The organism is Streptomyces sp. NPDC001544 (assembly GCF_042894285.1).
GTDB lineage: Bacteria > Actinomycetota > Actinomycetes > Streptomycetales > Streptomycetaceae > Streptomyces.
Window position 1 is genome coordinate 41843 of record NZ_JBIAVN010000017.1, and the last position, 57671, is coordinate 99513.

Below are 57671 nucleotides of genomic sequence, written 5' to 3' on the forward strand. Positions count from 1 at the left end.
GTGGGTCTGGACCGGGGCCGGGGCCGGGGCCTGTTGCCGGGTCGGCGAGGGCGGTGTCAGGCGAGCAGCCCCGACGACCGCCACAGCCGTCGGCCGACGCCCCGCAGCAGTCCGATGTCGTCGAGGCTGTGCCGGTGTGCGGCTCCGCCGCGTGGCTGTCAGCCGCTGCAGGCGGTGGGTCTGGACCGGGGCCGGGGCCGGGGCCTGTTGCCGGGTCGGCGAGGGCGGTGTCAGGCGAGCAGCCCCGACGACCGCCACAGCCGTCGGCCGACACCCCGCAGCAGCCCGATGTCGTCCAGGAAGTCGGTCAGCCGCTTCGCTCCCGTCTGCATGACCTCCCGGCGGTGGGCGCTGGCCTTCACCTGGGCCATTGCCTCCCGCTTGTCGAGGCCCACGTTGGTGTACACGTCCGGGTTGACGAAGGCGACCGAGAAGACGCGGGCGAACTCGCCGGCGGTGACCCGGGTGAACTCCTGGGACCAGCGCGGCGCGGTCACCATCTGGCGGCGGAGCTCCTCACGGGCGTAGCGGACGTGGCGGGCCTCCTCGACCACGTGGATGCGGGTGACACCCCGGATCAGGGGCTGCACCCGCTCGTCCGGGAAGGTCAGCCGCTGCATCCAGTCCAGGACCTCCTCGCCGAGCAGCGTCGCCGTGAACGAGCCGGGCGTGGTCGAGATCGTCTTGAACAGACGCCCCAGGTTCTGGTGGGCCCGGCTCACCGGGTACCAGGGCGCGTCCCCCCGGGAGATCAGCCGGGCGAACATCTTGGAGTGCCGGCACTCGTCCTCGATCTCCGTCAGCGCGTACCGGACGTGCGCGCTCGTCGCCGCCTTGTCGTAGATGTGCCGGACCAGCAACTGCATCAGGATGATCTCGAACCAGATGCCCAGCGAGGCCAGCGCCGCCGCCTCGTGCTGGGAGAGCAGGATCCGCTGCTCCTCGCCCATCCGCCGCCACAGCGGCGTGCCGTACAGAGACACCAGCTCGGGCGGCCAGAACCACTTGCCCTCCTCGAAGGGCGCGTCCCAGTCCAGCTCCTCGTCCGGGTCGAAGGAGTGCCTGGCGGAAGAGGCGAGCAGCCGCTCGGCCACCTGCTCCCGGTCCTTGAGCAGGCCGAGCGCGTCGCGCAGCCCCGCGAGCGCCTCGCCTTCCGTCACCGTCGTCATGGCCGTCCCACCTCGTCGCCGGCTGTCAATGTCTGCGGCACTTATGAGACTGCTTGTCAGCAAGCCCGTCAATCCCCTGCGCGCCTCTTGTTGACTCGGCGTCTACGTGTGAGCCTGCCGGTATGCCGACCTACGACCTCTACGCCATGGACTCGGGCGCCCCGCACTGGCAGGTGCCGGCGAGCGGCGCCGCCCGCTTCAGCTGGGAGTACGACGACGGCCGCGACCGATTGCTCGCCCTGTACCAGAAGGGCAAGGACAAGCAGTGGGACGGGCAGAAGCGCATCGACTGGGACCTCGAGGTCGATCCCCACGACCCGCTCGGCACCCCCGACGAGGCGATGACCCTGTACGGCACGCCGTACTGGGCGAAGATGACCGACAAGGACAAGGGCGAACTGCGCAAGCACTACGCCTCCTGGCAGTTCAGCCAGTTCCTGCACGGCGAGCAGGGCGCGATGATCTGCGCGGCGCGGATCGTGGAGTCCGTCCCCGACCTGGACGCCAAGTTCTACTCCGCGACCCAGACCATGGACGAGGCCCGGCACGCCGAGATCTACGGCCGCTTCCTGCACGAGAAGATCGGGATGCTCTACCCGATCAACGACAACCTCCAGTCCCTGCTCGGCGACACCCTCCGCGACTCCCGCTGGGACATGCCCTACCTCGGCATGCAGGTGCTGATCGAGGGCCTGGCGCTCGCCGCCTTCGGCATGATCCGGGACACCACCGACAAGCCCCTGCCCAAGCAGATACTCGCCTACGTCATGCAGGACGAGGCCCGGCACGTCGCCTTCGGGCGGATGGCCCTGCGGGACTACTACAAGCAGCTCACCGACGCCGAACTGCGCGAGCGCGAGGAGTTCGTCGTCGAAGGCTGCTATCTGATGCGGGACCGCCTGCGCGGGGTCGAGGTCCTGGAGAACTTCGGCATCCCCAAGGCGGAGGCCGAGGAGTTCAGCGAGCGCTCCGAGTTCCTCCGCCTCTTCCGCCAGCTGCTCTTCAGCCGCATCGTGCCCTGCGTCAAGGACATCGGCCTGTGGGGCAAGCGCCTGCAGGAGGCCTACGTCGACATGGGCGTCTTCGAGATGGGCGACTCCAACCTGGACCTGCTGATGGCCCAGGACGAGGAGATCGCCGAGAAGCTGGACGCGGAGCGGTTCGCGGCGGAGGAGCGGGAGCGGGTGGCCGAGGTCGAGAAGGCCATCGAGGAGGGTCAACGCATCACGGGGTGATCACTCGATTGACGGAGGTATCGGCATATTCGCCTGGGTACGCTGGCTGTGCCAGGCAGACTCCGCCGCATGGGAGCCATCATGGACGAGGAGTACGAGTGGCCCCGTCCGCCGGAGGGCAGTTGGACGGCGGACGATCTGGACCGGCTCCCGAACCTTCCTCCGCACACGGAGCTGATCGACGGGAGCCTCGTCCTTGCAAGGCCGCGGACCCGCTTTCACATGCGCGCCATTCGGCTGCTGGACATCGCCCTGCTCCGCCAGGTTCCGGCCGAGTTCGACGTCTACTTCGAGTTCACGGTCACACTCGACAGGTGCAACCGTCTGGAACCGGACGTCCTGGTGGTCCGCGTCGACGCCGACACCGGCGCAAACGGCACCCGGCTCCTTCCGGAGGATGTCATCCTGGCCGTCGAAGTCGTCTCCGAAGACTCGGAGGAACGAGACCGAGAGGCCAAGCCGCGCAAGTATGCGGTACTTCTGGCGTGTGGAGGACGGCGGCAACGGCCTTCCGGTGGTTTACACCTACGAACTCGATCCGGCCACGAACACGTACGTCAGCACCGGCATCCACCATGACCGACTGAAGCTGACCGTCCCGTTCCCCCTCACCATCGACCTCACCGCGATCAACCGCCGACCGCCGGTTGCACCTCCTGCGGAGGGAACGACATCCGCAGGGTGAACGCGTAGTCGGTCGGCCCATGGGTGCGCAGATGCAGCAGCCGCTCCTCCGCCTCCGCCACGGTCGGCCGGTGCCCCGCCGGTACCCACCACATCGCGACCATCGCCTCCGACACCCGCTCGAACCTCCCCCACTGCCTTAACGGCGTGGGGGGACCCCCACCCGCCGCCGCGCCAGCAACTCCCGGTGCCGCCCCTGGTACATGAACGCGGTGAGCGCGTTCGTGTCCCGCCACACCGACATGTTGATGATCAGCCAGTCGTCACCGAGGACCGGGATGCCGGTGGCGTCCCCGGACTCGTCCTGCAGCCGCCACACGAACCCGTCCGCGGCGTCCGCCACCGCGTTCACCGGGTCGAGCGCGTCGACGAAGTCCTTCAACTGAGGCGAATCCAACGGATACTTGAGGCGAGCGATGTTGACCTGGGCGAGTTCGAAGGCGGCGGATGCGGTCATGACCGAACGCTAGGTCGGTCGTTCGGCGACCGTCACCCCCCGTCTCACAGACCGAGAACCGCCGACATCACCGCCTTCGCGATCGGCGCCGCGTCACCGCCGCCGCTGATGTGACCGCGGTCGGCCGAGGCGTCCTCCACCACCACCGCCACCGCGACCTTCGGCTCCAGGTCGTCGTCGGCCTGCGCCCAGGAGACGAACCAGGCGTACGGCACACCGGAGTTGCCGACACCGTGCTGGGCGGTGCCGGTCTTGCCGCCGACCGTGGCACCCCGGATCGCGGCGTTGCCGCCGGTACCCTCCCGCACCACGTCGGTCATCAGCTCCCGCATCCGCGCGGCCGTCGACGGCCGCATCACCAGGCGCGGGGGACGCGGACCGTACTCCGCCACCGTCTCCCCGCCCCTACGGGTGGTCCGGTCCACCAGGTACGGCGGCCGGAGCTGACCGCCGTTCGCGACCGCCGCCGCGACCATCGCCATCTGCAGTGGCGTGGCCCGGGTGTTGAACTGCCCGATCGAGGACAGCGCCAGCTGCGCCCGGTCCGCGCCCGGGTCGAAGGTGCTCGGCACGACCGGGAACGGGATCCTCAGGTGCCGGTCGTTGAAGCCGAAGGCCTGCGCCGTGGCCAGCATGTGCTCGGCGCCCGTGTCCACGCCCAGCTTGGCGAACACCGTGTTGCACGACCACTCGAACGCCATCCGCACCGAGGCGTCCCGGCAGCCTTCGGACTCGTTCGTCAGCCTCGTCCGGGTGCCGGGCAGCGTGTACGGGTCGGGGGAGCGGGTCCGGCGGTCCAGGTCCCGTACCGCGCCCGCGTCCAGGGCCGCCGCCGCGGTGACCACCTTGAAGGTGGAACCCGGCGGATACGTCTGCCCCACCGCCCGGTTGATCATCGGCTTCTCCGGGTCGTCGCCCAGCCGGGCCCAGGCCGAGGTCACCGCCTCGCCGTTCCCGGACAGCTCGGACGGGTCGTACGACGGCGTGGACACTAGCGCCAGCACCCGGCCGGTCGCCGGCTCGATCGCGGCCACCGCCCCCTTGCGCGCCCCCAACCCCTTGAACGCCGCCTGCTGCGCGTCCCGGTTCAGGGTCGTCACCACGTCCCCGCCGGCGCTGCGGGCCCGCGCGACGTCGTTCCACAGCGGCAGCGGCGACAGCATCGGGTCGGTGCCGGACAGCACCGGGTCCTCGGTGTGCTCCAGCAGCGTCGTCCCGTACCGCTGCGAGGAGAACCCGGTGACCGGCGCGTACAACGGGCCGTACCGGTAGCTGCGTTCGTAGCGCAGCTGCTCCCCGCTGTCCCACGAGCCGGTCACCGGCTCACCGCCCACCAGGATGTTCCCGCGCGGCTGCTGGTAACGGGCGATCTCGGGGCGGCGGTTGGCCGGGTTGCCGTCGTAGGACCGGCTCTGGACGACCTGGACGCGGGCCGCGTTCACCAGCAGGGCCGCCAGCAGCAGGACGCAGAAGGCGGCGGCGTGGTGGATGTGCTTCGTCACGGGGCCTCCCGCCCGTCGTACTGCCGGCGGGCCGAGTCACTCAGCCGGATCAGCAGGGCCACGATCGCCCAGTTGGTGACCACGGACGAGCCGCCCTGCGCGAGGAACGGCATCGCCATGCCGGTCAGCGGGATCAGGCCCGTCACCCCGCCCGCGATCACGAACACCTGCAGCGCCACCAGCGAGGCCAGCCCGACCGCGAGCAGACGGCCGAAGGGGTCGCGCAGCGCCAGGCCCGCCCGGTAGCCGCGCTCCACGAGGAGCCCGTAGAGCAGGAAGATCGCCGACAGACCGGCCAGGCCCAGTTCCTCGCCCGCCGTGGCCAGGATGAAGTCCGACTTGGTCGCGAAGCCGATCAGGGTGGAGTGGCCGAGGCCCAGCCCCGTGCCGGTGACCCCGCCCGCCGCGAAGGCGAACAGCGACTGCGCGAGCTGGCCCGGCCCCACACCGGCCTCGATCGTCGCGAACGGGTGCAGCCAGTCCTGGACCCGGCCGTGCACATGCGGCTCCAGCCGGCCGACCGCGACCGCCCCCAGCACCGCGAGCAGCAGCCCGACCGCGATCCAGCCGGTGCGGCCGGTGGCGACGTACAGCAGGACCACGAACAGGGCGAAGAACAGCAGCGAGGTGCCCAGGTCGCACTCCAGGACCAGCACGCCGACGCTCAGCAGCCAGATGGCGACGATCGGGCCGAGGACCCGGCCGGTGGGCAGCAGCAGCCACCCGACACGGCGGCCGCTGTGCGCGAGCGCGGTCCGGTTGGCCGCCAGGTACGCGGCGAAGAACACCGCGAGCAGCACCTTCGCGAACTCGCCCGGCTGGATGGAGAAGCCGGCGATCCGGATCCAGATCCGGGCACCGTTCACCGCCGGGAACAGCACCGGAAGCGTCAGCAGGACCAGGGCCGCGGCCACGCAGACGTAGGCATAGCGCTGCAGCACCCGGTGGTCGCGCAGCAGCAGGACGACCACGATGAACAGGGCCACGCCCAGCGTCGACCACACGAGCTGGGCCGGCGCCGCCCGGTCGCCCGGGGTCTCCAGGTCGAGCCGGTAGATCAGCACCAGGCCCAGACCGTTGAGCAGCACGCCGATCGGCAGCGGGAGCGGGTCGGCGCACGGGGCGCGCACCCGGACGGCCATGTGCGCGAGCAGGGCGAGGACGCCGAGCCCGGCTCCGTAGCCGGCCGCACCGGGCGGGACGGCGCCGTACCTGGCCAGGCCGACGGCGCAGTAGCCGTACACGGACAGCAGGACGGCCAGCACGATCAGGGCGAGTTCGATGCCACGGCGCCGGGGGAGGGGTACGTCGGGCGCCCGGGACTGTGCCGCCGCCATGGTGGTTCCGGCCTTGGTCATGTCCGGAACCTACCTAAATGCGGCCTCACATGTGCCCTGTTCGTCCCTGATCTTCCGAGATGTCAGCTTGCAGGGTCAGCGTCGCCACCGCTCCGCCGTCCGGGGCGTTGGCGAAGGCCAGTCGCGCGCCCAGCACCTCCGCCTGACCCACCGCGATCGTCAGCCCGAGCCCGTGCCCCTTCGCCCCGCCCTCGGTACGGAAGCGCTGCGGGCCGTGCCGTAGCAGGTACTCCGGATAGCCGTCACCGTGGTCCCGTACGGTGACCACCGGCCCGTCGCCGGTCAGCTCCACCGTCAGTTCGACCGGCGCGCGCCCGTGCTTGTGGGCGTTGGCCACGAGATTGCCCAGCACCCGCTCCAGCCGCCGCCGGTCGGTCTCCACGCGCGCGTCCCGCACGATCCGCACCTCGGTGTCCGTGCCCGACGCCCGCACCACCCGCTCCGCCAACGCGCCCAGCTCCTCCGAGTCCACCGCCGGCCGCTCCCGTCCGGTGTCCAGCCGGGAGATCTCCAGCAGGTCCTCGGTGAGGGTGCGCAGCGCCGCCACCCGGTCGCGCACCAGCTCCGTCGGCCGCCCCGGCGGCAGCAGCTCCGCCGCCGCGTGCAGCCCGGTCAGCGGGGTGCGCAGCTCGTGCGCCACGTCCGCGGTGAACCGCTGCTCGCTCAGCAGCTTGCCCTGCAACGACGACGCCATGGAGTCCAGCGCGTCCGCGACCGCGGCCACCTCGTCCTGGGGGCGGGTCGGATCCAGCGCGAGCGGATCGTTCACGCGTGCGTCCAGATCGCCGGCGCTGATCCGCCGGGCCACCTGCGCAGTGCCGTGCAGCCGCCGCGTCACCCTGGTCACCGCGAACGCGCCGACCAGCAGCGTCAACCCGATGGCCAGTGCCGACGACCACAGGATCGCCCGGTCCAGGCCGGCTATGGTCCCCGCCTGCTGCGAGTAGTCGACCTCCACCGCGAGCGCCCGCCCACCGTCGACGGGGCCCGCCGCCCACATCGTGGGGCGCCCGTGGTGCGTACCGACCATCGTCCCCCGCTGCCCGCTCACCGCCAGCGCCCGCAGCGCCGCGGGCAGCCCTTCCGGATCCACACCGGCGCCCGGCCGCAGGCCGTCCCCCGCCTGGAAGTCCTCGGTCACCTGGGCCAGCCGGTCCAGCGCCTGGTGCCGGGCCTGCCCCACGGTCTGGTCGGTCACCGAGACGTGCACCAGAACGCCGAGCAGCGCGGCCAGCGCGCAGCACATCACCACGATGAAGACGGCGGCCTTCACGGCCAGGGTGCCGGCCCACCGGGGAAGGCGAAGCCGGGGGGCCTTCAGCCGTGGGGCCCTCACCCGTGCGGCCCTTACCCGTGGAGCCCTCATCGCAGGCTCGCCGAGGGGGACGCCGAGGGGGCCGGCGTGCGGGAGGTGCGAGCCCCGTGTCCCCGCCTGCCGGTGCGCAGGAACTCGTCCCGGGAGAAGACCATCGCGCGCTGCTGCGCGTCCCAGGCCCAGGTGGTGCGGTACTCGTAACCCGTGATCCCGGCCGGGGAGCGGACGATCACGGTCCGGCCGGCCAGCTCGACCCCGGTGATCGCGTCGTTGTCGGACATCACCTGCACCAACCGGTGATGCTCGACGGTGTAGACGCGCACGGCCGTCTGGTTGGTCGGATACAGCCGGAAGCCCAGCGTCATGTCGTCACGCCCGTCCCCGGTCAGATCGCGGTAGTACGCCTTCAGCACGGGACACCGCCGCGCGTCCCCGCCAGGCCCGCAGTCGTCCATCCGGGCCGCCGTGGCGTGGTACGCGCCCTTGCCGCCGTAGTCGTCGGCGTGCGCCGCTATCTCGGCACGGACGACGGCGACCGGGGAGACCGCGTGGATGTCGTCACCCGGCACGGTGACGCCCTTCACGGTCTCCGTGCTGCCCTCGTCGTACGGCCAAGCCGGACTGGAGGCCGGGCGCAGGTCGGGCCAGAGCCGGTCGGGGCCGACCGCGGCCGGGGTCGCCCCGGCGCCGCGCAGGCCCCCCGTGTCACCGCAGCCGGCCGTGGCCACCGCCACCAGGGCGACGGCGCAGGCGGCGACGGCGGCTCGGGCGGCTCGGGCGGCGCGGGCCGGACGGGTGCGGGGCACGGTGCTCCTGTGGCTCGAATCATTCGGTAGTACGACCGCACGGCGGCCCAGCACACCCTATTCGGCCAGTTCCTCCAGCAGACGGGCGGTGGTCAGACCCGCGCGCAGGTACTCGACGAACAGCTCGTTGTGCAGCGCCCAGGGGGAGCGCCGGGCGCGGACGATCCGTATCGCGTCCTCGACGCCATGCCCCCGGCGCACCAAGGCATGCGCTATGACCAGGCCAGATCGGTTGTACCCGTGGTAACACCGGACGAGGACCGTACGCCCCGCATCCAACCCGTCATTCGCCGCCCGGGCCAGCCGCATCACACCGGCGAGCTGCGTACCGTCCAGCGGACCGTCGGGAATCGGCCACACATGATGCTCGACCCCAGGCTCCGGCCCATGCCCCGGAAGCCGCAACAAGGTCTGTACGAGATCGAACTCGTCCCGTACGACGGCGAACTCCAGCTGCCCCGCCGGCCCCCGGAACTCGTGGCCGCCCATCCACAGGCCCGGCACTATCTCGCTCCACGGGGTACCCGGAGCCGGTACATCGGGTTGTCTCCTGCGGGTACGCAACGGCGCCTCCCCCACTCCGTCCCCCCACCGCTGTCAAAGGTAACGGGGTTCTTGCCCGGGGAGCACCCCGCCTGTTCCCATGGTCGAGGGGTGATGCGGATGAGCGGACTGCGCGTCGTGCCGACCTGGCGGCACGGTCAGGAACGGCTGTACGTCTGCGGCAGGGACGGCGGCAACATCGCCTGGTACGACAGAGAGGCGGCCCGGGTCAACCTGCTCAGCGAGGACCGCAGGGAGGACGTACTCACTGTCCTGCAGCCCTTCCTGACCGGCCCGGTCACGGTGGGCCCGCCCCCGGTCCCGACCCCCGCCGAACTGGCCCGCCTCACCCTCCACCCGGACGACGACCTGGCGCCCAACCGCCCCGGCGAGGCCCTCCTCGTCGCCCTGGACCGCAACCCCGCCCCACCGCACCGCCTACGCCCCGACCCACGCCGCCGCGCCCTCGCGGCCGAGCAGACGGTCGGCGAGGCCCTGGACCGCCTCGACGGCGCGGGCTGGCACGCCCTCCACTCCGTCCCCCTCCCCGGCGGCGACCGCATCCACCACCTCCTGATCGGCCCCGGCGGCCTCTTCACCCTCCACACCGTCCCCGCCCGCCGCCACCGCGTCCTCATCACCGACCCGATGGTCACGCTCGGCCGCCGAGACCCGGTTCCTTTGCTGCGCCAGGCCCGAACGGATGCCGACCGCGCGTCCTACGCCCTGACCGCGGAGGTCCGCCCCGTACTGGCCCTGGTCGACCCGGGGGAGGTGTCGATACCGGTGCCGCTGCGCGAGGTGCGCGTCCTGCGCGACACGGAGATCGGGGACCTGTCCCGGCTGGGGGGCGTGCTGAAACCGGCGGACGTGGAGGCGCTGCATGCGATGGCGCGGGACCGGGGGACGTGGGGGAGGGTGTGAGGCGGTGCCTGGCGGGCGCCGGCCGGTGATATCCAGCCCGCCCCGGGTGTGTTCCGGGTGCCTCTGAGCGCGGGCCGGCAACCTCTAAGCGCGGGCCGGCGAAAATCAGCCCGTCCGGCGTTTGAGGACGAGGCCGTTCAGGCCGATGGGGTCCGGGGCGGAGCCCCGGCGGGGTGCACGGGCCCCGCGAGGCCACGGGAGGCGCAGCCCCGGGCGGGGTGCAGGGGCGGAGCCCTGCGGGGCCACGGGAGGTGCAGCCCCGCGCGGGGTGCAGGGGCGGAGCCCCGCGGGGGCCAGGGGGCGCAGCCCCCAGCGGGGTGGAAGGGGCGCAGCCCCTGGAGGACGGGAAGGGTAGGGGCGGCGGGGGCGAACCCCCTCACCCCGGCAACACGGCGGCGCGCCCCCGCTCAAGCAACGGCGCCAGCAGATCCCCGAAATCCTGCACCCGCGCCGCAACATCCCCGGCCCGGAACACAAGCTGCTCCGCAGATCGACACCCCCCCACCTCCTCCCAAGTCACCGGCACCGAAACATACGGCTCAGCCCGCGCCCGCACGGTGTAAGCCGTAGCGGTCGTCTTCCGCGCCGCATTCTGACTCCAGTCCACGAACACCTTCCCCGGCCGCAGACTCCGCGTCATCCGATGCACCACCAACCGAGGCATAACCCGCTCCGCCTCCACAGCCAGCCCCTTCGCATACTCGGAAACCCGCTCCGACGAAGCCCCCCGCACAGCCGCCAGCAGATGCAGCCCCTTCGACCCGGACGTCTTGACGTACGCCGAGACCCCATCAACAGCCAGCCGCTCCCGCAACCACAAGGCAACCTCACAGCACTGCACCACCCCCGCCGGCGGCCCAGGATCCAAATCAAAAACGAGCCGATCCGCGCACCCGGGATCCTGGATCACCCACTGATGCGTATGGAACTCCGCGACGAGATTCGCCGCCCACATCAGCGACGCCAGATCCTGCACCAGCACCATCCGCGCAGGCCCCTCCGACCGAGGCACTTCACCGGTGGTGACCCAGTCGGGCGTACCGGGCGGCACGTTCTTCGTAAAAAAGACCTGCCCACCCGGCCCGTCCGGATACCGCAGAAACGAAACCGGCCGATCCCGCAGATGGGGAAGCAGCACTTCCGCGACGACCGCGTAGTAGTGCAGCAGCTCGCCCTTGGTGAAGCCGGTAGCCGGATACAGCACCTTCTCCAGGTTGCTGAGCGCGACCCGCCGCCCCTCCACCTCTGCGATAGGCGTCATACGATGAGAATCCCACGCAACCCCTGATAAAGCTGGACGAAACAACGAAAAGCAAAGGTGCTGCACGTGCGATCCATCTGGAACGGCGCCATCTCCTTCGGTCTCGTCAGCATCCCGATCAAGCTGGTCAACGCCACCGAGAGCCACTCCATCTCCTTCCGCCAGATCCACACCGAGGACGGCGGCCGCATCCGCTACCGCAAGGTGTGTGAACTGGAGGAGAAGGAGGTCACCCAGGCGGAGATCGGCAAGGGATACGAGGACGCGGACGGGACGATCATCCCGATCAGCGACGAGGACCTCTCCCACCTGCCGATCCCGACCGCGAAGACGATCGAGATCGTCGCCTTCGTACCGGCCGACCGGATCGACCCGCTCCAGATGGACGCCGCGTACTACCTCGCCGCGAGCGGCGCCCCGGCGGCCAAGCCGTACACACTCCTCCGCGAGGCCCTCAAGCGCAGCCACAAGGTGGCGATCGCGAAGTACGCGCTACGCGGCCGCGAACGACTGGGCATGCTGCGCGTCGTAGGGGACGCCATCGCCATGCACGGCCTGCTCTGGCCCGACGAGGTCCGCTCCCCGGAGGGCGTGGCCCCGGACGTCGGGGTCACCGTCCGCGACAAGGAACTGGACTTGGCGGACGCACTCATGGACACCCTCGGCGAGGTCGACCTCCAGGACCTGCACGACGAGTACCGCGAGGCCCTCGAGGAGGTCATCGCGGCGAAGGCGGCCGGCGAGATGCCCCCGGAACTCCCCGCCCCGCCGTCGGGCGGCAAGGTGCTCGACCTGATGGCCGCCCTGGAGAACAGCGTGCGGGCCGCGAGGGAGTCGCGAGGCGAGGAGCCGGCCGGCACGAGATCCCTCACCCGCGCCGCCCCAAAGGAGACGGGTGGCAAGAAGTCGACGTCGACGGCGAAGAAGACGACGGCCTCCAAGGAGACGGCGAAGTCGACCGCCAAGCAGGCCCAGCCCGCGAAGAAGTCGGCGGCGAAGTCGACCACGGGTGCCGCCGCGAAGAAGTCGGCGGCGAAGAAGAGCACGACGAAGACCACGGCCAAGAAGACCGCCACCTCCCGCAAGCGCTCCGCATGAGCGTTCACCACCGGGGCGGTAGCTGCTGGGTCAAACCTTGATCACGGTGGCCCTCCCGCCGCACAGATTGGTCAGGTCATCCGGATAGGGGGTCGCGAGACCGCTCGCGGTTCTGGGCGCATCGCGCCACCCAGTTCGGCGGTCCGACCGGCTAGGTCGCGGGGGAACCGGAAGTGCCGGGGGCGGCATGGTGGCCGGGCATGGCGAGAATGTAGCGGAGGCTGACCTTTTCGCCATGCCCGAGGCCGACTCGAACGGCAAGGATCAAGGCATGACCTCGGCGGACACATTTGAGAATTCGCCCCCTGGGCCGTCGTCGGGATCGAACAATCTGAGCGCCGATTCGAAAGTCGGACATGTCCGGCCGGCCGAACACAGGAGGTTCTCCGTGGCCAAGGGCTACTGGGTCAGTGTCTACCCCGCCGTCTCCGACCCTGAGACGCTGACTGCCTACTTCGAGCTGGCGGGTCCGGCTGTCCGGGCTGCGGGTGGACGCACCCTGTCCCGTGGCGGTCGAGTCGTCGCCCACGAGGCCGGAATCACGCAACGCGTCGTACTGATCGAATTCGACAGCTTTGAACAGGCGGCCGCGGCCTACGAGAGCGAGGCATACCAGAAGGCGCTGGTGGCCCTCCCCGAAGGCTTCGAGCGCGACTTCCGCATCATCGAAGGCATCGACTGACGCGGTGCAGGACGGCACCGGCTGAGGCAGACCGGTACGCTCCGGGACGCGTTCGGTCGACCATTGCGGCCAGGCCAGGCCAGGCCAGGCCAGGCCAGGCCACGCCAGCCCCGGCTGTCGGCGGACACCGTTCGCGATAGCCGCTTCGTCGATCGTCAGGGGGTGGGCCGATGTCCTGGCCGGATGTCACGGTGGTCGATGCGTGCGTGCGACGCGACGGCCGGGGCGGCAGCCCCACCGCCGTCACCGACGACGACCCGGCGGCGACGGACGCGGACCGGCGTGCGGTCGCCGCCGCGGCCGGCACCTCGCACGCGGCGTTCCTCGGCCCGGGGCGGACGCCGGACGGTGGCCGGCCGGTCAGGTTCTTCACCGCCACCGCCGAACTGCCCGGCTGCGGCCACGGCACCGTTGCCGCGCAGGCCGTCCGGTTGACCCGCACCACGCTGGACGAGCTGAACGACCGCCAACACACCGGCGGCCGCACGTTCGACACCGTCGCGATCCGCCGCCCCGCCGGCATCGAGGTGTGGTTCGACCAGGGCCTCGTCGCGCTGCGTCACCCGGCACCGGACGAGCGCGCCGCGATCGTCGCCGCGCTCGGCCTCACCGCGGACGATCCGCATCCGACCGACGCGCCACGGATCGCCGCGCCCGGCGCACCACGCATGCTGGTACCGGTCCACGACCGGTCGGCGCTGCTCCGAGTCCGCCCACACCTCGGCAGGCTGACGGCGGCGTGCCGACGGTACGGGCTCCTCGGCTGTTTCGTGTACGTACCGCCGGTGGGCGACCGACCGGGTGCGGCGCGGATGTTCGCGCCGGCGATCGGTGTCGACGAGGACGTCGCCAACGCCAACAGCACCGGCTGCCTGGCCGCCCACCTGCTCGACACGACAGGGGCGCAGACGGTCGCGATCGAGGTGGAGCAGGGTGACACCCTCGGTCGACCGGCCAGCGTGCTCGCTGCGGCCCGACGCGGACCGAAGGGCATCACGACCCGGGTCGGCGGGTTGGCGGTGGTCCGCGACGGACACAGCCGCATCCGGTGCGCCAGCCGACCATGATCGTTGTTCACCGGCATTTCCCTACACCGCGCCTACTCACACCCGGGTAGGACCGGCCCCGCCCGCCCGTCAGCCCGTGACCTGCCCGCTGTCCAACGCCGCCCCGGCGTCCCGCTGCGCCGGGATCGCCGGCAGCGCCCGTACCGCCATACCCGCCCGGTGCTCGTCGGCCTCCGCGCACAGCGCACGTGCCGCGTCGTTGAACCGGGCGACGGACGGCGGGTCGGAGGGACCCAACAGGTGCAGCTTCAGCTCGGCGCGGGCCGAGGCGTAGGTGTCGCGCTCAGGGTTGCGTACGGACTCCAGCAGGGCCGGTATCCCCGAGGCGTCCGGGGTGAGGACGGCGCCCGCACGGACGGTGGGGAAGGTCTCCCGGAAGTCGGCCTCGGCGAGGCCGCTGGTGTTGGCGACGGCGTACGGCTTCTCGCTCTCCAGATAGTCCGAGATGACGCTGGAGACATCGCTGACCAGCACGTCGGCCACGTTGAAGCAGGCGTAGACGTTCGGCCGGGCCCCGGTGACGATCCGGTGCTCCCACGCGGGGAACGAGGCCCAGTACGCGGCCTCCCAGGCGGCGGTCGCGGCGGCCACGGCCGCACCCCGACCGGCCTCCGGAACCCCCTGCAGCAGCATCCGCTCGGCGTCGTCCGCGCCCGCCCGGAACGAGGACGTGGTCAGCCGCTCGAGCTCGGCGGTCCGCGCGGCCAGCTCCGCCGCCACGGACGGATCCGGCCGCTCGTCGGCGTGCTCGGCGGCACGCACCGCGTTCGCGTCGCGGATCATCTCCTTGATCCGGGCGTTCGCGGCCCCCGCCCGAGGATCGACCGACCCGGTCAGCGGGTGCGGCTTGTACAGCAGCCGGACTCCAGGATCGGCCAACAGAGCCCGCACGATGTTCTCACCGGCCTCGATGACGGAGGTGTTTCCCGGATTGCCGTCCCACCCCTCCCAGGTAGGGGCGTAGAGAACAGTCGTGTAAGCCCCCGCGGGCGCACCGCGGTACGGCTCGATGACATCCAGCTGCGGACGCCCGATCTCCACGACGTCACGGTCGTCGACGCCCACAGCGGCCAGCGCGTACCGCTCGCGCGCCGCGGGACCGGCCACCCACACCTCGTCGTACGCCTTCGCGTACGGGTTGCAGCTCGACAGCTTGTCACTCTCGCCGTGGTTGACGAACGCGTGCTTGATGGTGGGAATCCGCAGCACCTGCGAGGTCTTCCCCGAGTTCGACGGGTGGATCAGCATCTTCAGCGTGGACTGCTCCAGCCGCATCAGATCGGCGACCTTCGGCAGACAAACAATCGGAATATCGGTCGAGGCGATCTTCCGCACCATGAACCGCTCACGCAGCACGATCAGCGGACGCCCCTCCAGCCGGGCCAGCGGCTCCAGCCACATGTTCGCCTGGTAGGCCGAGCTCGTACCGCCGGAGAAGTACATCCCCACCGTCGGCCGGTACTCCGCGAGCCACGCCTCGAACCACTCCAGCGCCTGCTCACTCGTCACCGGCCTGCGCCCCGGCAGCAGCCGCACCAGCAGCATGCCGACGGCCACCACCGCGAACACACAGGAAAGGGCGATCCCCGCGGCGGCCCACCAGGCCGAGCCGTTCACCGCGGTGACCAGCAGCCCGACCGTCGACGGCAGACCGAACATGAGCAGCCGCTGCCCGGAGCGGCGCATCAGCAGCGCCGGGGGAGCAGCACTCAGCCGCAGCGCCGAGGCGTCGACGTTCCGGGTCACCACGGGCAGGGTGCGGGAGCGGCGGACGAGGACCGCGAGCGCCTGGCAGGCGAAGTGCAGGCCGTAGAAGACCAGCAGGCCGCAGATGAGAGCGAGATACCGCGTCTCGTAGTCCTGCTCCTCGATACGTATGAGCCCGGTCACCAGCAGCAAATCCCGCACGACCTGGCGCACGAACACGGTCGCGTGCAGCCTCCCGAGAGCGGCGGCGACACCTCGCTGCCACCGGTGCAGCCCGACGTCCGCCGCCACCCCGACGACAGTGGCGGCGACGAGCACGGGAACACTGGGGAGGAGAGCGCCCACCGCCTGCACGGCGAACGACAGCGCGAGCACCATCGGCAGGAGGAAACGCGCCGCCCCGGTACGCAACCGGGCGGACAAGGGGGATGCTGACACTTCGCGGGCTCCAGGCAACTCAACATCCTCGAGCTCGGACTTGCTGACTGGCGCGATCAGGTTGCCGCGGGCCGGAAGCCGATGCGTACGGACGTTCTCTTTTCAAGTAGGTGGTCGGACTTTACCTGTCCGTTGGCTGGAATTCACCTGTGAGGTAATGGAAAGTTATCGACGCCACCGCATCGTCACCTCGGGGTGGCGAACGGTCACCAGCGATCACCGAACGTACGGAACGAGCGCCACCGGTCACCCACCCGGTCACCCACCCGGACGCCATCGCCTTGGACGCGGCCGACCGACCGTCCGGCCGAACGCCCTCCGCCAACACTCCGCACGGTCGATCACGGTCGCAGCGCTTCCGTCGTGTATCGGCCGCATGCCGCCAACCGTCGGATGCTGCCTGCACCTGCCGCATCGCGTCCTGTTCCGCCAGAGTACGGCTGCCCCAGGCGTCCCGTCCGGTTCGCCGTCTACGCACACGCCGCCCATCTGTCGACGCTCACGTCATGGGGGTTGACGAAGAGGAGCCGCGAAGGCTCGGCGGTGGACAGTCCCGCTGTCCCTCGTGCGGGCTGCTGGGGGACCGGGTGGCAACGCTCGAACACGACTGGGTCCTGCTGGAGCCGAACATGTCCCCACTGGCCCACACGGTGCCGGCGGAACACCGATGGATCGAACTGTCCGACGGCCGGGTGACGGTCTACGGGGTATGCCCACCCGACCAGTTCCAACGCTGCCGCATCGAACACCGCCTGGCCTGCCCGGCGCAGCCCCTGCCAGACCTCTGGCCGTGGCTGACAGCCCTACGGGACGAGAACGCCCACCACGCCGAACGCCAGGCCACCCCCGAGCCCCCGCCACGCCCGGAGGAATGGCCGGACGCCGGCTGATCGGCCGTACAGAAGCCGCCGGCCCGCCTCGCGCCCGGTCGTCAGCTTCCGACGTGGGACACGGGTGGCCGCCCCGTGGAGCGAGCTCAGTAGCGGTGGTTGGGCCAGTGCGGCTCCTCCCAGCGGGCGGGGCCGGTGAGTCCTATCAGCCGTACTCGGTGCAGCAGTTCCTCGGGCGCGCCCTGGGCGCGGAGCCGTGCCGGGGCGTGGCGGACCAGCCAGGCCGCGAGCTCGGTGCGCAGAGCATCCGCGTTGTCGTTGTCCCGCGTGTCCCATGGAAGTTCGTCTCCCAACAGGTCGTACTCCCAGTGGGCAGCCGCTTCTGCCAGGTGCCGGTCGGACACCGCGTGATCGAGCGCCTCCCAGGTGCTGAGCCACGGGCCGAGCGTCGCGGAAGCCTCGGCACACAGCGCGAGGACCTCATACACGGGGACAACGGGCTCCGGTTCGCTGAGGCTGTAAGCCCACCAGGCATGCAGGAACTCCCACACCGCCGCGCTTTGGCGAGCGGGCCACTGCTGCCAGTACCCCCAAGCGAACGAATGCCCGACCGCGTGCATACCGAACATGGGCTCTACGGTGCCGCTGACCAGGGCCCTGGCGAACTGAGGCAGAATGCGGCGCAGCACCGCGCCGTGATCCTTCCAGTCGGGGGCGGTCCAGGTGCGATGCAGCAGGTCCGGGTCGAGTTCCACGTCCGGGACTTTCAACTGCGCAAGCTCTTCTTCGCTGCCCCAGTGGCAGTCGCACTGGGCCTCGTCGTAGCGGGCGGTCATACCACGAAACGTGACGGCCAGGCAGTCCAGAGCACGGTCGAGCCGGAATCGTGCGGGAGTGTCGTCGAGGTTCATCGTGTCGGCACAGCCTCAGGAGGACTCCGGTGGCTTCCGCCAGCCGAAGATCGCGACTTTACCCGGGCCCGGCCGCCGCGGTCACCTCACTTACCTGTAGCGGGATTGGTCAGGTCGCCGTCCCCGCGGCGGCGCCGGGCGGTCTGCGGCTCACCGGCGCGGTGCTGTTGATACGCGCAGGCGCCGGGCTGCTTATGCCTTCGACCTGGGCTTGCGGGCTCTGCTTGCCGGGTTCCGCGAGCTGCTTGCCTGACCGCCCGTTGCCGCGAAGGCCTCCATGACATGGGCGAGGCTGTGACGGCGGCGAAGTGCTGACGGATTACCGATCGGAGAGTACGGTCACTCGGGCCGGTGGTCCGGCAGGCTCGTGTGAACCGATGGGACGGCCTGCCGGTTTCCCCTCACTCAACAGGAGGCTCCGCGATGCCCAAGACCACGCAGCTGCGTACGTACACCGTCCGCGACGGGTTACTCGACGAGTGGGTAGAGCGCTGGCGCAGTGACATCGTTCCGCTGCGGCTGAAGTTGGGCTTCGAGATCGGGGGAGCCTGGGTAGACCGGGAGCGGAATCAGTTTGTCTGGCTGATCTCCTACGACGGTCCCGAGACCTTCGCGGAGCGAAACGCGATGTACTGGGCGTCGCCGGAACGCAAGGCGATGGGCCTTGACCCGGACGACTACCTCGTGCGCACCGACGACCGTACGGTCGAGAAGCGTTACTGACTCAAGCGGGGTCCGGCGGCAGCAGATGGTGCCGCCGCTCCTCGGCGTCCAGGGTGCGGAAGACCCGCCCGCGCGCCCGAGCCTCAAGCCGGTCGTAGTCGGGGTCCGCCGGCCACACGCGCGCGGTTCCGTCGGCGGACGCGGTGAGCAGCCGGGTACCGTCCTCGGACCAAGCCACCGACGCCACCTTGTCCCGGTGGACACCGATGACGTCCACCTCCTCGAACGTGGTGGCGGACCAGAGCCGTACCGTCCGGTCGTCCGCCCCGGTCGCGATACGACGACCATCCGGGGACCAGGCGATAGCACGCACCCGCCCCTCGTGTCCCTTCAGCACGTCGATACGTCGCCCCGTGGTCGCGTCCCACACGGCGGCCGTCCAGTCGCCGGACGCCGTGCCCACACGCTCCTCGTCGGGAGACCAGGCAGCGTCCTCCACATAGTTGCCGTGCCCGCGAAGCACGGTCAGTTGGGTGCCGTCGGTGGTGTCCCATAGACGGCAGGTGCGATCGTCGGAGCAACTGGCCAGCATCCGCCCGCTCGAGGACCATGCCACACGTCCCACCCAGTCCTGATGCCCCGTGAGTTTGCACAGCTCCGTGCCGTCGACAGCCGACAGGATGCGTACGGTGCCGTCGTGTCCACCGGTCGCGATCCGTCGGGCGTCCGGGGACCATGAGCACCCTTCGATGGGCTCGCTCTGCAGCTCGAACACTGTGCTGCCCGCTCCGTCGACGACGCGCAACAAGCCATCCGCAGTGCTGAGGGCGATGCGGTCACCGTGCGGTGCCCATGCCACGCTCCACACGCGCGCGCCGAGCGTCACCACCGGCCCGGCGGGTGTACCCGAGTCCACGCTCCAGACCCGCGCGGTGCCGTCGTCCGAGGAGGTGGCGAGGCGGGTGCCGTCGCCGGACCATGCGGCCTGGTTGACCGGCCCGTCGTGGCCGTGGATCGAGACGGACTCGGCGCCCTGCGGCTTCAGGTCCCATACTCGGGCGGTACCGTCCGTCGAAGCGGTGCCGAGTTGAGTACCCGACGGTGACCACACGACGGACCACACCGTGTCAGTGTGCCCGCGCAGCACCGCCACCACCTTCGCGTCCTCGGTACTGACGACACGAACGGTCCGGTCGGATGACGGGGTGGCGAGCATCCGGCCGTCCGGCGAGAAGGCAGGGTTCCACACGTAGTCGGTGTGGCCGCGAAGCAGCAGCCGCAACTCGCCCGTACATGCGTTCCAGATCCGGGCGGTGTGATCACCGGAGCCCGTTGCTAGTGACTCCCCGTCCGGTGACCATGCGACGCCCTCGACGAACTCCGTGTGGCCGGTCAGTGTCGTCCTGGCCGATCCTGTCGTCGAGTCCCAAACGATCACTGTCCGGTCGTGCGACGCGGTGGCGAGACGGGAGCTGTCCGGTGCCCAAGCGACCCCCCAGACGTCACCCGTGTGGCCGCGTAGTTCGTGCGTGATCCGGCCGCTGCCGGCCTCCCATACTCGTACGACCTGGTCCTTGAATGTGGCGGCGATCCACAGCCCGTCCGGCGACCACGCGACCTGCCGTCCGACGTCCCCAGCACCGGTGAGCTGCCGGACTGGTTCACCGGATGCGACGTCCCAGACGCGCACGACGCGATCGCGGCCTGCGGTGGCCACCTGCGTGGCGTCGGGGGAGAAGCACACCGACTCGACCATGGCCCCGTCGCACGGCAGCACGCACAGCTGACGCCCCGAGCTTGCGTCGTATACGCGGGCCGTACCGTCCCTGGACGCGGTGGCCAGCAGATTCCCGTCGCCGGACCAGGCAATGTCCCGAACCGTGTCCGCGTGTCCGCCCAGCTGAGTACGGAGGTGTCCGGCGGCAAGCGCCGTCATGAGCCCGCGCCGCGCGGCCGGCGTCGGCGCGCACTCGCCGAGCGCAGCCAGGGAGAGGAGCAGAGCCCGTTCCGGCTCGGTCTCCGCACTCGCGATCACCTGACGACCGATGCTGTCGGAGACGCGACTGAGGAAGGCCAAGTCGCGGCGCAGCGAAACATCAACGAGCGCCTGGGCGGTAGCCGACGCCTGGCCTGCCTCCTCCAGCGCGACCAGCCACCTCTGAGCGACGGCGAGCCGCTCACCCGTGAGGAGATAGTCAACGCTGCGCCCGGACCGTTCCCAGTCGGCGGCCCACCGCTCCAACTCGGCACGTTCCCTGAGACGTTCGGCCCGTGCCTCGGCCTCCTGGCGCAGAGGCGCCCACTGGCGGAAAAGGGCTTCGTGCGTCACCTCGGCGTACGCCTCCCGGGGGCCGGTCGCGTCCCCCGCCGTTCCCTCCACCGCGTCGGACCGGATGAGGCGCGCGTCTATGAACGCGTCCACCACGTACCGCTCCTCGTCGGTGAGTTCGGACAGACGTACCGGGCGGCGGGCGAGGTCGCGTTCTTCGAGCGTGACGAACTTCAGCAGCACCCGCAGGGCGAACTCGATGCCGTTCGGAGGGCTGAGGGCTGCCACGGTGTTGTCGGCCTGCCGCGCAAGCGCCCCAGCCACGCCCCCGAGCCGCTGGTACGTCTCCTCGGTGACCGTGCCACCCGGCCCGCAGGCGAAGTACAGCTCCTGAAGGAGGTAGGCGAGGAGAGGAAGTGCGTCGTCCGTGCCGGTGTCGTCCACGATGGTCTCGACGAGACCAGGGGCGAACGAGATACCCACCAGGGCACCCGGCCGCTCGATGACCTGAGCGAGTTGAGCCCGGCTCAACGTGCCGATCGCCACCGGATGCTGCAAGAGCTGCGCGTGCCTGGTACCGAGGAGCCTCCCGAGCAGATCCACCCGGCAGGTGGCCAGGACGCGGACAGTGGGCTCCTGTCGGAGGCACGCGTCCAACGCTTCCAGGAACTGGACCTGTTCTCGCTCGCCCGCAAGGGTGACAAGCTCCTCGAACTGGTCGATCACAAGCAGGATCCGCCGGAACTGCCCGCCGCGCAGCCGTGACACTTCGGCGGCCAGGCTGTCCGGCCCCTGTCGCAGCCGTCGCACCACCGCACTGACCGGTTCGGCGCCACCGCCGGCCACGGCCAGGGACGCGGCCAGAGCGTTGAGTGGGTTCGACCCTGGCGAGAACGTCGGCACTATGGTCCACCGGCGACGGCGCAGCCGAGGCAAGACCCCGGCCCGCACCAGCGAGGACTTTCCGCTGCCGGAGGCCCCGGTCAGCAGCAGGAACCGGTCGGCCGGACGGGGCCCGGAGGCGTGCAGCCTGCGCGTTAGCTCGGCAGCCTGCGCCTCCCGGCCGAAGTAGACGGTGGCCTCGTCCTCGCTGTAGGCGTCCAGCCCCGGGTATGGGATGCGGTCACGCGGCCACTCCGTCTGCTCGGGCGCCGGGTTCTCCAGCCGGTACACGACGACCTGACCGACCACCATGGCGACGATGAGCAGCCCGATGGCCGGAATGGATCCTCGACGGATGACCTCCAGCGCCCAGGGCACGTGGGTCGCGTTGGTGGCGTAGTTGGTGGCGATGCCGAGAAGGCAGGCGACGAGTGCCAGCATGATCTGTAGCACCACTTGCAGGCGCTGCCTCATACCGCACCGGCCCCATGCAGGCCTGCTCGATACCCGCGCACCACTGTCACGCCCCCCGGTCACGTTCGTCATCCTGTGGCCTTCATGCACTGGGACCGCGAGAGTCCACGGTCCGGAGGTGCGCGAGGAAACCTTGGACATCATCTGGGGGGGACAAGGCAGGGTTCAAGAACACCTGCAGAAACCGGCCACCGGGACGCTCAACCCAGAGGCGTCCGGGTGGGCACCGAGCTATTCACGAACTGGTCCTCAAATGCTGAGGCTGGCACACCTGGCTGCGGTTCTGCACAGCGCTGTTCGAGTACCTGCAGAGCTGGCGATGCTCGCGCGGAGCGAGGTGGATCAGCCCGGGAGCGGAGCGAAGTCCGTCACCGTGTCGCCTTCAGAGCCTCGACGAAGGCGGTGAAGGCTTCGGTGGGGATGGAGAGAGTGGCCCTGGCCGGGGCCTTCGAGTCGCGGATGGCTATGTGGGTGCGGCGATGTGCAACCTCCACGCAGGCGTCGCCCTGGCCACCGCCGGAGTAGGACGACTTCTGCCAGGTATTCGGGGTCACCATGGACTCACAGCTCCTTCATCATCCGGAAGATGAGGTCACGCGAACGCTCGGGCTCGAACGATGCCGCTTCTACCCTACGGAAAAGCGTTCGATAGCGTACGAGTTGAGCTTCAGCATCGATGAACACAGGACCATGAGGTCCGTCACGTACGACCGTGTCCAGCTTGGGGACGGGGCCACCTGCGTACACCATGGCGCTTCCTGCTCCTGCGAAGCCGTCCAGATCAAAGGGAATGACGCGCACGGTGACGTGATCGGCTTCAGAGAGTTCCAGGATCCGGGCGAGCTGAGCCCGTGCTGCGGATCGGTCACCGACCCTGATGCGCAGCGCTGCCTCGTGAATCACCGTCTCATACGGAATCGGGTCGGGCCGCTCGATGATGACTCTGCGCTTCATCCGGTGCTCCACCCATCGCTCCAAATCGCTCTTGGGGAACTCCGGGTTCACGTACGAGAAGAGGGCCAGGGCGTAGTCCTCGGTCTGCAAAAGGCCAGGGACGTGTAGGAAGTCCACGTCCCGCCGGTAGCTGGCGTGGTGCTCCAACTCGGCGAGGTCGAGGAAAGGCTGGGGTAGCAGATCTCGGTACTCTTCCCACCAGCCGCGTGTCCGTTCAGTGGCCATGGACACCAGAGCTGAGACCAACCCCGCGTCTGTGCAGCCGTAATGAGCGGCAAGACGCCGTACGCGTTCCTCGCTGACGCCACCAATGCCGGCCTCAATGTGACTCATCTGGACCGAGTTGGACCCAAGCAGTGCGGCGGCCTCACGGGCCTTCAGCCCTGCCGCTTCACGCAGTTTCCGCAGTTCAGCGCCCAGGCGAATTTGATGTGCCGTCGGTTGCAGTCTGGGCGGCATGCTTCCTTCTCGTCTTCAAAGATCTTGGCGCGGCGACTCGTTCGGGGTCAGGTTACGTGACCAACTTGCAGTGGAACAATTTTATGCCATACCGTCAGTGACGTAACGCACACGCTACGGAAGCGCACCGCTTCGTCGTGCCACGACGGCTGCGGCAATGCCACCGCTTGCCCCGCATCCCCTCCCCACCCGAAACGGAGCTGACGCATGCCCGAAAGCCTGTCCGAATCTTGGGAATACTGCCTCTACATCCCGAACGACCCACGCGCCGTCACCATCAGCCGCCGCACCCTCCGCCTGATCCTCACCATGCACGGCCTGATCGGTCTGGTGGACACTGCCGAACTCCTCGCGACTGAACTGGTCTCCAATGCCGTACGCCACACGAAAGGCCCAGCCGCACTGCGCGTGCGCTGGTCTGCGGGCGTGCTGCGGATCGGGGCCTGGGATGCCGACCCGGAGCCGCCGGAGCCCCCCGTGCCGCTGGAGCAGGTGGCCGAAGCGGAGGATGGGCGTGGACTGGGACTGGTCCGGGCGTGCGCCGACCTGTGGGGGTGGCAGCCGCTGACGAGAGACGGGAACCGGGGGAAGGTCGTGTGGTGCGAGTTGGCTGCCGCGTAAGCCGCGTCGGCAATGATTGGCAGATGTGTTTCACTGCCCGGATGCCAACCCTGGGGTTGCGCGAAGGCTGATATGGACCTGCCAATCATCGCTGGCTTGTCACTCCTAGATGCACTGATGTGCACATGCTGAAGAAGGTGCCAATGGTTTTTCAAGGACTTGGTGCTCACCATCGACGCGTTCAGTACAACTTGGGGAGCGAGGTTTCTGGACTTAACGCGAGTGGCCCCACATACGCACAGTGATCTAGCAAGATGTATCAATTGCGCCGTTGATTTTTTGCTCACCTAGCACGTCAGCTGCGGCCGACATTTCGAGTCAGCTTTTTGCAGTGATCTAGAGAGCTGGATTGCTTGGTAAGCGGCAATAAGGATTAGTGACTTATGCATTCCTTGGTGGCCGAGGATGATAGAATCTACCGGCGCCAGGGCGCGACGATGCTGCAAGAATGGAGTTCCCGTACATGGAAGATGCTGCCCCTATTCCGATCCCGCACCAACGCAGGGCGGAAGTATATGAGGGTGACGCCTATGACCTGATGGGGAAACTCCCCCCCGAATCGGTTGATCTGATCATTACCTCCCCCCCGTACTGGGGTCTTCGCACCTATGGCCTGGAGCATAACGAAGACATTCTTCAGGAATGGTTGGACGAAGGTGGCAACAAGGAGCAGGCCCCGTCGTATGACTGGTACCGTCTGCATGGGGGCTGCCTTGGGATGGAGCCACTTCCTGAATGGTACGTGTCTAATCTCACAGAAATCTTTCAGCGTGGAGCCGCGGCTTTGAAGCCAGGCGGTAGCCTATGGGTGAATATCGGCGACACGTATTTTGCGCGCTGGTCTAGCATCAGACTTGATGGCCGACAGGGGCTTGGCGATAACCCGCGAATGCGTCGGCGAACCCCCATGGGAGGGTTCAGGCAGGAAAAGCAGCTTCTACTGATCCCAGCTCGCTTCGCCATCTCAATGCAGGAGAAGCGCTGGATCCTGCGGAATGACTTGATCTGGGAGAAGCGGAATGTTCCGCCTAGGCCGGAAAAGGATCGCTTGCGTCTCGCGCATGAGCACTTCTATCACTTCGTGAAGCGCCCCAAGGAGGGGCGTGCCAAGTACTACTATGATATGTCTGCCGTAGAGCAGGGTGCGCGCGACGTTGTGACCGTCAATGCAGCCTCAGGCTCTGATGGTCACTCGGCTACCTTTCCGACCAAGCTCATTGAGCCTAGAATTCTAAGCTCGTGTCCTCCTGGCGGCCTTGTTGTAGATCCTTTCTGTGGCACCGGACGTTCTCTCTCGGTCGCAGTGAATAATGGTAGGCGCGCTGTGGGCTTCGAGATTACTCCTCATTTCTCGAAGTCGGCGCGCCAAAATGTCACTGGTGGAGTGTTCGTCAGTGAAGAGGATGACGATTTGGAACCCAACTCTGAGGACAGTGCGCTCTTCTAGAAGAGCCGAGAGTCGTCGGTGCGCTGTCGTAGTTGTCCAGCCGCTTTTTTCTTCACCTTGGCAATGAAGTCTTCAAGCATGGCGTTAGCATTTCCGCTCGATGTCATAGCCTGCGTATATTCCTCAAGCGTTGTGCGCACCGTTTCGACATGCGGCATGGCTAGGCGGCCGTCATTCAGGATGGTGCCGTCGTAATCGAAGCCCATGAACGTGATGTCCCACGGCTCATCGTGCGATATAGGATTAAACGCAATGCGCGCTCGGAGCTGCTCAAGGATAGTGGCCTGCATTACGACATACAGGGGCACTCCGATCTGCTTGAGATACTCTCCCTTCACGGCGACTTGAGTGCCGAGTCGCTTATAGACATTGCCCGTGTTAACGCCATAGTCAATAGTGTCACGGCGCCCTTTTTCGGCAGCCTCCCGGGTGAAATATTCGCGCCACTTGTCGGTCTCGCCGGCCTCCCAAGCCTTGAACGCGGGACCGACGCCACCTCCGCGCAGATCAATCGCCTGAGTCTCGATGGCGATTGCCTTGATGCCGCCGGGTGAGGCGGCGTCATTAACGTAAGCCACATAATCTAGATTGAGGCGAGGTGTCTGCGTCGCTGCGACTTCGGGCACGAGTACAGCCTTCATATCGCCAAAGTAATCGCGCACTGCCCAACGGGTTGGGTACCCATCAAGCCTATGGTCGCACACGGCGTAGGTACGTTGCTGCGCATCCCAGGCCGCTGAATAAGTAACGGAGCAGTACCCGAGTCCGTACTGACGTTTTTTCTCGCATTCGCTGTCAGTGAAAGGGCAGTGTTCCGCTTCTTGGGCAGCTTGCGCTTCTTGAGCCGTGGAATCATGCGGATAGCCGTATATCTCCACAATCGGGAAGATCCGCCCACGCTGCTGTGGCCTTGGCATGTTGAACCAGCCCCCATGACGGTCTAAGTGTCACCTCTAACTGCGTCGATCTTAGTATGACTTGATGGATCATCAGAAGGTTTGACTCGGAACGGCGGTGTCTGCCTTCGGCGAGTTCGTGGTGCTCGCATGGGAGCACTTGCTGCATACATGGACGTACATCGCCAACCGGAAGAGTGGGGAGCCGTTGGAGTACGGGTGGGACCGGAGCGGCGCGCTCCTGTTGGTGTTACAGCTGTCTGCGACCGAACAAGGTGTCCTGGCTCGGGTGCAGTTGATCGACAGGCTTGCCGTCCAGCGTCCGTTGATCGGCGGTATGGATGCTTGCTTACGGGTCAGCTGAACCAGATGCCCCCGGGCGACAGCCGGCGTGCGAGGCGCTGGCCCGCTTCACTGATTGGGCTCGACCAGGACACATCGGCGACCTGACAGCCGAAATCATCGGCAAGCGCTTGTACAAGCATTCCCCCGATGCCCTGATGGCGGTAGACGGCCGCTACCCAGACCAGGCCGATACGCGGCCGCAAGGTGTTGTCCTGGTCGCCGCGCCGCGACCCTTCGACCAGATCCCAACGGTAGTGTTGGCTGGTGTCTTGGGCGTTCAGGTAGCCGATGATGTATCCGTTCGCCTTCAACAGGTACGCCCGCACGTTGTCCGAGGTTACCTCGGGCTCATCGAGGTGGGACCACGAGTTGAAGTCGTATTTGTTCTCCTTCTGCGGCATCCGCGCCACCTGGTAGGCCAACTTCCGCCACGCGACGGGTGACTGCGTCGTCACTACGGCCAAGTCGGCCCACCACTCGAGGTTCTTGGGCACTCGAATACCGAACGCCCAGGCCGCGTGATGGGTCGTGTGCTCCTTACCGCCGTCCCAGGGCTCGCCCAGGCTGAGACCACAGGGGCAGTCTCCGCCGCTCGGCGCCTCCGCCCGGCGGAACTGCACAGGGGTCGCGCCGTAGCTGAGATTCTGGTCTCTGCCACCCACCCAAGGCCGCAGAGGGGCATCCTCCGATTCGACGTACCCGGTCCAGCGGTCCACCCACCCGGGGTACCGCTCAGGGAATCTCTCCCGCATCTGCTTCTCGGCTGCCGGTAGCGTTGGGCGAACCCACACGCTACCGGCGGTCGCCCGACCGTTAAGGCGCAGGCCACGCTCGTTGGCCTTGGCGCGCAAGAACCCCAGGAATGCGCCAGGCGCCGAGTCGAAATCAACGCCGCGAACCAGCTCCCGTTCGCCGGGAGCAAGCCAGTCATCGACGGGGAGCGCCATCCGGTCGGCGAGCCTATGGAGTCGGCTGTAGTCGTGGTCGAGCTCAGCTACGCGCAGCGCCTCGACCGTGGCCTCGACATGTGGGAACGGAACGAACAGGGTGACCCAGCGCGAGCCGTTTGTCCACGAGAAATTACCCGGGTATCCGTCGTAGTAGATGCGGTCGATAGCCGCGCTGCGCGCGGTATCGGCGGCTTCTCTGTAGGTGGCGGGCAGCTCGGGATCGTGTCCAAGCGAGGGCGCGGTGTCGACGTACCCATCGCGGTCGACCTCGACTGTGGCGTACCAGCGGTAGTACTGGACACGGATCTTCCGTGAGCGCCAGCCGCGGAGATCAGGGTCGAGGTGAGTAGTTCGCGGGGTCATGCGCTCTGCTCCGTAAGTCTGTGAAGACCGGTCGTTTGATAGTCATCTCGGTCGTGTCGCGGCCCTCCGAGGCCGCCACCGGACGGCGTTGGTCGCTGTGATTGCTTTACTTCGCTGCTGTATGGCTAGCAGACGTCTCGCCCTGTCGCTGGAGATCGCGAGGAATGGTGAACACTGAGACCTCTGGGTAGGAGTGCAAGCTTTCAAATGCGGTGAGTGTGCCGCAGGGGTCGCGCACACTGAGAGGCAACGAGAAAGGGCGGGAGTCAGTGAGACTGACTCCCGCCCTCTTCTGTCGGCATCCGCCCAGGTCAAATGCTAGTTTCAGCGTGTGACTCGGCGAGTGCCCCCGGCAGGATTCGAACCTGCGCACACGGCTCCGGAGGCCGTTGCTCTATCCCCTGAGCTACGGGGGCGTTCGCGGGGAGCTGTTCGCTCCTGGCGACGGGTGAAACACTACCAGCTCTGACGGGGTGGTCATGAACGGGTTTCCGCAGTCCGGGGGTGGGCGGGTCGCTCGGGTGGGGTGGAAGTGGGGAAAACCCGGACGCGGTGGCCGGGGTCGACCTACTCTCGAGTTGTGCCAGGCGCGTCGGGTCGGGTGCTTGTTGTGGACGACAACAAGGTCATCCGGCAGCTGATCAGGGTCAATCTCGAGCTGGAGGGCCTCGAGGTCGTGACCGCGGCCGATGGTGCCGAGTGTCTGGAAGTCGTTCATCAGGTGCGGCCCGATGTCGTCACGCTTGATGTCGTCATGCCCCGGCTTGATGGGATTCGGACCGCCGCTCGCTTGCGGGCGGATCCCCGGACGCGGGAGCTTCCGATCGCCGTCGTCAGCGCGTGTACGCAGCGCGAGGTGGAGGCCGGCCTCGATGCCGGGGTCGACGCCTTTCTCGCCAAGCCCTTCGATCCCGCTGAGCTGGTGCGGCTCGTTCTGCGGTTGGTCGACCGGGGGAGGGCTGACTCGGTGGTGGGTGAGCCCCACCAGCATCAGCAGCTGCAATAGGCAGTCCCGCAGTCCCTTGTCCGCATCCCGGACCTTCGCGCCTTATCGGGTCGCGTGCCCACCCCCTTCCTCCCCTACGCTTGTCCCGTGACTCCCGTCGAGCTCTCCCGCACCGTGCTGCACGCCGTGCGCTGTGCCGTGGATCAGGGGGAGCTGGCCGTCACCGTGCCGGAGAGGGTGCAGGTCACGCCGCCTGGGCCCGGGGGGTGCGGGGACTACGCCACCAATGTCGCGTTGCAGCTCGCCCGGCCGGCCGGGCAGCCTCCGCTGCGGGTCGCCGAGATACTGCGGCCCCATCTCGCCACCCTCGATGGTGTTGATGACGTTGTTGTCACCGGGCCTGGGTTTCTCAACATCAGCCTCCGGCCGGACGTCGACCCCACCGCCGACCTCGTGCGGGAGATCCGCCACCGCGGTCCCGCCTACGGGCACGGTGACGCCCTCGCCGGCCAGGTCGTCACCCTGCGCGTGCCCTACGACGTACGAGCCGAGGTCGTCGCCGACGCGCTTGTGCGGATCGTCGCCACCCAGGGTGGGAGAGCGGAAGTCGAGCACGCAGAGCCCGTCAATCTGCGGCCCGTGCCCGCCCCCGAGGACCCCGCCCCGCTCGGCCCCGACGCCGCCCAGTGGGCCCTGCTTCATCCCGCCGCGCACGACCGACCCCGGATCACCGCCGACCACCTGGTCCAGCGGGAGGCCAACCCCCTCTTCCGCGTCCGGTACGCCCATGCCCGTACCCGGGCGCTCACCCGCAACGCCGCCCGCCTCGGGTTCACCGCCGAGCCCTGTGCGGTCGGAAACCCCGAGCTCGTCGGCGCCCTCGCCGACCATCCCCGCATCCTCGCCGCGGCCGCCATCCATCGCGCCCCGGACCGTCTCGCCCGGCACCTCGTCACCGTCGCCGATGCCGCGCTGCCCTTCCTGCTGACCGTGCTGCCGCGCGGCGACGAGAAACCCTCGGCCGCCCACCGTGCCCGGCTCGCCCTCGCCGAAGCCGCCGGGACGGTGCTGGCCGGTGGCCTGTCCCTGCTCGGCATCGACGCACCCGATCACCTCTGAGAGAGCACGCCCAAGATGAGCCGTTCCGCACACCCCGCCGGGCCCCGACACGCCGACGTCCTCCCCGAGGGCCACTACTCCGCCCCTCCCACCGACCTCAACGCCCTCGACCCGAAGGTCTGGGCCCAGACCGTCACCCGTGATGCCGACGGCGTCGTCACCGTCGGTGGGACCAACGTCAAGGACCTCGCCGAGGCGTACGGGACCCCCGCTTACATCCTCGACGAAACCGACTTCCGTGCCCGCGCGCGGGCCTGGCGTACCGCCTTCGGAGCCGACGCCGACGTGTTCTACGCCGGGAAGGCGTTCCTGTCCCGTGCCGTCGTGCGGTGGCTGCATGAAGAAGGGCTCAACCTCGACGTGTGCTCCGGTGGGGAGCTGGCCACCGCCCTCTCCGCCGGCATGCCCGCGGACCGCATCGCCTTCCACGGCAACAACAAGTCCGAGAGCGAGATCCGGCGGGCCATCGAGGCCGGGGTGGGCCGGATCGTCCTCGACTCGTTCCAGGAGATCGTGCGCGTCGCCCACATCGCCCAGTCACTCGGTCGCCGGCAGCGGGTGCAGATCCGTATCACCGTGGGCGTCGAAGCGCATACGCACGAGTTCATTGCCACCGCCCACGAGGACCAGAAGTTCGGCATTCCGCTCGCTGGCGGACAGGCCGCCGAGGCCGTGCGGCGGGCGCTGCAGCTCGACGGGCTGGAGCTCATCGGGATCCACTCCCACATCGGGTCGCAGATCTTCGACATGTCCGGGTTCGAGGTCGCCGCGCACCGTGTTGTCGGGCTGCTCAAGGACATCCGCGACGAGCACGGGGTCGAGCTGCCTGAGATCGACCTTGGCGGGGGCCTGGGTATCGCTTACACCAGTGACGACGATCCCCGCGAGCCCCACGAGATCGCCAAGGCCCTCACCGAGATCGTCACCCGCGAGTGCGATGCCGCCCGGCTGCGTACGCCCCGTATCTCCGTCGAGCCCGGGCGGGCCATCGTCGGGCCCACCGCCTTCACGCTGTACGAGGTCGGCACCATCAAGGCCCTCGACGGGTTGCGGACGTACGTCTCCGTCGACGGCGGCATGTCCGACAACATCCGCACCGCGCTGTACGACGCCGAGTACAGCGTCGCCCTCGTCTCGCGTGTCTCCGACGCCGCGCCGATGCTGGCACGCGTGGTCGGCAAGCACTGCGAGAGCGGGGACATCGTGGTGAAGGACGCGTTCCTGCCCGCGGACCTGGCACCCGGTGACCTCATCGCCGTACCGGCGACGGGCGCCTACTGCCGGTCCATGGCCAGCAACTACAACCACGTGCTCCGGCCGCCCGTCGTCGCCGTCAACGACGGTGAGGCGCGCGTCATCGTCCGCCGCGAGACGGAAGAGGACCTGTTGCGCCTCGACGTCGGGTGAGTACAACAAGAGACACCCCGGCGGCACCCATCGCTCGCGGCCGGAAGATCTACGGTCTTCCCTGTCCCCCGTAATGAAATAGATGTCTCACGATCCGGACATGGGGCAGAAAGTCCCGTTCGGTGAGTGAGACTGGTCCAACCGTGACGGTATGAGGAAACGAGGTCGGATGATGCGTACGCGTCCGCTGAAGGTGGCGCTGCTGGGCTGTGGGGTTGTCGGCTCAGAGGTGGCGCGCATCATGACGACGCACGCCGCCGACCTCGCCGCCCGCATCGGTGCCCCCGTCGAGCTCGCGGGCGTGGCCGTACGGCGGCTCTCCAAGGTGCGTGAGGGCATCGACCCGGCGCTCGTCACCACCGACGCCACCGCGCTCGTCAAACGGGGTGACCTCGATGTCGTCGTCGAGGTCATCGGCGGGATCGAGCCCGCCCGGACGCTCATCACCACCGCCTTCGAGCACGGCGCGTCCGTCGTCTCCGCCAACAAGGCGCTCCTCGCCCAGGACGGCGCCGCCCTGCACGCGGCGGCCGAGGCGAGCAACAAGGACCTCTACTACGAGGCCGCCGTCGCCGGTGCCATCCCGCTGATCCGCCCGCTGCGCGAGTCCCTCGCCGGTGACAAGGTCAACCGGGTGCTCGGGATCGTCAACGGGACGACGAACTTCATCCTCGACAAGATGGATTCGACCGGTGCCGGGTACCAGGAGGCGCTCGACGAGGCCACCGCGCTGGGGTACGCGGAAGCCGACCCCACCGCCGACGTCGAGGGCTTCGACGCCGCCGCCAAGGCCGCCATCCTCGCCGGGATCGCCTTCCACACCCGGGTCCGCCTCGACGACGTCTACCGTGAGGGCATGACCGAGGTGACGGCGGCCGACTTCGCCTCCGCCAAGGAGATGGGCTGCACCATCAAGCTGCTCGCCATCTGCGAGCGGGCGAAGGACGGCGCCTCCGTCACCGCGCGCGTGCACCCCGCGATGATCCCCCTGAGCCACCCGCTGGCCTCCGTGCGCGGCGCCTACAACGCCGTGTTCGTCGAGTCGGACGCCTCGGGACAGCTGATGTTCTACGGTCCCGGCGCCGGCGGCGCGCCCACCGCCTCCGCCGTGCTCGGCGACCTCGTCGCCGTCTGCCGCAACCGGCTCAACGGGTCCACCGGGCCCGGCGAGTCCGCGTACGCAGCGCTGCCCGTCTCGCCCATGGGCGACGTCGTCACGCGCTACCACATCAGCCTCGACGTCGCCGACAAACCGGGTGTTCTCGCCCAGGTGGCGACCGTGTTCGCCGAGCACGGGGTGTCGATCGATACCGTGCGACAGCAAGGACGACCGGGTGACGACGGTGAGGCCTCCCTCGTCGTCGTCACCCACCGCGCCTCCGACGCCGCCCTGACCGGCACCGTCGAGGCGCTGCGCAAGCTCGACACCGTGCGGGGTGTCGCCAGCATCATGCGGGTTGAAGGAGAGTAACCAGCAATGACCCACCAGTGGCGCGGAATCATCGAGGAGTACCGGGACAGGCTGCCGGTATCCGACAGCACGCCGGTCGTGACGCTCCGCGAGGGCGGCACGCCGCTCGTGCCCGCGCAGCTGCTCTCCGAGCGCACGGGCTGCGAGGTCCACCTGAAGGTGGAGGGCGCGAACCCCACCGGGTCCTTCAAGGACCGCGGTATGACCATGGCCATCAGCAGGGCCAAGGAGGAGGGTGCGAAGGCCGTCATCTGCGCCTCCACCGGAAACACCTCCGCCTCCGCCGCCGCGTACGCCGTGCGTGCCGGGATGGTCTCCGCGGTGCTCGTGCCGCAGGGCAAGATCGCGCTCGGCAAGATGGGGCAGGCCCTCGTGCACGGCGCGAAGATCCTCCAGGTCGACGGAAACTTCGACGACTGCCTCACCCTCGCCCGTGCGCTGAGCGACAACTACCCCGTGGCGCTGGTGAATTCGGTCAACCCGGTGCGCATCGAGGGGCAGAAGACGGCCGCCTTCGAGATCGTGGACATGCTGGGCGACGCCCCCGACATCCACGTCCTCCCCGTCGGCAACGCGGGCAACATCACCGCGTACTGGAAGGGGTACAAGGAGTACGCCGCCGACGGCGTCGCCTCCAGGACGCCCCGCATGTGGGGCTTCCAGGCCTCCGGCAGCGCCCCGATCGTGCGCGGCGAGGTCGTCAAGGACCCGTCGACCATCGCCACCGCGATCCGCATCGGCAACCCGGCCTCCTGGCAGTACGCCCTGGCGGCACGGGACGAGTCGGGCGGCTTCATCGACGAGGTGACGGACCGTGAAATCCTGCGCGCCTACCGGCTGTTGGCCGCGCAGGAGGGCGTCTTCGTGGAGCCCGCGTCCGCCGCGTCCGTGGCCGGTCTGCTGAAGGCGGCCGAGCAGGGCAAGGTCGACCCGGGGCAGCGGATCGTGTGCACGGTCACCGGCAACGGCCTGAAGGACCCCGACTGGGCCGTCGCGGGCGCCCCGCAGCCGGTCACCGTCCCGGTCGACGCGGCCACCGCCGCCGCGCGGCTCGGCCTCGCCTGAGATCGGACGGCCGGGTTCGCCGTCCCGGGTCCGCCGCAAGCGCGGTCCGCTCTCCGAGGTCCGCCCGTCCGGGAGCCTGGGAGCGTGGCATCCGCCGGGACCGCCGCGCCAGGCAACCCGGCGACCCCCTGTGGCGTCTCATCCCTGGGGACTCCCCAGGGAGGGGGCACAGGAGGCCCACGACACGCATCGTGCGCCTCCTGTGCGCCCTATGTCGCCACAGAACCTTCCTTCGATAGGCTGTACCGAACCCGCCCACTGCATATGCCTCGCATATGGCAGGGTGCCGCGCCGTCTGTGCGGCCCTGAGGGGCTCAGGTACGTATCGAATGTCATTCGACCATCACGCAGCTCAAGGAGAGTCATCGAGCGATGGCCGGTCCAGCGTTCCGCGCCGCCGCCGTCCGGGTGCGCGTCCCCGCCACCAGCGCCAACCTCGGCCCGGGCTTCGACGCCCTGGGCCTCGCGCTGGGGCTCTACGACGACGTCGTCGTCCGGGTGGCCGACTCCGGGCTGCACATCGACATCGCGGGTGAGGGCAGCGAAACGCTCCCGCGTGACGAGAGCCACCTTCTCGTCCGCTCCCTGCGCACCGCCTTCGACCTGCTCGGCGGCCAGCCGCGCGGCCTGGAGATCGTGTGCGCCAACCGCATTCCGCACGGCCGTGGCCTCGGCTCCTCCTCCGCCGCCATCTGCGCCGGCATCGTCGCCGCGAGGGCGGTGACCATAGGCGGCGAGGCCAGGCTCGACGACACCGCGCTGCTCGAACTGGCCACCGAGATCGAGGGGCACCCCGACAACGTCGCGGCGTGTCTGCTCGGCGGCTTCACGCTCTCCTGGATGGAGGCCGGCGCCGCACGGGCGATCAGGATGGAGCCCGACGATTCCATCGTTCCGGTGGTTTTCGTGCCCGGAAAGCCGGTACTGACAGAGACGGCGCGCGGACTGCTGCCGCGCACCGTGCCGCACGTCGACGCCGCCGTCAACGCGGGCCGCGCCGCACTGCTCGTCGAGGCCCTGACCAGGCGCCCCGAGCTGCTGCTGCCGGCCACCGAGGACCGTCTGCACCAGGAGTACCGCGCCCCGGCGATGCCGGAGAGCGCGGCGCTGGTGGAGCGGCTGCGGGAGGACGGGATCCCCGCGGTCATCTCGGGCGCGGGACCCACCGTCATGGCGCTGGCCGACGTCGACACCGCCGACAAGGTGGAAAAGCTGGCGGGCCCGGGGTGGGCCGCCAACCGGCTGAACCTGGATGTCCAGGGAGCGAGCGTGCTGCCGCTTGCGACCTGACACACGGTTGCCGGATTTGGAGAGGGGGAATGTTTGTTGGATCCGGTAGTGTTAATCTCAAGTCTGCACCCGACCCCACCATGGCGAGGTGCTTCGTGTCCCCGTCCGGGACAGACATTCTTCCGGGAGCCTCCCAAGCCACTCCGTGTTCCGTATGTCGTACCTGGTCAGTACGTCGTACACGTGCACTGAGCGGGCCGCTGGGCACGCTCCGGAATCGGTGCTACCCCACCACGTGACACTGGGTGCCACGATTCGAGGAAGCGCCATCACCAGATATCTCTTCCGCCGCTTAGGCGGACCACCGCCCCGGCTTGGTTCACAGAGACAGAACCGAAGCCGGACAGCACAAACGGTCGCCGAGCCAGACAGGCCGACGTCCGCTCCAGGGAAGGACCCTTCGTGAGCGACACCACCGATCTGATGGGCGCACGTGTCGAGGAGACCGCTGCCGCGCCCTCCACGGACGCCTCCGCGCCTGCCACCGGTGCCGGCTCCCGGCGGCGCCGTGGTACCGGCCTCGAGGGCATGGTGCTGGCCGAGCTGCAGCAGGTCGCATCCGGCCTCGGCATCAGGGGCACCGCGCGGATGCGCAAGAGCCAGCTGATCGAGGTCATCAAGGAGGCGCAGGCAGGTGGCGGCGCCGCCCCGGCCGCCAAGGCCGAAGCCCCCGCCGAGACCAAGCCGAAGCGCCGGGCCACCTCCAAGGCCCGTACGGGCGAGGAGGCCGCCGGCAAGAAGGCCGAGAAGGCCGTCGAGGCGCCCGCCGAGCAGGCCGTGGCCCAGCAGCAGATCGAGATTCCCGGCCAGCCGGCCGGGGGCAACCGCGTGAGCGAAGCCGAGCGTGGGGGAGACGACGCCCCCGTCGAGCGTCGCCGCCGCCGCGCCACCGCCGACGCGGGCGCCCCGGCGGGCAGCGGTACCGAGACGATCGCCGCCGAGGCGAAGAACGAGCCCAAGGCCGAGACGTCGGCCCAGCAGGGCCAGCAGGGCCAGTCGCAGGGTGACGCCCCCAAGGGCGACGCCGGTGACGGCGATGGCCGCGGCCGGCGCGACCGCCGTGAGCGCGGACGGGACCGCGACCGCGGGGACCGTGGCGACCGCGGTGACCGCCGTGGCGGCAAGGGCGACGACCAGCAGGGCCAGGGCGGCGGCCGTCAGGACCGTCAGCAGCAGGGCCAGCAGCAGGGCGGCGGCCGTCAGGACCGGGGCACCGGTCCGCAGGACGACGACGACTTCGACGGCGGACGCCGTGGCCGTCGCGGCCGCTACCGCGACCGCCGTGGCCGCCGTGGCCGCGACGAGATCGCCGAGCCGCAGGTCGCCGAGGACGACGTCCTGATCCCCGTCGCGGGCATCCTCGACATCCTGGACAACTACGCCTTCATCCGTACGTCGGGCTACCTGCCGGGTCCCAACGACGTCTACGTCTCCCTCGCCCAGGTCCGCAAGAACGGCCTGCGCAAGGGCGACCACGTCACCGGCGCGGTCCGCCAGCCCAAGGAAGGCGAGCGGCGCGAGAAGTTCAACGCGCTGGTCCGCCTGGACTCCGTCAACGGCATGGCGCCCGAACACGGCCGCGGCCGCCCGGAGTTCAACAAGCTGACCCCGCTCTACCCGCAGGACCGCCTCCGCCTGGAGACGGACCCGGGCGTGCTGACCACCCGCATCATCGACCTCGTCGCGCCGATCGGTAAGGGCCAGCGCGGTCTGATCGTGGCCCCGCCGAAGACCGGCAAGACCATGATCATGCAGGCGATCGCCAACGCGATCACCCACAACAACCCCGAGTGCCACCTGATGGTCGTCCTCGTCGACGAGCGTCCGGAAGAGGTCACCGACATGCAGCGGTCGGTCAAGGGCGAGGTCATCTCCTCGACCTTCGACCGTCCGGCCGAGGACCACACCACGGTCGCCGAGCTCGCCATCGAGCGCGCCAAGCGCCTGGTGGAGCTGGGCCACGACGTGGTCGTGCTGCTCGACTCCATCACCCGTCTGGGCCGTGCCTACAACCTGGCCGCGCCCGCCTCGGGCCGCATCCTGTCCGGTGGTGTCGACTCGACCGCCCTGTACCCGCCGAAGCGGTTCTTCGGTGCGGCGCGGAACATCGAGGACGGCGGCTCGCTGACCATCCTCGCCACCGCGCTGGTGGACACCGGGTCCCGCATGGACGAGGTGATCTTCGAGGAGTTCAAGGGCACGGGCAACGCCGAGCTGAAGCTCGACCGCAAGCTCGCCGACAAGCGCATCTTCCCGGCGGTGGACGTGGACGCGTCCGGTACCCGTAAGGAAGAGATCCTGCTCGGGAACGAGGAGCTGGCGGTCGTCTGGAAGCTGCGGAGGGTGCTGCACGCGCTTGACCAGCAGCAGGCGATCGAGCTGCTGCTCGACAAGATGAAGCAGACGAAGTCGAACGTCGAGTTCCTGATGCAGATCCAGAAGACGACGCCGACGCCTGGCAACGGGGACTAGTCGCCGTCGGGCTGAGGGTTCTTCGTCGGCTGCGGGTCGTCCGTGGCTTGTCGCGCAGTCCCCCGCGCCCCTTCAAGGCCGCCCCCCGTCACGACAGTGACGGGGGGCGGCCTTTTGGCGCTGAGTAGGGCGGGGCGCGTCATGCGTCCCTTCCATCTCATGCACCCCCTGGGGAACCCTTGAGCACAACCCTGCCCCGCGGCGGTCGGCACAGACGTCGGGTACGTTTCGGCCTTCCGCTCGCCGCCGCCGGTGTCGCCGCGGCCGTCGCCGCCGCGCTGATGACCTCGTCCGCCGGCGCGGCCACCGCGCCGCCGACGCCGACGGTCAAGCCCGCCACCAGCTCGCCCTCGCTCAGCGAGCTGAAGAAGCGCGTCGCGGGCGCCCTCGCCGGTGACGACACCGCCGGACAGACGACACGGAAGTCGTCCCTGAGCGCGAACACGAGCGGCAGCACCAGCACGAACACCGCCACCGTCGACCCGAAGATCATCGGCGGTACCGACACCACCATCACGTCGGCGCCGTGGATGGCCCAGCTCTGGTACTACGACGACAAGGGCACCACCGACACCAGCGACGACACCGGCTTCTTCTGCGGCGGCTCGGTCGTCGCGCCGACGAAGATCCTCACCGCCGCGCACTGCGTCAAGGGCTACGACTGGCACGCCCACGGCGCCGTCATCACCGGCACCTCGCAGCTCGCAAGCGACGACGGCTCGGGCGGCACCGACCTGCACGGCGGAACGGCCACCGGCGTCTGGCGGCAGTGGAACCACCCGTCGTACAACGCGACCACCATCGACAACGACCTCGCCGTCCTCACCCTGCCGGTCGCCGTCAAGGCCACGCCGATCCGCATGACGACCTCCGATGACACGGCCTCGTACACCGCGGGCAAGAGCGCCACGCTCTACGGCTGGGGCCGCACCAGCTCCGGCAGCCAGGACATCTCCGACACGCTGAAGACGGCCACGCTGCCCATCCAGTCGGACAGCACCTGCGCCGGCTACTACGGTACGGACTTCCTCAAGGGCCACATGGTCTGCGCGGGCAAGCCCGCCACCGGCAGCGACACCGGCACCACCTCCGCCTGCAACGGCGACTCCGGCGGCCCGCTGATCGTCGGCGGCCGGATCGTGGGCGTCGTCTCCTGGGGCGTGGCCAACTGCGTCTCCAAGGGCGCCTACAGCGTCTTCACCAAGGTCAGCACCTACGTCGGCGCCGCCTACCCGCGCGTCGACGACACCAACCTCAGCGGCGACCACAAGGCCGACCTGTGGGTGCGCAACTCGTCCACCAAGAGCGGCTACGAGAAGGACTCCACCGGCAGCGCGTTCGGCGCCCGCCAGTCCTGGGGAAGCTGGGACGGCGTCAACGTCGTCCTGCAGGCCGATCTCGACCGCGACGGCTACCAGGACCTGATCACCCGCGAAAGCGCCTCCGGTGCCGTCTTCTGGACGCACTACGTCCCCTCCAGCGGCTCCTGGGCCATGCAGCAGATCTTCGACAACTGGAAGACGCGCACCCGGATCATCGCCCCCGGCGACCTCACCGGCGACTACCTGCCCGACCTGCTCTCCGTGGACTCCGCCGGCACCCTGTGGCTCTACCCGGGCAAGGGCAACGGCAGCTTCTCCGCGCGCGTGCAGGTGAGCACCGGCTGGAACCAGTACAACTCGGTACGCGGCCACGGCGACTTCACCGGCGACGGCAAGGCCGACCTGCTCGCGCGCCAGAGCAGCACCGGCGACCTCTACCTGTACAAGGGCACCGGCAAGTCCGGCTCCGGGGCGTTCTCCGGCCGGATCAAGGTGCGCAGCGGCTGGACCGGCTACAACGCCTTCGACGCGGTCGGCGACGTCGACGGCGACGGCAAGGCCGACTTCCTCGCCCGCACGCCCGGCGGCACGCTGTACCTGTACAAGGGCACCGGCAAGGCGACCAGCGAGATCTTCGCCACAAGAGTCTCCGTCGGTACCGGTTTCGACCAGTACGACATCTTCGGATGAACGCGCAGGTGAGACGGGACTGACCCGCTCACCCGACTACGGACCGTGCCCACCGTCGCACACGGTGGGCACGGTCCGTTGTGCAACCCTTTTCCGGGTTTCCCCGTCTGACCCGGTGGAGTGACCATGGTGCGGTAAGGGTGCCGCGACACCAGGTCTGTTCCTGAAAACAGGGGGTAGCCGACCGGACGAGAATTCGAGGAGCGCATGTCTGCCGAGAGCACGCCGGAGCCCGCCATAACCGAGCCCGGCACCAGAGGCCGCCGCCGAGCCAAGGGGCGCCGCCGCAAGGCCGCCAGCGGGCGCCGCAAGGCCCTGCTCGTCACCGCCTGGACCGCGGCGGGCGTCTTCGTGGTGGGCGGAACCGGGCTCGGATACGTGTACTTCAAGCTCAACGGCAACCTCAAGAGCGTCGACATCAACCAGGCGCTCGGCAACGACCGGCCGGCCAAGGCCGACAACGGCTCCGAGAACATCCTGGTCCTCGGCTCGGACACCCGCTCCGGCTCCAACCGGAAGCTCGGCGGCGGCACCGACGACGGCAGCGCCCGCTCCGACACGGCGATGATCGTGCACATCTACAAGGGCCACAAGAAGGCCGCCGTGGTCTCCATGCCGCGCGACACCCTCATCGACCGCCCCCAGTGCACCGACACCCAGGGCAGGACCCACCCCGCCGCCAAGGCGGTCATGTTCAACGAGGCGTACTCCACCGGCGGCGCCGCCTGCACCGTGAAGACCGTCGAGTCCCTCACCGGACTGCGCATGGACCACTACCTCGAGGTCGACTTCGCCGGCTTCCAGAAGCTCATCGACGAGCTCGGCGGCGTGAAGGTCCACACCACCAAGAACATCGACGACCCGCAGAGCCACCTCGACCTCAAGGCCGGCACGCACCAGCTCACCGGCAAGCAGGCCCTCGGCCTCGTACGCACCCGGCACGGCGTCGGCGACGGCTCGGACCTCGGCCGCATCCAGCTCCAGCAGGCCTTCGTCAAGGCCCTGGTCAACCAGGTCAAGGAGATCGGCGTCTTCACCAACCCGAAGAAGCTGTTCGACCTCGCGAACACGGCCACCAAGACCGTCACCGCCGACTCCGAGCTGGGCTCCGTGAACTCCCTCAGCGACTTCGCGAACGGCCTGAAGGGCATCAGCTCCTCGCAGATGCACATGGTCACGATGCCGGTCCAGTACGACCCCACGAACCCCAACCGCGTCCTCATCCAGCGGACCAAGGCCCAGCAGGTCTGGACGGCCCTCAAGAACGACAAGCCCATCCCGGCGAGCGCCACCAAGGACGCCGCCAAGGGCGAGGCCAACGGCGTCGTGACTTCGTCGTAGGCGCCCCAAAGGGGCGCGGGGAACTGCGCGACCAGCCACGAACAACCTGCACCCGCCAACGGCGACAAACCGGCACCCCGTCATGCGCAACGTCCCCAGTACCCCCTAGGGAATAGAACCCGCGCACCCCCGGTTTTGGGAGATGGTCCCAGTCCTGGCAGACTGGTACGTCGGCTCCGGTTCACGCCCCCGCACCCCGCGGAGCGACCCGGCGCCCTCCCGAAACCTAGGAGACACCTTGAAGCGCGACATCCACCCCGAGTACGTCGAGACGCAGGTCAGCTGCACCTGTGGCGCGTCGTTCACCACCCGTAGCACGATCCAGAGCGGCACCATCCGCGCCGAGGTCTGCTCCGAGTGCCACCCGTTCTACACGGGCAAGCAGAAGATCCTCGACACCGGTGGCCGTGTGGCCCGCTTCGAGGCCCGCTTCGGCAAGGCCGCCGGCTCCAAGAAGTAGCGAGCGCCGATTCGCCGGTCCACGGCCGCGACCCCTCCCCGGAGGGCGTCGCGCCGGGACCGGCGTTTTTGGTCGCCCGCCAGCCCTTCATCCGCAGTACAGGAGCCCCAAGATGTTCGAGGCCGTCGAGGAACTCGTCGCCGAGCACGCCGACCTGGAGAAGAAGCTCGCCGACCCGTCGGTCCACTCCGACCAGGCCAACGCGCGCAAGCTGAACAAGCGCTACGCCGAGCTCACCCCGATCGTCGCCACGTACCGCTCCTGGAAGCAGACGGGCGACGACGTCGAGACCGCGCGCGAATTCGCCGCCGACGACCCCGACTTCGCGGCCGAGGTCAAGGAGCTGGAGAAGCAGCGCGAGGAACTGACCGAGAAGCTGCGCCTGCTGCTCGTCCCGCGCGACCCCAGCGACGACAAGGACGTCATCCTGGAGATCAAGGCGGGCGCGGGCGGCGACGAGTCCGCCCTGTTCGCCGGCGACCTGCTGCGCATGTACCTGCGCTACGCCGAGCGCGTCGGCTGGAAGACCGAGATCATCGACGCCACCGAGTCCGAGCTCGGCGGCTACAAGGACGTCCAGGTCGCGGTGAAGACCAAGGGCGGCCAGGGCGCCACCGAGCCCGGACAGGGCGTGTGGGCGCGGTTGAAGTACGAGGGCGGCGTGCACCGCGTGCAGCGGGTGCCCGCGACCGAGTCCCAGGGCCGTATCCACACCTCCGCCGCCGGTGTCCTCGTCACCCCCGAGGCCGAGGAGGTGGACGTGGAGATCAACCCCAACGACCTCCGCATCGACGTGTACCGCTCCTCCGGACCCGGCGGCCAGTCCGTGAACACCACCGACTCCGCGGTGCGCATCACGCACCTCCCGACCGGGGTCGTCGCCTCCTGCCAGAACGAGAAGAGCCAGCTCCAGAACAAGGAGCAGGCACTGCGTATCCTGCGCTCCAGGCTGCTCGCCGCGGCGCAGGAGGAGGCGGAGAGGGAGGCCGCCGACGCGCGCCGCAGCCAGGTCCGCACCGTCGACCGCTCCGAGAAGATCCGCACCTACAACTTCCCGGAGAACCGCATCTCCGACCACCGCGTCGGCTTCAAGGCGTACAACCTGGACCAGGTCCTGGACGGCGACCTCGACGCGGTGATCCAGGCCTGTGTCGACGCGGACTCGGCGGCGAAGCTCGCGGCCGCGTAGGACACGTAAGCCGCGTACGCAGGCCACGCAGGCCACGCACAGACGAAGTACCGAGTACCGGAGGACGAGCGTGCAGCAAGAATTTGGGGGGCGGCCCCCAAGCCCCCGCAGCGTGCTGCTCGCGGAGGTGGCGCAGGCCACCCAGCGGCTGGCCGACGCCGGCGTGCCCTCGCCGCGCACCGACGCCGAGGAACTCGCCGCGTTCGTGCACGGCGTGAAGCGGGGCCAGCTCCACTCCGTGAAGGACTCCGACTTCGACGCCCGCTACTGGGAGGTCATCGCCCGGCGCGAACAGCGCGAGCCGCTGCAGCACATCACCGGGCGGGCCTACTTCCGCTACCTCGAACTGCAGGTCGGGCCAGGGGTGTTCGTGCCCCGGCCGGAGACCGAGTCCGTGGTCGGCTGGGCCATAGACGCGGTGCGCGCCATGGACGTCGTCGAGCCGTGCATCGTGGACCTGTGCACCGGCTCCGGCGCCATCGCGCTCGCCCTCGCCCAGGAGGTGCCGCGCTCCCGCGTGCACGCCGTGGAGCTGTCCGAGGAAGCCCTCCAGTGGACCCGGAAGAACATGGAGGGGTCCAGGGTCGACCTGCGCCAGGGCAACGCCCTGGACGCCTTCCCCGACCTCGACGGCCAGGTCGACCTGGTCATCTCCAACCCGCCGTACATCCCGCTCACCGAATGGGAGTACGTGGCCCCCGAGGCCCGCGACTACGACCCCGATCTCGCGTTGTTCTCCGGGGAGGACGGTCTCGACCTCATCCGCGGTCTGGAACGCACGGCACACCGGCTGCTGCGCCCCGGCGGAGTCGTCGTCATCGAGCACGCCGACACCCAGGGCGGCCAGGTGCCCTGGATCTTCACCGAGGAACGGGGCTGGGCCGACGCGGCCGACCACCCCGACCTCAACAACCGCCCCCGGTTCGCGACGGCCCGCAAGGCGCTGCCGTGACCACCAGCACTTCCCACCCGCAGCAGTACGTGTACGAGGAGGCCCGTTAGACATGGCACGGCGATACGACACCAACGACGCGACCGACCGCGCGACGGGTCTGCGCGAGGCCGCCTCCGCCGTCCGCCGGGGCGAACTCGTGGTGCTGCCCACCGACACCGTGTACGGCATCGGCGCGGACGCGTTCTCCTCGCAGGCGGTGGCCGACCTGCTCGACGCCAAGGGGCGGGGCCGCAACATGCCCACGCCCGTGCTGATCGGCTCCCCGAACACGCTCCACGGGCTCGTCACCGACTTCTCCGAGCTGGCCTGGGAGCTGGTCGACGCGTTCTGGCCGGGCGCCCTGACGCTCGTCACCAAGCACCAGCCGTCCCTGCAGTGGGACCTGGGGGACACCCGTGGCACCGTCGCCGTGCGCATGCCGCTGCACCCGGTCGCCATCGAACTGCTGACGGAGGTCGGCCCCATGGCCGTGTCGTCGGCGAACCTCACGGGCCACCCGGCGCCGGAGAACTGCGACGCCGCCCAGGAGATGCTCGGCGACTCCGTCTCCGTCTACCTCGACGGCGGACCGACCCCCGGCAACGTGCCGTCGTCCATCGTGGACGTCACCGGTGAGGTGCCGCTGCTGCTGCGCGAGGGCGCGATCTCGCCGGACGAGCTGCGGAAGGTCGTACCCGACCTCGAGGTGGCGAATTGACGGCCCCTGACGCGGGGCGTGGCATAGGCGGCGGTCGCTACAGCGCGGAGGAGACGACGACGTTCGGGTTTCCGCGCGACAGCTTCCGCATCCTCCACGTCAGCACAGGCAACGTGTGCCGCTCGCCGATCACCGAGCGGCTTACCCGCCATTTCGTGGCGGAGCGGCTCGGGGTCCTGGGCCGTGGGCTGATCGTGGAGAGCGCCGGCACCTGGGGCCACGAGGGGGCGCCCATGGAGGCCAACGCGGAGGCGGTGCTGGCCGACTTCGGCGCGGACGCCTCCGGCTTCGTGGGGCGGGAGCTGCTGGACGAGCACGTGATCATGGCGGACCTGGTGCTGACCGCTACGCGGGACCACCGGGCGCAGGTGATCTCCATGGGGCATTCGGCCGGTCTGCGCACGTTCACCCTGAAGGAGTTCACCCGTCTGGTGCGGGCGATAGACCCGGCGACGCTGCCTCCGCTGGAGGACGGGCTGGTGACGCGGGCGCGGGCGCTGGTGCGGGCCGCTGCGGCGTTGCGGGGGTGGCTGTTGGCGCCCACCGCCGAGGCGGACGAGGTGTACGACCCTTACGGGGCGCCGCTGCCGTTCTTCCGGTCGGTGGGGGACGAGATACATGAGGCGCTGGATCCTGTGGTGACCGCGCTGACCGGGGTGGCGGCCCGGGCGTAGTGGCTGCCTGCCGGGTTGGCGGAATGGTCTCGCCCCCGCCGCCCCTACCCTTCCCGTCCCCAGGGGCTCCGCCCCTTCGACCCCACCTGGGGGCTGCGCCCCCTGGACCCCCGCGGGGCTGCGCCCCTGCACCCGCCTGGGGGCTGCGCCCCCAGACCCCGCTTCGGCCCTGAACGGGCCTCGTCCTCAAACGCCGGACGGGCTGCAAACCCAGGGCCGGCCTCGTGCGTGCGGTGGGTCCGGGCGGGGTGGTGGCCGTCGGGCAGGGTGTTCGTCTCGGGCCTACATTGGTCTCACGTCACCGTCGACCGCCCGGAGGGCGCCATGTCGGTCAGTCATACCCTCGAGGCCGATGTCCTGCGGCGGCAGGATCCTGAGCTGGCCGGGATTCTGCTGGGGGAGCTGGAGCGGCAGTCGACGACGTTGCAGCTGGTGGCGGCGGAGAACTTCACGTCGGCGGCGGTGCTGGCGGCGCTCGGGTCGCCGCTCGCCAACAAGTACGCGGAGGGGTATCCGGGCGCCCGGCACCACGGCGGGTGCGAGATCGTCGACGTCGCCGAGCGCCTCGCGGTGGAGCGGGCCAAGGCACTGTTCGGGGCCGCGCACGCCAACGTGCAGGCGCACTCGGGATCGTCGGCCGTGCTCGCCGCCTACGCCGCCCTGCTGCGGCCCGGTGACACCGTCCTCGCCCTCGGTCTGGCCCACGGCGGCCACCTCACCCACGGCTCGCCCGCCAACTTCTCCGGCCGCTGGTTCGACTTCGTCGGGTACGGGGTGGACGCGGAGACCGGGCTCATCGATCGGGAACAGGTGCGCACCCTCGCCCGCACGCACCGGCCCAAGGCGATCGTGTGCGGGTCCATCGCCTACCCGCGCCACATCGACTACGCCTTCTTCCGCGAGGTCGCCGACGAGGTCGGGGCCTATCTCATCGCCGACGCCGCGCACCCCATCGGGCTCGTCGCCGGGAACGCGGCGCCCAGCCCGGTGCCGTACGCCGACATCGTGTGCGCCACCACCCACAAGGTGCTGCGCGGCCCGCGCGGCGGGATGCTTTTGTGCGGCGCGGAACTGGCCGAGCGCGTCGACCGGGCCGTGTTCCCCTTCACCCAGGGCGGTGCCCAGATGCACACCATCGCCGCCAAGGCCGTCGCGTTCGGCGAGGCGGCGACGGAGGCCTTCGCCGCGTACGCCCACCAGGTCGTCGCCAACGCGCGGGTGCTGGCCGCCGGGCTCGCCGCCGAGGGCCTCGTCGTGACCACCGGCGGCACCGACACCCACCTGATCACCGCCGACCCGGGCCCGCTCGGCGTCGACGGGCGCACCGCGCGGGGCCGGCTCGCCGCCGCCGGGATGGTCCTGGACTGCTGCGTGCTGCCGCACGGCGACGCACGCGGCCTGCGCCTGGGCACAGCCGCGGTGACCACACAGGGGATGGGCGAGCTGGAGATGGCACGGATCGCGAAGCTGGTCGCCGGGGTGCTGCGAGGTGAGACGGATCCCACGGCGGCCCGGGACGAGGTGCGCGGACTGGCGGGCACGTTTCCCCCGTATCCGGGCAGTATCCCCGCCGAACGCGGGTAGGCGCACCCGGGTGGACACCGATGTGCGCCAGGCACACAGCCACCCGTGCAACCATCGTCGCTACCCGTCAGTCCCCACTGTTATGCGCACCTCGCTAGGGTGTGGGGCTGAGATGGCCAGCGAGACATGTGGGGTTGCCCGTGCGTGAATACCTGCTGACGCTCTGCATCACGGCCGCGGTGACGTACCTGCTGACAGGGCCGGTACGGAAGTTCGCGATCGTGGCCGGAGCGATGCCGGAGATCAGGGCCCGTGACGTACACCGGGAACCCACTCCGCGGCTCGGCGGGATCGCGATGTTCTTCGGACTGTGCGCGGGCCTGCTGGTCGCCGACCACCTGACGAACCTGAACGAGGTGTTCGCGAAGTCGAACGAGCCGCGGGCGCTGCTCTCCGGGGCGGCCCTGATCTGGCTGATCGGTGTCCTGGACGACAAGTTCGAGATCGACGCCCTGATCAAGCTGGGCGGTCAGATGATCGCCGCCGGTGTGATGGTCATGCAGGGTCTGACGATCCTGTGGCTGCCCATCCCCGGCGTCGGCAACGTGGCGCTGACCCAGTGGCAGGGCACGCTGCTGACGGTGGCGCTGGTCGTCATCACGATCAACGCGGTCAACTTCGTCGACGGCCTCGACGGCCTCGCCTCCGGCATGGTGTGCATCGCCGCCGGCGCGTTCTTCCTGTACGCCTACCGGATCTGGTACTCGTACGGCATCGAGGCCGCCGCCCCGGGCACCCTGTTCTCGGCGATCCTGATGGGCATGTGCCTGGGCTTCCTGCCGCACAACATGCACCCGGCGCGGATCTTCATGGGCGACTCCGGCTCGATGCTGATCGGGCTGGTGCTCGCCGCGGGCGCCATCTCCATCACCGGGCAGGTCGACCCGGACGCGCTGCGGCTGTTCTTCAAGGGCAGCGAGCGGCAGACCGTGCAGGCCACCGTGCCCGTCTACATCCCGCTGCTGCTGCCGCTGACCATCATCGCGGTGCCGGCCGCCGACCTGGTGCTGGCGATCGTGCGCCGCACCTGGCGCGGCCAGTCGCCGTTCGCCGCCGACCGCGGCCACCTGCACCACCGGCTCCTGGAGATCGGCCACTCGCACAGCCGGGCCGTGCTGATCATGTACTTCTGGTCGGCGCTGATCGCCTTCGGCGCGCTGGCCTACTCCGTGAACTCCGCCTCGATGTGGATCGTGCTCGGCGTGGTCTTCCTCAGCGCGATCGGCCTCGTACTGCTCCTGCTGCCGCGCTTCACCCCGCGTACCCCGCGCTGGGCCGAGCACTTGGTGCCGCCGCGCTACCGGCGCCGCCGGGCGGCCTCAACGCATGAGCACTCGCTGGCCGTTGAGATCGCCGAGGAGGCCCGGGCGGAGTCTCACGAGGTCTCCGAGGAGCCCGCTCCGGTGACCGCCGGAGCCACCCGGGTCAACGGTGCGACCGCCATCGGAGCCCGTTCCCGCTTCCATGTCGGCGACGGCTCAAGGTAAGAATCTGACTAGAGCATTGCCAAGTCGTGGGGGAGCAAAGCCCCCTAATACCAGACAAGTGGGCCCGGTTTTTGCGCAGACGTGCACGGTCACTCTCATGTGTGACAGCAAGCACACCTAGCAGGTAAAGACCTCATCAAATAGTTTGTGATACGGTTCACGAGAACCCCGGATAGAGACGAAGGGCCGCAGTGCGACGGTCCAGGGCCGTGAGGTCTCCAGCACTCAGACCGGGACTACGCTCGTCCATGACGACACCCTGCCCCCTGTGAAAGCGGAGTTGCCGCCATGCCGTCCAATGACGTCCGGATCCTGGCCCAGGCCACCGTACCCACGGTTGCCGTCGGTGCGATCGCCGCCGTTGTCAGCGGTGTGGTCGCCGGCGGCGAAGGGGCGATCGGGGCGGTCGTCGCGACGGTTGTGGTGATCCTCTTCATGGGGATCGGGCTCTATGTTCTGCAGCGCACGGCCAAATCGCTTCCGCATCTGTTCCAGATGATGGGCCTGATGCTCTACGCGGCCCAGCTGCTGCTGATGTTCGTCTTCCTCTCCATCTTCAAGAACACGACGCTGTTCAGCCCCCGGGCCTTCGCCATCGTGCTCGTGGTCGCCACCCTGACGTGGATCGCCGCGCAGACGCGTGCCCACATGAAGGCCAAGATCCTCTACGTCGAGCCCGACCCGAGTGCCTCCGCGAAGGGTGACAAGCCCGAGAAGTCGGGGCACTCGTCGTGAGAGGTAGGCCCGGGATAAAGGCGCACGAGAGATCCTGCTATCGTCCGGTGCCAACTGCGGCATCGCGGGCGCGGGCATCCGAGCTGACGCCTGCTCAATCGCGAGGCGAGATGCCCCCCAGCCGCCCCCACATCCGTAACACCAGTCCCGTGCCGAACCGCGGCCCAGCGTCGCGCCGACACAACGAGGTTGCCGTACCTATGCGCCACGATGAAGGAGCCCGCGGTGAGTGCTGACCCGACGCAGACGCTCGCTTTCGACACGAGCTGCCACCTGTTCGACGGGTGCGGCTTCCCGGCTCCGGGCCTGCACTCGTTCCTGTTCAAGCCGCTCTGGGGCGACGCGGACAGCAACGTGTACTTCAACAAGACGATGCTGCTGGCGCTGCTCGGGTCGATCATCATCGTCGGCTTCTTCTGGGCCGCCTTCGCCCGTCCGAAGGTCGTTCCGGGCAAGCTCCAGATGGTCGCCGAGGCCGGCTACGACTTCGTGCGGCGGGGTGTCGTCTACGAGACCATCGGCAAGAAGGAAGGCGAGAAGTACGTCCCGCTCGTCGTCTCGCTGTTCTTCTTCGTGTGGATGATGAACCTCTGGTCGATCATCCCGGTGGCGGCCTTCCCGGTCACGGCGATCATCTCGTACCCCGCCGTCCTGGCCGGAATCGTCTACCTCCTCTGGGTCTCGCTGACCTTCAAGCGGCACGGCTTCGTCGGCGCCTTCAAGAACTTCACCGGCTACGACAAGACGCTCGGCCCGGTGCTCCCGCTGTCGATGACGATCGAGTTCTTCTCGAACCTGCTCGTGCGGCCCTTCACCCACGCCGTGCGACTCTTCGCGAACATGTTCGCCGGTCACACCCTGCTGCTGCTCTTCACGATCGCCAGCTGGTACATGCTGAACGGCATCGGCATCGCCTACTCCGGTGTCTCGTTCGTGATGGTCATCGTGATGACCGCCTTCGAGCTCTTCATCCAGGCTGTCCAGGCGTACGTCTTCGTACTGCTGACCTGCAGCTACATCCAGGGCGCGCTCGCCGAGCACCACTGAGCACCCCGACCACCCACCCAGACATCCGGTGGCCAACCCCCACCGGTCCTTGAAAGAGAAGGAAGAACCGGCATGTCCGCTCTTGCGCAGGCCACCCTCGCCGCCACCCAGATCAAGGGCAACCTCGGCTCCATCGGTTACGGCCTCGCCGCGATCGGCCCGGGCGTCGGCGTCGGCATCATCTTCGGTAACGGCACCCAGGCCCTCGCCCGCCAGCCCGAGGCGGCCGGCCTGATCCGCGCCAACCAGATCCTCGGCTTCGCCTTCTGTGAGGCGCTCGCCCTGATCGGTCTGGTCATGCCGTTCGTCTACCCGGCCTCCTGACCCGACCGACGCGCACCAATAGACGAAAGGCACTGATATGAGCCCCCTGGTTCAGCTGGCGGCGGAGGAGGCCGAAAACCCCCTCATCCCGCCGATCCCAGAGCTCGTCATCGGCCTGATCGCCTTCGTCATCGTCTTCGGCTTCCTCGCCAAGAAGCTCCTTCCGAACATCAACAAGGTTCTGGAGCAGCGCCGCGAGGCGATCGAGGGCGGTATCGAGAAGGCCGAGGCCGCGCAGACCGAGGCCCAGAGCGTCCTCGAGCAGTACAAGGCCCAGCTCGCGGAGGCCCGTCACGAGGCTGCGCGCCTGCGCCAGGAAGCTCAGGAGCAGGGCGCCACGCTCATCGCCGAGATGCGCGCGGAAGGCCAGCGGCAGCGTGAGGAGATCATCGCCGCCGGTCACGCCCAGATCGAGGCCGACCGCAAGGCCGCCTCGTCCGCGCTCCGCCAGGACGTCGGCAAGCTCGCCACCGAACTGGCCGGCAAGCTCGTCGGCGAGTCCCTCGAGGACCACGCCCGTCAGAGCCGTGTGATCGACCGCTTCCTCGACGAGCTCGAGGAGAAGGCAGAGGCGACTCGATGACAGCGCACGGAGCGAGCCGCGAGGCACTCGCCGCCGCCCGGGAGCGTCTCGACGCACTGACGGACGCCACGTCCGTGGACGCGACGCAGCTGGCCGACCAGCTGGCCGCCGTCACGGCGCTGCTCGACCGCGAGGTCGGTCTGCGCCGGGTCCTGACCGACCCGGCGCAGACCGGTGAGGCGAAGGCCACCCTGGTCCAGCGCCTGATCGGCGGCCAGGTCAGCGGCGCCACCGCCGACCTGGTGTCCGGCCTGGTGCGCTCCCGCTGGTCGCAGCCCCGCGACCTGGTGGACGCGCTGGAGGAGCTGGCGAGCATCGCCGACCTCACCGCCGCACAGCAGGTGGGCACGCTCGACGACGTCGAGGACGAGCTCTTCCGGTTCGGCCGGATCGTCACCTCGAACACCGAGCTGCGCGCCGCGCTGACCGACCGCAAGGCCACCACCTCCGCCAAGGTGGAGCTGCTGCACCGGCTGCTCGGCGGCCGGGCCAAGGCGACCACCGAGCGTCTGGTGACGCGCCTTGTGAGCGCGCCGCGGGGACGTAGCCTGGAGGCGGGACTCGAGTCCCTGTCCAAGCTCGCCGCCGAGCGCCGGGACCGTGCGGTGGCCGTGGTCACCTCGGCCGTGCCGCTGAGCGACCCGCAGAAGCAGCGCCTGGGCGCCGCCCTCGCGAAGCTCTACGGCCGCCGGATGCACCTCAACCTGGACGTCGACCCCGAGGTCGTCGGCGGGATCCGGGTGCAGGTCGGTGACGAGGTCATCAACGGCTCCCTCGCGGACCGGCTGGAGGACGCCGCCCGCCGCATGGCGAGCTAGCCGCAACTCAACAGCAAGACGTACACGACGGCCCTGGTTGGGCCGTGCAGAGGATTCACCTCTTATTGGGGGGAGTCCCCCAACCCCCCAAGTGAAACTTCGGGCCCAACAAGGAGAGCAGGGAACCCAGATGGCGGAGCTCACGATCCGGCCGGAGGAGATCCGGGACGCACTGGAGAACTTCGTCCAGTCGTACCAGCCGGACGCGGCCTCGCGCGAGGAGGTCGGCACGGTCACCTTTGCCGGCGACGGCATCGCCAAGGTGGAGGGTCTTCCCTCCGCCATGGCCAACGAGCTGCTGAAGTTCGAGGACGGCACCCTCGGCCTCGCCCTCAACCTCGAGGAGCGCGAGATCGGTGCCATCGTCCTCGGCGAGTTCAGCGGTATCGAGGAGGGGCAGCCGGTCACCCGTACCGGTGAGGTCCTCTCCGTCGGAGTGGGCGAGGGCTACCTCGGCCGCGTCGTCGACCCGCTCGGCAACCCGATCGACGGCCTCGGCGAGATCGAGACGTCCGGCCGCCGCGCCCTCGAGCTGCAGGCCCCCACGGTCATGCAGCGCAAGTCGGTGCACGAGCCGATGGAGACCGGCTACAAGGCCGTCGACGCGATGACCCCGATCGGCCGTGGTCAGCGTCAGCTGATCATCGGTGACCGCCAGACCGGCAAGACCGCCCTGGCCATCGACACGATCATCAACCAGCGCGACAACTGGCGCTCGGGCGACCCGAAGAAGCAGGTCCGCTGCATCTACGTCGCCATCGGCCAGAAGGGCTCCACCATCGCCGGCGTCCGCCGCGCGCTGGAGGAGAACCAGGCGCTGGAGTACACGACCATCGTCGCCGCCCCGGCGTCCGACCCGGCCGGCTTCAAGTACCTGGCGCCGTACACCGGTTCGGCCATCGGTCAGCAGTGGATGTACGAGGGCAAGCACGTCCTCATCATCTTCGACGACCTGTCGAAGCAGGCCGACGCCTACCGCGCCGTGTCCCTGCTGCTGCGCCGCCCGCCGGGCCGTGAGGCCTACCCGGGTGACGTCTTCTACCTGCACTCCCGGCTGCTCGAGCGCTGCGCCAAGCTCTCCGACGACATGGGTGCCGGCTCGATGACCGGTCTGCCGATCGTCGAGACCAAGGCCAACGACGTCTCGGCGTTCATCCCGACCAACGTCATCTCCATCACCGACGGCCAGTGCTTCCTGGAGTCCGACCTGTTCAACGCCGGTCAGCGTCCGGCCCTGAACGTCGGTATCTCGGTCTCCCGAGTCGGTGGCTCCGCCCAGCACAAGGCGATGCGCCAGGTCTCCGGCCGTCTCCGCGTGGACCTCGCCCAGTTCCGTGAGCTGGAGGCGTTCGCCGCCTTCGGGTCCGACCTGGACGCCGCGTCGAAGGCGCAGCTGGAGCGCGGTCAGCGCATGGTCGAGCTGCTGAAGCAGGCCCAGTACGAGCCGATGGCCACCGAGGACCAGGTCGTCTCCGTGTGGGCCGGCACCACCGGCAAGATGGACGACGTCCCGGTCGCCGACATCCGCCGCTTCGAGCGTGAACTCCTCGACTACCTGCACCGCAAGGAGCAGGGTCTGATGACCTCCATCAAGGAGGGCGCCAAGATGTCCGACGACACCCTGACGGCCGTCGCGGACGCGATCGCGGAGTTCAAGAAGCAGTTCGAGACTTCGGACGGCAAGCTGCTCGGCGAGGACGCCCCGGCCGCTTCCGGCAAGTGACGACGGAAGGGACCTGACTCATGGGAGCCCAGCTCCGGGTCTACAAGCGTCGCATCCGATCCGTCTCCGCGACCAAGAAGATCACGAAGGCGATGGAGATGATCGCCGCCTCGCGCGTCGTCAAGGCGCAGCGCAAGGTGGCGGCCTCCACGCCGTACGCGACCGAGCTCACCCGAGCGGTCACGGCGGTCGGTACCGGTTCGAACACCAAGCACCCGCTCACCACGGAGACGGAGAACCCGACCCGTGCCGCGGTCCTGCTCCTCACGAGCGACCGCGGTCTGGCCGGCGCCTTCAACTCCAACGCCATCAAGGCGGCGGAGAAGCTGACCGAGCGCCTGGAGCGCGAGGGCAAGGAGGTCGACACGTACATCGTCGGCCGCCGCGGTGTCGCCCACTACAACTTCCGCGAGCGCAAGATCGCGGAGTCGTGGACCGGCTTCACCGACGAGCCCTCGTACGCGGACGCCAAGAAGGTCGCGGCGCCGCTGATCGAGGCGATCGAGACGGAGACGGCGGACGGCGGCGTGGACGAACTCCACATCGTCTACACCGAGTTCGTCTCGATGATGACGCAGACGGCGCTCGACGCCCGGCTGCTGCCGCTGCGCCTCGAAGAGGTGGCGGAGGAGAAGCCGCAGGGCGAGATCCTTCCGCTGTACGACTTCGAGCCGTCGGCCGAGGACGTCCTCGACGCACTGCTGCCGCGGTACGTCGAGAGCCGTATCTACAACGCGCTGCTCCAGTCGGCCGCCTCCAAGCACGCCGCCACGCGGCGCGCGATGAAGTCGGCGACGGACAACGCCGGTGAGCTCATCGAGACGCTCACCCGGCTTGCCAACCAGGCCCGCCAGGCCGAAATCACCCAGGAAATCAGCGAGATCGTCGGTGGCGCGAGCGCTCTCGCCGACGCGACCGCGGGGAGTGACCGCTAATGACCACCACTGTTGAGACCGCGACGGCCACGGGCCGCGTCGCCCGGGTCATCGGCCCGGTCGTCGACGTGGAGTTCCCCGTCGACGCGATGCCGGAGATCTACAACGCCCTGCACGTCGAGGTCGCCGACCCGGCGAACGCGGGCGTGAAGAAGACGCTGACCCTGGAGGTCGCCCAGCACCTGGGTGACGGCCTGGTCCGCGCGATCTCCATGCAGCCCACCGACGGCCTGGTCCGCCAGGCCCCGGTGACCGACACCGGCGAGGGCATCACCGTCCCCGTCGGCGACTTCACCAAGGGCAAGGTGTTCAACACCCTCGGTGAGGTGCTGAACGTCGACGAGTCCTACGACGGCGAGCGCTGGTCGATCCACCGCAAGGCCCCCGCGTTCGACCAGCTCGAGTCGAAGACCGAGATGTTCGAGACCGGCCTGAAGGTCGTCGACCTGCTGACCCCGTACGTCAAGGGCGGCAAGATCGGTCTGTTCGGTGGTGCCGGTGTCGGCAAGACCGTGCTGATCCAGGAAATGATCATGCGTGTCGCCAACCTCCACGAGGGCGTCTCCGTCTTCGCGGGCGTCGGCGAGCGCACCCGTGAGGGCAACGACCTCATCCAGGAGATGGAGGAGTCCGGCGTCCTCGACAAGACCGCGCTGGTCTTCGGTCAGATGGACGAGCCCCCGGGCACCCGTCTGCGTGTCGCCCTGGCCGGTCTGACGATGGCGGAGTACTTCCGCGACGTCCAGAAGCAGGACGTGCTGTTCTTCATCGACAACATCTTCCGCTTCACCCAGGCCGGTTCCGAGGTCTCCACGCTGCTCGGCCGTATGCCCTCCGCGGTGGGTTACCAGCCGAACCTGGCGGACGAGATGGGTCAGCTCCAGGAGCGCATCACCTCGACCCGCGGTCACTCGATCACCTCGATGCAGGCGATCTACGTCCCCGCGGACGACCTGACCGACCCGGCGCCGGCCACCACCTTCGCCCACCTCGACGCGACGACGGTGCTCTCCCGTCCGATCTCGGAGAAGGGCATCTACCCGGCCGTGGACCCGCTGGACTCCACGTCCCGGATCCTGGACCCGCGCTACATCGCGCAGGACCACTACAACGCGGCCATGCGCGTGAAGACGATCCTGCAGAAGTACAAGGACCTGCAGGACATCATCGCGATCCTCGGTATCGACGAGCTCGGCGAGGAGGACAAGCTCGTCGTCCACCGTGCCCGTCGTGTGGAGCGCTTCCTGTCCCAGAACACCCACGCCGCCAAGCAGTTCACCGGCGTGGACGGCTCGGACGTCCCGCTGGACGAGTCGATCGCCGCGTTCAACGCGATCTGCGACGGTGAGTACGACCACTTCCCCGAGCAGGCGTTCTTCATGTGCGGTGGTCTCGAGGACCTGCGCAAGAACGCGAAGGAGCTGGGCGTCTCCTGAGCCCCGAGCTCGCTGTGAGAGGGGCGGGGGCGCACCCTGCGGGGTGTGGTCCTGCCCCTCTCGCCACGCCTATTAGAATTGACCCCAACACCCGGCACAACCGCCGGGTGGTGACCCGAGGAGCCTCCCATGGCTGCTGAGCTGCACGTCGAGCTGGTCGCCGCCGACCGCCAGGTCTGGTCCGGCGGGGCCACCCTGGTCGTCGCGCGCACCACGTCCGGCGACATCGGCGTCATGCCCGGTCACCAGCCGCTGCTCGGTGTGCTGGAGTCGGGCCCGGTGACCATCCGTACGAGTGATGGTGGAACGGTCGTCGCCGCGGTGCACGGCGGTTTCATCTCGTTCGCCGACAACAAGCTGTCCCTGCTGGCCGAGACCGCCGAACTGTCGGACGAGATCGATGTCCAGCGCGAGGAGCGCGAGCTCGAGCGCGCCAAGGCGGAGGGTGACGCCACCGCCGAGCGCCGGGCGGACGTCCGACTGCGGGCGGCGACGGCTCGCTGAACCAGCAAGCTGTGCGATGACGTGACTCAGCCGCGGCTGGAACCGGAGCGATCCGGTGCCGGCCGCGGCTGAGGTGAATATGGGTGTTTTTTACGTTCCGTTACCTAGGAGACGAGGAGGTCGGTGCCGGTGGTCCTCGCTCTGACTGTGTGCGGGATCGTGGTCGCGCTCGTGGTGGTGGGACTGTTCCTGTTCGGTCTGCGCCGCAGGCTGATCCAGCGCTCCGGTGGGACCTTCGACTGCTCCCTGCGCTGGGACCTGCCGGAGAAACCCGACACGGGCGGCAAGGGCTGGAGCTACGGTGTCGCCCGCTACAACGGTGACCGCATCGAGTGGTACCGGGTCTTCTCCTACGCCTACCGCCCGCGCCGTGTCCTGGAGCGGGCGCAGATCGAGGTCGCCGGCCGCCGTCTCCCCGAGGGCGAGGAGGAGCTGGCCCTGCTCTCCGACGCCGTCGTCCTCGCCTGCACGCACCGGGGCACGCGCCTGGAACTCGCCATGAGCGAGGACGCGCTGACCGGTTTCCTCGCGTGGCTGGAGGCAGCCCCGCCCGGACAGCGCGTCAACGTCGCCTGAACTCTGAAAAGGCTTACGACAGACCGCTGTTGATGGCGCTCACCAGCTCGCCGCCCGCGGTGTCACCGCTGAACTCCCAGAAGAACGCGCCGCCCAGCCCCTGGGACTTGGCCCACGCCATCTTCGTACCGATGGTGGCCGGGGTGTCGTAGGACCACCAGTTGCTTCCGCAGTGGGCGTACGCCGTGCCCGCGACGGTGCCGGTGACCGGGCAGGACGTCTTGAGCACCTTGTAGTCCTCGATGCCCTGCTCGTACGTACCCGCCGCCGGGCCCGTGGCCGTGCCTCCCGGGGCGTCCTGGGTGACTCCGGTCCAGCCGCGCCCGTAGAAGCCGATGCCGATCAGCAGCTTGCTCGCGGGCACGCCCTTGGACTTGTACTTGGCGATCGCGTCGGCCGTGGTGAAGCCGGCCTTCGGGATGCCGCTGTACGAGGTGAGCGGGGAGTGCGGGGCGGTGGGGCCCTGCGCGTCCCAGGCGCCGAAGAAGTCGTACGTCATCACGTTGTACCA

Annotated in this window: 50 protein-coding genes, 1 tRNA gene and 2 pseudogenes (1 of these 53 cut by a window edge); 36 read left to right on the forward strand and 17 right to left on the reverse strand. The window is 69.1% G+C overall.

Features of this window, described 5'->3' with window-relative positions:
- Nucleotides 1–230: 230 nt before the first annotated feature.
- Nucleotides 231–1169 carry a diiron oxygenase gene (locus ACFY0F_RS31615; protein ID WP_388801881.1) on the reverse strand — a complete coding sequence of 313 codons (939 nt, stop codon included), beginning with the start codon at nucleotides 1167–1169 and terminating at the stop codon, nucleotides 231–233.
- Nucleotides 1170–1291: 122 nt separating this feature from the next.
- On the opposite strand from ACFY0F_RS31615, the gene ACFY0F_RS31620 reads away from it, so the two are divergent.
- Both ACFY0F_RS31620 and ACFY0F_RS31625 read left to right on the forward strand, forming a co-directional pair.
- Nucleotides 1292–2404 carry a ferritin-like domain-containing protein gene (locus ACFY0F_RS31620; protein ID WP_388801884.1) on the forward strand — a complete coding sequence of 371 codons (1113 nt, stop codon included), beginning with the start codon at nucleotides 1292–1294 and terminating at the stop codon, nucleotides 2402–2404.
- A gap of 69 nt (nucleotides 2405–2473) precedes the next feature.
- A pseudogene (locus ACFY0F_RS31625) lies at nucleotides 2474–3089 on the forward strand (Uma2 family endonuclease).
- Here ACFY0F_RS31625 and ACFY0F_RS31630 read toward each other — a convergent pair.
- The 6 genes and pseudogenes from ACFY0F_RS31630 to ACFY0F_RS31655 form a co-directional block, all read right to left on the reverse strand.
- Nucleotides 3034–3545, reverse strand: a pseudogene (locus ACFY0F_RS31630) (DUF3291 domain-containing protein). The pseudogenes ACFY0F_RS31625 and ACFY0F_RS31630 overlap by 56 nt on opposite strands.
- 44 nt (nucleotides 3546–3589) lie before the next feature.
- Nucleotides 3590–5047, reverse strand: a complete 1458-nt coding sequence (locus ACFY0F_RS31635) for a penicillin-binding transpeptidase domain-containing protein (protein ID WP_388801888.1) — start codon at nucleotides 5045–5047, stop codon at nucleotides 3590–3592.
- Complete coding sequence (locus ACFY0F_RS31640) at nucleotides 5044–6405, reverse strand: FtsW/RodA/SpoVE family cell cycle protein (RefSeq protein ID WP_388801891.1); 1362 nt, start codon at nucleotides 6403–6405, stop codon at nucleotides 5044–5046. Before ACFY0F_RS31640 ends, ACFY0F_RS31635 begins: the two co-directional genes overlap by 4 nt.
- Nucleotides 6406–6430: 25 nt before the next feature.
- The gene (locus ACFY0F_RS31645; protein WP_388801894.1) at nucleotides 6431–7771 is read right to left on the reverse strand and encodes an ATP-binding protein; all 1341 of its coding nucleotides are present in this window, start codon (nucleotides 7769–7771) and stop codon (nucleotides 6431–6433) included.
- Nucleotides 7768–8526 carry a hypothetical protein gene (locus ACFY0F_RS31650; protein ID WP_388801897.1) on the reverse strand — a complete coding sequence of 253 codons (759 nt, stop codon included), beginning with the start codon at nucleotides 8524–8526 and terminating at the stop codon, nucleotides 7768–7770. Before ACFY0F_RS31650 ends, ACFY0F_RS31645 begins: the two co-directional genes overlap by 4 nt.
- Nucleotides 8527–8583: 57 nt before the next feature.
- Nucleotides 8584–9090, reverse strand: coding sequence for a dual specificity protein phosphatase family protein (locus ACFY0F_RS31655; protein WP_388801900.1), 507 nt, complete (start codon nucleotides 9088–9090; stop codon nucleotides 8584–8586).
- A gap of 99 nt (nucleotides 9091–9189) precedes the next feature.
- Here ACFY0F_RS31655 and ACFY0F_RS31660 point away from each other — a divergent pair, with 99 nt between their 5' ends.
- On the forward strand, nucleotides 9190–9993 hold the full coding sequence (locus ACFY0F_RS31660) for a nuclease-related domain-containing protein (RefSeq protein WP_388801903.1): 804 nt from the start codon (nucleotides 9190–9192) through the stop codon (nucleotides 9991–9993).
- 376 nt (nucleotides 9994–10369) lie between these two features.
- Here ACFY0F_RS31660 and ligD read toward each other — a convergent pair whose 3' ends face one another.
- Nucleotides 10370–11254, reverse strand: coding sequence for a non-homologous end-joining DNA ligase (gene ligD / locus ACFY0F_RS31665; RefSeq protein WP_388801906.1), 885 nt, complete (start codon nucleotides 11252–11254; stop codon nucleotides 10370–10372).
- Nucleotides 11255–11311: 57 nt separating this feature from the next.
- Here ligD and ACFY0F_RS31670 point away from each other — a divergent pair, with 57 nt between their 5' ends.
- The 3 genes from ACFY0F_RS31670 (at nucleotide 11312) to ACFY0F_RS31680 (ending at nucleotide 14101) form a co-directional block, all read left to right on the forward strand.
- Entirely contained in the window at nucleotides 11312–12352 is a 1041-nt protein-coding gene (locus ACFY0F_RS31670) for a Ku protein (RefSeq protein ID WP_388801909.1), read from the forward strand.
- Nucleotides 12353–12740: 388 nt separating this feature from the next.
- Nucleotides 12741–13034, forward strand: coding sequence for a DUF1330 domain-containing protein (locus tag ACFY0F_RS31675; RefSeq protein WP_388802204.1), 294 nt, complete (start codon nucleotides 12741–12743; stop codon nucleotides 13032–13034).
- A 170-nt stretch (nucleotides 13035–13204) separates the two neighbouring features.
- Nucleotides 13205–14101: a PhzF family phenazine biosynthesis protein gene (locus ACFY0F_RS31680; protein ID WP_388801912.1), complete on the forward strand. Its 897-nt coding sequence runs from the start codon at nucleotides 13205–13207 to the stop codon at nucleotides 14099–14101.
- A gap of 69 nt (nucleotides 14102–14170) precedes the next feature.
- On the opposite strand, the gene ACFY0F_RS31685 is transcribed toward ACFY0F_RS31680, so the two are convergent.
- Nucleotides 14171–16186: a hypothetical protein gene (locus ACFY0F_RS31685; protein WP_388802207.1), complete on the reverse strand. Its 2016-nt coding sequence runs from the start codon at nucleotides 16184–16186 to the stop codon at nucleotides 14171–14173.
- Nucleotides 16187–16752: 566 nt separating this feature from the next.
- Here ACFY0F_RS31685 and ACFY0F_RS31690 point away from each other — a divergent pair.
- Nucleotides 16753–17136 carry a DUF6083 domain-containing protein gene (locus ACFY0F_RS31690; protein ID WP_388801915.1) on the forward strand — a complete coding sequence of 128 codons (384 nt, stop codon included), beginning with the start codon at nucleotides 16753–16755 and terminating at the stop codon, nucleotides 17134–17136.
- Between the two features lie 86 nt (nucleotides 17137–17222).
- Here the strand turns inward: ACFY0F_RS31690 and ACFY0F_RS31695 are convergent, their stop codons facing one another.
- On the reverse strand, nucleotides 17223–17987 hold the full coding sequence (locus ACFY0F_RS31695; RefSeq protein ID WP_388801918.1) for a hypothetical protein: 765 nt from the start codon (nucleotides 17985–17987) through the stop codon (nucleotides 17223–17225).
- Between the two features lie 423 nt (nucleotides 17988–18410).
- Here ACFY0F_RS31695 and ACFY0F_RS31700 point away from each other — a divergent pair, with 423 nt between their 5' ends.
- On the forward strand, nucleotides 18411–18710 hold the full coding sequence (locus ACFY0F_RS31700; protein ID WP_388801921.1) for an NIPSNAP family protein: 300 nt from the start codon (nucleotides 18411–18413) through the stop codon (nucleotides 18708–18710).
- A gap of 1 nt (nucleotide 18711) precedes the next feature.
- On the opposite strand, the gene ACFY0F_RS31705 is transcribed toward ACFY0F_RS31700, so the two are convergent.
- The 3 genes from ACFY0F_RS31705 to ACFY0F_RS31715 form a co-directional block, all read right to left on the reverse strand.
- Nucleotides 18712–22242 (reverse strand): AAA family ATPase, encoded by a 3531-nt coding sequence (locus ACFY0F_RS31705; protein ID WP_388801923.1) that lies wholly within the window; start codon nucleotides 22240–22242, stop codon nucleotides 18712–18714.
- Nucleotides 22243–22643: 401 nt separating this feature from the next.
- Nucleotides 22644–22832 carry a DUF397 domain-containing protein gene (locus ACFY0F_RS31710; RefSeq protein ID WP_388801925.1) on the reverse strand — a complete coding sequence of 63 codons (189 nt, stop codon included), beginning with the start codon at nucleotides 22830–22832 and terminating at the stop codon, nucleotides 22644–22646.
- 4 nt (nucleotides 22833–22836) lie between these two features.
- Nucleotides 22837–23688: a helix-turn-helix domain-containing protein gene (locus ACFY0F_RS31715; protein WP_388801928.1), complete on the reverse strand. Its 852-nt coding sequence runs from the start codon at nucleotides 23686–23688 to the stop codon at nucleotides 22837–22839.
- Nucleotides 23689–23895: 207 nt separating this feature from the next.
- Here ACFY0F_RS31715 and ACFY0F_RS31720 point away from each other — a divergent pair, with 207 nt between their 5' ends.
- Both ACFY0F_RS31720 and ACFY0F_RS31725 read left to right on the forward strand, forming a co-directional pair.
- On the forward strand, nucleotides 23896–24309 hold the full coding sequence (locus tag ACFY0F_RS31720) for an ATP-binding protein (RefSeq protein WP_388801931.1): 414 nt from the start codon (nucleotides 23896–23898) through the stop codon (nucleotides 24307–24309).
- Between the two features lie 448 nt (nucleotides 24310–24757).
- Complete coding sequence (locus tag ACFY0F_RS31725) at nucleotides 24758–25756, forward strand: DNA-methyltransferase (protein WP_388801934.1); 999 nt, start codon at nucleotides 24758–24760, stop codon at nucleotides 25754–25756.
- On the opposite strand, the gene ACFY0F_RS31730 is transcribed toward ACFY0F_RS31725, so the two are convergent.
- The 3 genes from ACFY0F_RS31730 to ACFY0F_RS31740 all read right to left on the reverse strand — a co-directional run bounded on the left by ACFY0F_RS31730 (nucleotide 25753) and on the right by ACFY0F_RS31740 (nucleotide 28726).
- Nucleotides 25753–26634, reverse strand: coding sequence for a hypothetical protein (locus tag ACFY0F_RS31730; protein ID WP_388801937.1), 882 nt, complete (start codon nucleotides 26632–26634; stop codon nucleotides 25753–25755). The two genes, ACFY0F_RS31725 and ACFY0F_RS31730, sit on opposite strands and share 4 nt — an antisense overlap.
- Nucleotides 26635–27008: 374 nt before the next feature.
- Nucleotides 27009–28310, reverse strand: a complete 1302-nt coding sequence (locus tag ACFY0F_RS31735; RefSeq protein WP_388801940.1) for a GNAT family N-acetyltransferase — start codon at nucleotides 28308–28310, stop codon at nucleotides 27009–27011.
- 344 nt (nucleotides 28311–28654) lie between these two features.
- Nucleotides 28655–28726, reverse strand: a tRNA-Arg gene (locus ACFY0F_RS31740).
- 116 nt (nucleotides 28727–28842) lie between these two features.
- Here ACFY0F_RS31740 and ACFY0F_RS31745 point away from each other — a divergent pair.
- From ACFY0F_RS31745 to ACFY0F_RS31870, 26 genes are all read left to right on the forward strand, one after another.
- On the forward strand, nucleotides 28843–29316 hold the full coding sequence (locus tag ACFY0F_RS31745) for a response regulator (protein WP_388801943.1): 474 nt from the start codon (nucleotides 28843–28845) through the stop codon (nucleotides 29314–29316).
- 87 nt (nucleotides 29317–29403) lie between these two features.
- Complete coding sequence (gene nrtL, locus ACFY0F_RS31750; protein ID WP_388801946.1) at nucleotides 29404–30375, forward strand: ArgS-related anticodon-binding protein NrtL; 972 nt, start codon at nucleotides 29404–29406, stop codon at nucleotides 30373–30375.
- Between the two features lie 15 nt (nucleotides 30376–30390).
- Nucleotides 30391–31782 carry a diaminopimelate decarboxylase gene (lysA, locus tag ACFY0F_RS31755; protein WP_388801949.1) on the forward strand — a complete coding sequence of 464 codons (1392 nt, stop codon included), beginning with the start codon at nucleotides 30391–30393 and terminating at the stop codon, nucleotides 31780–31782.
- 169 nt (nucleotides 31783–31951) lie between these two features.
- Entirely contained in the window at nucleotides 31952–33253 is a 1302-nt protein-coding gene (locus tag ACFY0F_RS31760) for a homoserine dehydrogenase (protein WP_388801952.1), read from the forward strand.
- Between the two features lie 6 nt (nucleotides 33254–33259).
- Nucleotides 33260–34318 (forward strand): threonine synthase, encoded by a 1059-nt coding sequence (gene thrC, locus ACFY0F_RS31765; RefSeq protein ID WP_388801955.1) that lies wholly within the window; start codon nucleotides 33260–33262, stop codon nucleotides 34316–34318.
- Between the two features lie 372 nt (nucleotides 34319–34690).
- Nucleotides 34691–35608, forward strand: a complete 918-nt coding sequence (gene thrB / locus ACFY0F_RS31770) for a homoserine kinase (RefSeq protein ID WP_388801958.1) — start codon at nucleotides 34691–34693, stop codon at nucleotides 35606–35608.
- 402 nt (nucleotides 35609–36010) lie between these two features.
- Nucleotides 36011–38080, forward strand: coding sequence for a transcription termination factor Rho (rho, locus tag ACFY0F_RS31775; RefSeq protein WP_388801961.1), 2070 nt, complete (start codon nucleotides 36011–36013; stop codon nucleotides 38078–38080).
- A gap of 281 nt (nucleotides 38081–38361) precedes the next feature.
- Entirely contained in the window at nucleotides 38362–40092 is a 1731-nt protein-coding gene (locus tag ACFY0F_RS31780; protein ID WP_388802210.1) for a trypsin-like serine protease, read from the forward strand.
- A 207-nt stretch (nucleotides 40093–40299) separates the two neighbouring features.
- Entirely contained in the window at nucleotides 40300–41433 is a 1134-nt protein-coding gene (locus tag ACFY0F_RS31785) for an LCP family protein (RefSeq protein ID WP_388801964.1), read from the forward strand.
- Nucleotides 41434–41671: 238 nt separating this feature from the next.
- Nucleotides 41672–41893, forward strand: a complete 222-nt coding sequence (gene rpmE / locus ACFY0F_RS31790) for a 50S ribosomal protein L31 (RefSeq protein ID WP_059301453.1) — start codon at nucleotides 41672–41674, stop codon at nucleotides 41891–41893.
- A gap of 112 nt (nucleotides 41894–42005) precedes the next feature.
- Nucleotides 42006–43082, forward strand: coding sequence for a peptide chain release factor 1 (gene prfA / locus ACFY0F_RS31795; protein WP_388801966.1), 1077 nt, complete (start codon nucleotides 42006–42008; stop codon nucleotides 43080–43082).
- A gap of 112 nt (nucleotides 43083–43194) precedes the next feature.
- Complete coding sequence (gene prmC, locus ACFY0F_RS31800) at nucleotides 43195–44034, forward strand: peptide chain release factor N(5)-glutamine methyltransferase (RefSeq protein ID WP_388801968.1); 840 nt, start codon at nucleotides 43195–43197, stop codon at nucleotides 44032–44034.
- Between the two features lie 52 nt (nucleotides 44035–44086).
- A complete protein-coding gene (locus tag ACFY0F_RS31805; RefSeq protein WP_388801971.1) occupies nucleotides 44087–44734 on the forward strand; it encodes an L-threonylcarbamoyladenylate synthase in 648 nt (215 codons plus the stop codon).
- Entirely contained in the window at nucleotides 44731–45408 is a 678-nt protein-coding gene (locus tag ACFY0F_RS31810; protein WP_388801974.1) for a protein-tyrosine-phosphatase, read from the forward strand. Before ACFY0F_RS31805 ends, ACFY0F_RS31810 begins: the two co-directional genes overlap by 4 nt.
- A 324-nt stretch (nucleotides 45409–45732) precedes the next feature.
- Nucleotides 45733–46992, forward strand: a complete 1260-nt coding sequence (gene glyA / locus ACFY0F_RS31815) for a serine hydroxymethyltransferase (RefSeq protein ID WP_388801977.1) — start codon at nucleotides 45733–45735, stop codon at nucleotides 46990–46992.
- A 140-nt stretch (nucleotides 46993–47132) separates the two neighbouring features.
- Complete coding sequence (locus ACFY0F_RS31820) at nucleotides 47133–48479, forward strand: MraY family glycosyltransferase (protein ID WP_388801980.1); 1347 nt, start codon at nucleotides 47133–47135, stop codon at nucleotides 48477–48479.
- 288 nt (nucleotides 48480–48767) lie between these two features.
- Nucleotides 48768–49214 carry a hypothetical protein gene (locus ACFY0F_RS31825; protein WP_388801983.1) on the forward strand — a complete coding sequence of 149 codons (447 nt, stop codon included), beginning with the start codon at nucleotides 48768–48770 and terminating at the stop codon, nucleotides 49212–49214.
- 210 nt (nucleotides 49215–49424) lie between these two features.
- Nucleotides 49425–50261 carry a F0F1 ATP synthase subunit A gene (atpB, locus tag ACFY0F_RS31830; protein WP_388801986.1) on the forward strand — a complete coding sequence of 279 codons (837 nt, stop codon included), beginning with the start codon at nucleotides 49425–49427 and terminating at the stop codon, nucleotides 50259–50261.
- Nucleotides 50262–50333: 72 nt separating this feature from the next.
- Nucleotides 50334–50585, forward strand: a complete 252-nt coding sequence (locus ACFY0F_RS31835; RefSeq protein ID WP_388801988.1) for a F0F1 ATP synthase subunit C — start codon at nucleotides 50334–50336, stop codon at nucleotides 50583–50585.
- Nucleotides 50586–50622: 37 nt separating this feature from the next.
- The gene (locus ACFY0F_RS31840; RefSeq protein ID WP_388801991.1) at nucleotides 50623–51168 is read left to right on the forward strand and encodes a F0F1 ATP synthase subunit B; all 546 of its coding nucleotides are present in this window, start codon (nucleotides 50623–50625) and stop codon (nucleotides 51166–51168) included.
- Nucleotides 51165–51986 (forward strand): F0F1 ATP synthase subunit delta, encoded by an 822-nt coding sequence (locus tag ACFY0F_RS31845; protein ID WP_388801994.1) that lies wholly within the window; start codon nucleotides 51165–51167, stop codon nucleotides 51984–51986. The genes ACFY0F_RS31840 and ACFY0F_RS31845 overlap by 4 nt, the downstream gene beginning before the upstream one ends.
- 130 nt (nucleotides 51987–52116) lie before the next feature.
- Nucleotides 52117–53709: a F0F1 ATP synthase subunit alpha gene (gene atpA, locus ACFY0F_RS31850; RefSeq protein WP_388801997.1), complete on the forward strand. Its 1593-nt coding sequence runs from the start codon at nucleotides 52117–52119 to the stop codon at nucleotides 53707–53709.
- Between the two features lie 20 nt (nucleotides 53710–53729).
- On the forward strand, nucleotides 53730–54644 hold the full coding sequence (locus ACFY0F_RS31855; protein ID WP_388802000.1) for a F0F1 ATP synthase subunit gamma: 915 nt from the start codon (nucleotides 53730–53732) through the stop codon (nucleotides 54642–54644).
- Nucleotides 54644–56080: a F0F1 ATP synthase subunit beta gene (atpD, locus tag ACFY0F_RS31860; protein ID WP_388802002.1), complete on the forward strand. Its 1437-nt coding sequence runs from the start codon at nucleotides 54644–54646 to the stop codon at nucleotides 56078–56080. Before ACFY0F_RS31855 ends, atpD begins: the two co-directional genes overlap by 1 nt.
- A 129-nt stretch (nucleotides 56081–56209) precedes the next feature.
- The gene (locus ACFY0F_RS31865; protein WP_388802004.1) at nucleotides 56210–56584 is read left to right on the forward strand and encodes a F0F1 ATP synthase subunit epsilon; all 375 of its coding nucleotides are present in this window, start codon (nucleotides 56210–56212) and stop codon (nucleotides 56582–56584) included.
- A 129-nt stretch (nucleotides 56585–56713) separates the two neighbouring features.
- Nucleotides 56714–57160, forward strand: a complete 447-nt coding sequence (locus tag ACFY0F_RS31870; protein ID WP_388802007.1) for a DUF2550 domain-containing protein — start codon at nucleotides 56714–56716, stop codon at nucleotides 57158–57160.
- Nucleotides 57161–57173: 13 nt separating this feature from the next.
- Here ACFY0F_RS31870 and ACFY0F_RS31875 read toward each other — a convergent pair whose 3' ends face one another.
- Nucleotides 57174–57671, reverse strand: partial view of a glycosyl hydrolase family 18 protein gene (locus ACFY0F_RS31875; RefSeq protein WP_388802010.1) — the 3' end only. It continues 1326 nt past the right edge of the window; 498 of the gene's 1824 nt are visible here — the last part of the coding sequence; the start codon falls outside the window, past its right edge — the gene reads right to left on this strand; its stop codon occupies nucleotides 57174–57176.

Bases quoted from the DNA above. Each gene is read 5' to 3' on its own strand.
- ACFY0F_RS31845 (WP_388801994.1), top strand. From the start codon at position 51,165: ATGACAGCGCACGGAGCGAGCCGCGAGGCACTCGCCGCCGCCCGGGAG.
- ligD (WP_388801906.1), bottom strand. From the start codon at position 11,254: ATGACGCCTATCGCAGAGGTGGAGGGGCGGCGGGTCGCGCTCAGCAAC.
- ACFY0F_RS31825 (WP_388801983.1), top strand. From the start codon at position 48,768: ATGCCGTCCAATGACGTCCGGATCCTGGCCCAGGCCACCGTACCCACG.
- atpA (WP_388801997.1), top strand. From the start codon at position 52,117: ATGGCGGAGCTCACGATCCGGCCGGAGGAGATCCGGGACGCACTGGAG.
- ACFY0F_RS31725 (WP_388801934.1), top strand. From the start codon at position 24,758: ATGGAGTTCCCGTACATGGAAGATGCTGCCCCTATTCCGATCCCGCAC.
- ACFY0F_RS31660 (WP_388801903.1), top strand. From the start codon at position 9,190: ATGAGCGGACTGCGCGTCGTGCCGACCTGGCGGCACGGTCAGGAACGG.
- thrC (WP_388801955.1), top strand. From the start codon at position 33,260: ATGACCCACCAGTGGCGCGGAATCATCGAGGAGTACCGGGACAGGCTG.
- ACFY0F_RS31780 (WP_388802210.1), top strand. From the start codon at position 38,362: ATGACCTCGTCCGCCGGCGCGGCCACCGCGCCGCCGACGCCGACGGTC.
- ACFY0F_RS31855 (WP_388802000.1), top strand. From the start codon at position 53,730: ATGGGAGCCCAGCTCCGGGTCTACAAGCGTCGCATCCGATCCGTCTCC.
- atpB (WP_388801986.1), top strand. From the start codon at position 49,425: ATGAAGGAGCCCGCGGTGAGTGCTGACCCGACGCAGACGCTCGCTTTC.
- atpD (WP_388802002.1), top strand. From the start codon at position 54,644: ATGACCACCACTGTTGAGACCGCGACGGCCACGGGCCGCGTCGCCCGG.
- ACFY0F_RS31640 (WP_388801891.1), bottom strand. From the start codon at position 6,405: ATGACCAAGGCCGGAACCACCATGGCGGCGGCACAGTCCCGGGCGCCC.
- ACFY0F_RS31710 (WP_388801925.1), bottom strand. From the start codon at position 22,832: ATGGTGACCCCGAATACCTGGCAGAAGTCGTCCTACTCCGGCGGTGGC.
- ACFY0F_RS31700 (WP_388801921.1), top strand. From the start codon at position 18,411: ATGCCCAAGACCACGCAGCTGCGTACGTACACCGTCCGCGACGGGTTA.
- ACFY0F_RS31760 (WP_388801952.1), top strand. From the start codon at position 31,952: ATGATGCGTACGCGTCCGCTGAAGGTGGCGCTGCTGGGCTGTGGGGTT.
- lysA (WP_388801949.1), top strand. From the start codon at position 30,391: ATGAGCCGTTCCGCACACCCCGCCGGGCCCCGACACGCCGACGTCCTC.
- ACFY0F_RS31645 (WP_388801894.1), bottom strand. From the start codon at position 7,771: ATGAGGGCTCCACGGGTAAGGGCCGCACGGGTGAGGGCCCCACGGCTG.
- ACFY0F_RS31840 (WP_388801991.1), top strand. From the start codon at position 50,623: ATGAGCCCCCTGGTTCAGCTGGCGGCGGAGGAGGCCGAAAACCCCCTC.
- ACFY0F_RS31835 (WP_388801988.1), top strand. From the start codon at position 50,334: ATGTCCGCTCTTGCGCAGGCCACCCTCGCCGCCACCCAGATCAAGGGC.
- ACFY0F_RS31615 (WP_388801881.1), bottom strand. From the start codon at position 1,169: ATGACGACGGTGACGGAAGGCGAGGCGCTCGCGGGGCTGCGCGACGCG.
- ACFY0F_RS31785 (WP_388801964.1), top strand. From the start codon at position 40,300: ATGTCTGCCGAGAGCACGCCGGAGCCCGCCATAACCGAGCCCGGCACC.
- ACFY0F_RS31805 (WP_388801971.1), top strand. From the start codon at position 44,087: ATGGCACGGCGATACGACACCAACGACGCGACCGACCGCGCGACGGGT.
- ACFY0F_RS31715 (WP_388801928.1), bottom strand. From the start codon at position 23,688: ATGCCGCCCAGACTGCAACCGACGGCACATCAAATTCGCCTGGGCGCT.
- thrB (WP_388801958.1), top strand. From the start codon at position 34,691: ATGGCCGGTCCAGCGTTCCGCGCCGCCGCCGTCCGGGTGCGCGTCCCC.
- ACFY0F_RS31690 (WP_388801915.1), top strand. From the start codon at position 16,753: ATGGGGGTTGACGAAGAGGAGCCGCGAAGGCTCGGCGGTGGACAGTCC.
- prfA (WP_388801966.1), top strand. From the start codon at position 42,006: ATGTTCGAGGCCGTCGAGGAACTCGTCGCCGAGCACGCCGACCTGGAG.
- glyA (WP_388801977.1), top strand. From the start codon at position 45,733: ATGTCGGTCAGTCATACCCTCGAGGCCGATGTCCTGCGGCGGCAGGAT.
- ACFY0F_RS31705 (WP_388801923.1), bottom strand. From the start codon at position 22,242: ATGCTGGCACTCGTCGCCTGCCTTCTCGGCATCGCCACCAACTACGCC.
- ACFY0F_RS31720 (WP_388801931.1), top strand. From the start codon at position 23,896: ATGCCCGAAAGCCTGTCCGAATCTTGGGAATACTGCCTCTACATCCCG.
- ACFY0F_RS31735 (WP_388801940.1), bottom strand. From the start codon at position 28,310: ATGACCCCGCGAACTACTCACCTCGACCCTGATCTCCGCGGCTGGCGC.
- ACFY0F_RS31865 (WP_388802004.1), top strand. From the start codon at position 56,210: ATGGCTGCTGAGCTGCACGTCGAGCTGGTCGCCGCCGACCGCCAGGTC.
- ACFY0F_RS31685 (WP_388802207.1), bottom strand. From the start codon at position 16,186: ATGGTGCTCGCGCTGTCGTTCGCCGTGCAGGCGGTGGGCGCTCTCCTC.
- ACFY0F_RS31620 (WP_388801884.1), top strand. From the start codon at position 1,292: ATGCCGACCTACGACCTCTACGCCATGGACTCGGGCGCCCCGCACTGG.
- ACFY0F_RS31695 (WP_388801918.1), bottom strand. From the start codon at position 17,987: ATGAACCTCGACGACACTCCCGCACGATTCCGGCTCGACCGTGCTCTG.
- ACFY0F_RS31680 (WP_388801912.1), top strand. From the start codon at position 13,205: ATGTCCTGGCCGGATGTCACGGTGGTCGATGCGTGCGTGCGACGCGAC.